The organism is Natranaerobius trueperi (genome assembly GCF_002216005.1).
Classification (GTDB): Bacteria; Bacillota; Natranaerobiia; order Natranaerobiales; family Natranaerobiaceae; genus Natranaerobius_A; species Natranaerobius_A trueperi.
Map to the genome: position 1 here is coordinate 230,685 of NZ_NIQC01000001.1, position 45,812 is coordinate 276,496.

41 protein-coding genes and 7 pseudogenes (1 of these 48 only partly in view) are annotated in these 45,812 nt (G+C 32.6%); 19 read left to right on the plus strand and 29 right to left on the minus strand.

What is annotated here, in order from left to right:
- The 8 genes from CDO51_RS01050 to CDO51_RS01085 all read right to left on the minus strand — a co-directional run.
- Positions 1-168, minus strand: partial view of a copper amine oxidase N-terminal domain-containing protein gene (locus CDO51_RS01050; RefSeq protein ID WP_089022440.1) — the 5' end (the start) only. 834 nt of this gene lie to the left of the window's left edge; the window shows 168 of its 1,002 coding nt (coding positions 1-168); its start codon is at positions 166-168; the stop codon falls past the left edge of the window.
- Between the two features lie 174 nt (positions 169-342).
- Positions 343-591, minus strand: coding sequence for a hypothetical protein (locus CDO51_RS01055; protein ID WP_089022441.1), 249 nt, complete (start codon positions 589-591; stop codon positions 343-345).
- A 111-nt stretch (positions 592-702) separates the two neighbouring features.
- Entirely contained in the window at positions 703-1,842 is a 1,140-nt protein-coding gene (locus tag CDO51_RS01060; protein WP_089022442.1) for an aminotransferase class V-fold PLP-dependent enzyme, read from the minus strand.
- Between the two features lie 28 nt (positions 1,843-1,870).
- Complete coding sequence (locus CDO51_RS01065; RefSeq protein WP_089022443.1) at positions 1,871-2,086, minus strand: sulfurtransferase TusA family protein; 216 nt, start codon at positions 2,084-2,086, stop codon at positions 1,871-1,873.
- A 16-nt stretch (positions 2,087-2,102) separates the two neighbouring features.
- Positions 2,103-3,185, minus strand: a complete 1,083-nt coding sequence (gene yedE / locus CDO51_RS01070) for a YedE family putative selenium transporter (RefSeq protein WP_089022444.1) — start codon at positions 3,183-3,185, stop codon at positions 2,103-2,105.
- A 158-nt stretch (positions 3,186-3,343) separates the two neighbouring features.
- Positions 3,344-5,164, minus strand: coding sequence for a glucose dehydrogenase (locus tag CDO51_RS01075; protein WP_089022445.1), 1,821 nt, complete (start codon positions 5,162-5,164; stop codon positions 3,344-3,346).
- A 96-nt stretch (positions 5,165-5,260) separates the two neighbouring features.
- Positions 5,261-7,507, minus strand: a complete 2,247-nt coding sequence (helD, locus tag CDO51_RS01080) for an RNA polymerase recycling motor HelD (protein WP_089022446.1) — start codon at positions 7,505-7,507, stop codon at positions 5,261-5,263.
- Positions 7,508-7,583: 76 nt separating this feature from the next.
- On the minus strand, positions 7,584-8,234 hold the full coding sequence (locus CDO51_RS01085) for a class I SAM-dependent methyltransferase (protein WP_205842042.1): 651 nt from the start codon (positions 8,232-8,234) through the stop codon (positions 7,584-7,586).
- Between the two features lie 522 nt (positions 8,235-8,756).
- On the opposite strand from CDO51_RS01085, the gene CDO51_RS01090 reads away from it, so the two are divergent.
- Positions 8,757-8,969 (plus strand): DUF2325 domain-containing protein, encoded by a 213-nt coding sequence (locus tag CDO51_RS01090; RefSeq protein ID WP_089022447.1) that lies wholly within the window; start codon positions 8,757-8,759, stop codon positions 8,967-8,969.
- A gap of 134 nt (positions 8,970-9,103) precedes the next feature.
- Entirely contained in the window at positions 9,104-9,277 is a 174-nt protein-coding gene (locus CDO51_RS13655) for a hypothetical protein (RefSeq protein ID WP_158212260.1), read from the plus strand.
- 44 nt (positions 9,278-9,321) lie between these two features.
- On the opposite strand, the gene CDO51_RS01095 is transcribed toward CDO51_RS13655, so the two are convergent.
- Together CDO51_RS01095 and CDO51_RS01100 are read right to left on the minus strand one after the other, a co-directional pair.
- Entirely contained in the window at positions 9,322-9,720 is a 399-nt protein-coding gene (locus tag CDO51_RS01095) for a hypothetical protein (RefSeq protein ID WP_143824648.1), read from the minus strand.
- A 136-nt stretch (positions 9,721-9,856) separates the two neighbouring features.
- Positions 9,857-10,222, minus strand: a pseudogene (locus CDO51_RS01100) (zinc ribbon domain-containing protein); the annotation flags it as partial.
- Positions 10,223-10,486: 264 nt separating this feature from the next.
- Between CDO51_RS01100 and CDO51_RS01105 the strand changes: the two are divergent.
- Together CDO51_RS01105 and CDO51_RS15225 are read left to right on the plus strand one after the other, a co-directional pair.
- Positions 10,487-12,214, plus strand: coding sequence for a methyl-accepting chemotaxis protein (locus tag CDO51_RS01105; RefSeq protein WP_089022449.1), 1,728 nt, complete (start codon positions 10,487-10,489; stop codon positions 12,212-12,214).
- A gap of 91 nt (positions 12,215-12,305) precedes the next feature.
- Positions 12,306-12,583: pseudogene (locus CDO51_RS15225) on the plus strand (transposase); the annotation flags it as partial.
- Positions 12,584-12,994: 411 nt separating this feature from the next.
- On the opposite strand, the gene CDO51_RS01115 reads toward CDO51_RS15225, so the two are convergent.
- Together CDO51_RS01115 and CDO51_RS01120 are read right to left on the minus strand one after the other, a co-directional pair.
- Positions 12,995-14,230, minus strand: a complete 1,236-nt coding sequence (locus CDO51_RS01115; protein ID WP_089022450.1) for a cation:proton antiporter — start codon at positions 14,228-14,230, stop codon at positions 12,995-12,997.
- Positions 14,231-14,670: 440 nt separating this feature from the next.
- Positions 14,671-15,009 carry a hypothetical protein gene (locus tag CDO51_RS01120; protein ID WP_089022451.1) on the minus strand — a complete coding sequence of 113 codons (339 nt, stop codon included), beginning with the start codon at positions 15,007-15,009 and terminating at the stop codon, positions 14,671-14,673.
- Between the two features lie 352 nt (positions 15,010-15,361).
- Here CDO51_RS01120 and CDO51_RS15230 point away from each other — a divergent pair.
- Positions 15,362-15,589: pseudogene (locus CDO51_RS15230) on the plus strand (IS200/IS605 family accessory protein TnpB-related protein); the annotation flags it as partial.
- Between the two features lie 271 nt (positions 15,590-15,860).
- Here CDO51_RS15230 and CDO51_RS14565 read toward each other — a convergent pair.
- A pseudogene (locus tag CDO51_RS14565) lies at positions 15,861-16,043 on the minus strand (RNA-guided endonuclease TnpB family protein); the annotation flags it as partial.
- Positions 16,044-16,437: 394 nt separating this feature from the next.
- Between CDO51_RS14565 and CDO51_RS01135 the strand changes: the two are divergent.
- From CDO51_RS01135 to CDO51_RS01150, 4 genes are all read left to right on the plus strand, one after another.
- Positions 16,438-17,610 carry a cation:proton antiporter gene (locus CDO51_RS01135; protein WP_089022452.1) on the plus strand — a complete coding sequence of 391 codons (1,173 nt, stop codon included), beginning with the start codon at positions 16,438-16,440 and terminating at the stop codon, positions 17,608-17,610.
- A 687-nt stretch (positions 17,611-18,297) separates the two neighbouring features.
- Complete coding sequence (locus CDO51_RS01140) at positions 18,298-18,804, plus strand: RNA polymerase sigma factor (RefSeq protein ID WP_420811476.1); 507 nt, start codon at positions 18,298-18,300, stop codon at positions 18,802-18,804.
- Entirely contained in the window at positions 18,791-19,660 is an 870-nt protein-coding gene (rsiV, locus tag CDO51_RS01145; protein ID WP_089022454.1) for an anti-sigma-V factor RsiV, read from the plus strand. Before CDO51_RS01140 ends, rsiV begins: the two co-directional genes overlap by 14 nt.
- Before the next feature lie 88 nt (positions 19,661-19,748).
- The gene (locus CDO51_RS01150) at positions 19,749-20,675 is read left to right on the plus strand and encodes a polysaccharide deacetylase family protein (RefSeq protein ID WP_089022455.1); all 927 of its coding nucleotides are present in this window, start codon (positions 19,749-19,751) and stop codon (positions 20,673-20,675) included.
- Positions 20,676-20,702: 27 nt separating this feature from the next.
- Here the strand turns inward: CDO51_RS01150 and CDO51_RS14880 are convergent, their stop codons facing one another.
- The gene (locus tag CDO51_RS14880) at positions 20,703-20,837 is read right to left on the minus strand and encodes a hypothetical protein (RefSeq protein WP_276206980.1); all 135 of its coding nucleotides are present in this window, start codon (positions 20,835-20,837) and stop codon (positions 20,703-20,705) included.
- A 155-nt stretch (positions 20,838-20,992) separates the two neighbouring features.
- On the opposite strand from CDO51_RS14880, the pseudogene CDO51_RS14080 reads away from it, so the two are divergent.
- Positions 20,993-21,696 (plus strand): annotated as a pseudogene (locus CDO51_RS14080) (RNA-guided endonuclease InsQ/TnpB family protein); the annotation flags it as partial.
- 153 nt (positions 21,697-21,849) lie between these two features.
- Positions 21,850-22,224 (plus strand): hypothetical protein, encoded by a 375-nt coding sequence (locus CDO51_RS01160; RefSeq protein ID WP_089022456.1) that lies wholly within the window; start codon positions 21,850-21,852, stop codon positions 22,222-22,224.
- On the opposite strand, the pseudogene CDO51_RS15235 reads toward CDO51_RS01160, so the two are convergent.
- The 8 genes and pseudogenes from CDO51_RS15235 to glsA all read right to left on the minus strand — a co-directional run.
- Positions 22,223-22,323: pseudogene (locus CDO51_RS15235) on the minus strand (transcriptional regulator); the annotation flags it as partial. The gene CDO51_RS01160 and the pseudogene CDO51_RS15235 overlap by 2 nt on opposite strands.
- A complete protein-coding gene (locus tag CDO51_RS01165) occupies positions 22,323-22,649 on the minus strand; it encodes a DUF3796 domain-containing protein (protein WP_089022457.1) in 327 nt (108 codons plus the stop codon). The pseudogene CDO51_RS15235 and the gene CDO51_RS01165, both read right to left, overlap by 1 nt.
- A 194-nt stretch (positions 22,650-22,843) precedes the next feature.
- On the minus strand, positions 22,844-23,806 hold the full coding sequence (locus CDO51_RS01170; RefSeq protein WP_089022458.1) for an alpha/beta fold hydrolase: 963 nt from the start codon (positions 23,804-23,806) through the stop codon (positions 22,844-22,846).
- 669 nt (positions 23,807-24,475) lie between these two features.
- On the minus strand, positions 24,476-25,735 hold the full coding sequence (gene hutI, locus CDO51_RS01175; protein WP_089022459.1) for an imidazolonepropionase: 1,260 nt from the start codon (positions 25,733-25,735) through the stop codon (positions 24,476-24,478).
- An 11-nt stretch (positions 25,736-25,746) separates the two neighbouring features.
- Complete coding sequence (ftcD, locus tag CDO51_RS01180) at positions 25,747-26,640, minus strand: glutamate formimidoyltransferase (protein WP_089022460.1); 894 nt, start codon at positions 26,638-26,640, stop codon at positions 25,747-25,749.
- Positions 26,641-26,973: 333 nt separating this feature from the next.
- Positions 26,974-28,152, minus strand: a complete 1,179-nt coding sequence (locus CDO51_RS01185) for a M20 metallopeptidase family protein (protein ID WP_089022461.1) — start codon at positions 28,150-28,152, stop codon at positions 26,974-26,976.
- A 274-nt stretch (positions 28,153-28,426) separates the two neighbouring features.
- Complete coding sequence (locus tag CDO51_RS01190; RefSeq protein ID WP_089022462.1) at positions 28,427-29,842, minus strand: alanine/glycine:cation symporter family protein; 1,416 nt, start codon at positions 29,840-29,842, stop codon at positions 28,427-28,429.
- Between the two features lie 25 nt (positions 29,843-29,867).
- A complete protein-coding gene (gene glsA, locus CDO51_RS01195) occupies positions 29,868-30,788 on the minus strand; it encodes a glutaminase A (protein ID WP_089022463.1) in 921 nt (306 codons plus the stop codon).
- 193 nt (positions 30,789-30,981) lie between these two features.
- Between glsA and CDO51_RS01200 the strand changes: the two genes are divergently transcribed.
- The 3 genes from CDO51_RS01200 to CDO51_RS01210 all read left to right on the plus strand — a co-directional run bounded on the left by CDO51_RS01200 (position 30,982) and on the right by CDO51_RS01210 (position 33,055).
- Positions 30,982-31,353: a hypothetical protein gene (locus tag CDO51_RS01200; protein ID WP_089022464.1), complete on the plus strand. Its 372-nt coding sequence runs from the start codon at positions 30,982-30,984 to the stop codon at positions 31,351-31,353.
- Between the two features lie 169 nt (positions 31,354-31,522).
- Positions 31,523-32,506, plus strand: coding sequence for a lipoate--protein ligase (locus CDO51_RS01205; protein ID WP_089022465.1), 984 nt, complete (start codon positions 31,523-31,525; stop codon positions 32,504-32,506).
- A gap of 150 nt (positions 32,507-32,656) precedes the next feature.
- Positions 32,657-33,055, plus strand: a complete 399-nt coding sequence (locus CDO51_RS01210) for a transposase (RefSeq protein WP_089022466.1) — start codon at positions 32,657-32,659, stop codon at positions 33,053-33,055.
- 129 nt (positions 33,056-33,184) lie between these two features.
- On the opposite strand, the gene hutH is transcribed toward CDO51_RS01210, so the two are convergent.
- The gene (hutH, locus tag CDO51_RS01215; RefSeq protein WP_089022467.1) at positions 33,185-34,708 is read right to left on the minus strand and encodes a histidine ammonia-lyase; all 1,524 of its coding nucleotides are present in this window, start codon (positions 34,706-34,708) and stop codon (positions 33,185-33,187) included.
- A gap of 223 nt (positions 34,709-34,931) precedes the next feature.
- Between hutH and CDO51_RS01220 the strand changes: the two genes are divergently transcribed.
- Positions 34,932-36,212: a helix-turn-helix domain-containing protein gene (locus CDO51_RS01220; protein WP_089022468.1), complete on the plus strand. Its 1,281-nt coding sequence runs from the start codon at positions 34,932-34,934 to the stop codon at positions 36,210-36,212.
- 90 nt (positions 36,213-36,302) lie between these two features.
- Here the strand turns inward: CDO51_RS01220 and CDO51_RS01225 are convergent, their stop codons facing one another.
- The gene (locus CDO51_RS01225; RefSeq protein ID WP_143824650.1) at positions 36,303-36,563 is read right to left on the minus strand and encodes a hypothetical protein; all 261 of its coding nucleotides are present in this window, start codon (positions 36,561-36,563) and stop codon (positions 36,303-36,305) included.
- Positions 36,564-37,017: 454 nt separating this feature from the next.
- Between CDO51_RS01225 and CDO51_RS01230 the strand changes: the two genes are divergently transcribed.
- The 4 genes from CDO51_RS01230 to nhaC all read left to right on the plus strand — a co-directional run bounded on the left by CDO51_RS01230 (position 37,018) and on the right by nhaC (position 43,054).
- Positions 37,018-38,805 (plus strand): flavocytochrome c, encoded by a 1,788-nt coding sequence (locus CDO51_RS01230; protein WP_089022470.1) that lies wholly within the window; start codon positions 37,018-37,020, stop codon positions 38,803-38,805.
- A gap of 101 nt (positions 38,806-38,906) precedes the next feature.
- Positions 38,907-40,640 carry a cache domain-containing sensor histidine kinase gene (locus CDO51_RS01235; protein WP_089022471.1) on the plus strand — a complete coding sequence of 578 codons (1,734 nt, stop codon included), beginning with the start codon at positions 38,907-38,909 and terminating at the stop codon, positions 40,638-40,640.
- A 1-nt stretch (position 40,641) separates the two neighbouring features.
- Positions 40,642-41,397: a response regulator transcription factor gene (locus tag CDO51_RS01240; protein ID WP_089022472.1), complete on the plus strand. Its 756-nt coding sequence runs from the start codon at positions 40,642-40,644 to the stop codon at positions 41,395-41,397.
- Between the two features lie 280 nt (positions 41,398-41,677).
- The gene (gene nhaC / locus CDO51_RS01245; RefSeq protein WP_240503449.1) at positions 41,678-43,054 is read left to right on the plus strand and encodes a Na+/H+ antiporter NhaC; all 1,377 of its coding nucleotides are present in this window, start codon (positions 41,678-41,680) and stop codon (positions 43,052-43,054) included.
- A 491-nt stretch (positions 43,055-43,545) separates the two neighbouring features.
- Here the strand turns inward: nhaC and CDO51_RS01250 are convergent, their stop codons facing one another.
- The 5 genes and pseudogenes from CDO51_RS01250 to tnpC all read right to left on the minus strand — a co-directional run.
- Positions 43,546-43,755, minus strand: a complete 210-nt coding sequence (locus CDO51_RS01250) for a hypothetical protein (RefSeq protein ID WP_089022473.1) — start codon at positions 43,753-43,755, stop codon at positions 43,546-43,548.
- A gap of 99 nt (positions 43,756-43,854) precedes the next feature.
- A complete protein-coding gene (locus CDO51_RS01255) occupies positions 43,855-44,097 on the minus strand; it encodes a hypothetical protein (RefSeq protein ID WP_240503450.1) in 243 nt (80 codons plus the stop codon).
- Positions 44,098-44,133: 36 nt separating this feature from the next.
- A pseudogene (locus tag CDO51_RS15240) lies at positions 44,134-44,193 on the minus strand (hypothetical protein); the annotation flags it as partial.
- Entirely contained in the window at positions 44,174-44,740 is a 567-nt protein-coding gene (locus tag CDO51_RS01260; protein ID WP_089022475.1) for an Abi family protein, read from the minus strand. The pseudogene CDO51_RS15240 and the gene CDO51_RS01260, both read right to left, overlap by 20 nt.
- 329 nt (positions 44,741-45,069) lie before the next feature.
- Positions 45,070-45,812: IS66 family transposase (gene tnpC, locus CDO51_RS01265; protein WP_143824651.1), on the minus strand; the 743-nt coding region annotated here is incomplete at its 5' end.

The window sequence follows — 45,812 nt, forward strand, 5'->3', positions numbered from 1 at the left end:
ATCTGATATTTCTTCTACTACACCGGTAAATTCACCTATCCTGTCTTTTGGAGTCCCATTTTCATTTGTGGTGTCTACACCAGCTGGACCAGCTGATACAGATACACTTGTTACTAGTGCTAGTGAAAATACTGCAAACGTACTTCCAAAGCTTCTTTTAAATTTCATATCACTCTCTCCTTTACCAATTTTTTATTCTCTAACCTAATAGACGACAAATAGTTTAAAAAGTAACGTATTTTAAAAAAAAGGCACTCACATAGAAATGTGATGCCACTGTCCTTAATCTTTAATATATTGTCTACTATTTCATGTCCCCTTAAAGACATTATACTAGTTTTCTTAAAAAGCTTCTATTTCATTTTCAAGACGTTCTTTTTCTTTTTTTAGCCTGTCCATTTCTTCTTCATACTGCTTTAACACCTCATCTTTGTCTTCATGTGATTCATTGAACTCTTCTAGTTCTTTAACTAAGTCTTTAAGGTCTTCAATTTCTTGTTTTGCATCATTTAATAATACATACTCTCTAGCATAGCCAGTTGCAACTATTACTAAAAATGATGCTAATAAAACTAGTAAAACTTTTTTCATATTCATTCCCTCCCTTATACGCCCTATAAGACGCTAGGAAGCGCTAAAAGTTATGTAAAAATCACAGATAAAATAAGTAAAAAAAGCATCTGTACAACAGATGCTTTTAATTTACATATTTTGTGAGATCTCTTCTAAGGCATTAATCAACTCATCAATTTCTTGTTCTTGTGTAAAAGGTCCTACACTTACTCTAACTCCACCTAGGTCAATAGTGTTTCCACTATTATGAGCTAAAGGTGAGCAGTGAAGTCCTGTTCTAACAGCAATTTGAAACTCATTATCTAATACTTCTCCTACCATATCTGAATCTACATCTTTTATATTAAATGTTACAAGTCCAGTTCTATTATTAGCATCTTGTGGGCCATAAAATTCAAACTGTGAATTTTCTTTAAAATAATTAAGTAATTTATCTATTAAAAACTGTTCATGTTTTCTAATTTGTTCTAAGTTTTCTATACAATAACGAACACCTTCTTTTAGGCCTGCTATCCCTGGTGTATTCATCGTGCCACTTTCAAAATCATCAGGAAATAATCCTAACTGACTTGTTTCTTTAGACTTTGAACCTGTTCCACCATGTATTAATGGGGTTAAAGAAATACCTTCTTTAACTATAAGACCACCAGTCCCTTGTGGACCTAATAATCCTTTGTGACCAGTAAAAGCTAAAAAGTCAATATCTAGTTTTTCAAAGTCAATTGGGAGTACTCCTGCTGTTTGTGCTGCATCTACTAATATATAAAGATTATGCTTTTTAGCTAATTGTGATATTTCTTCTACAGGTAAGATAGTACCTAAAACATTAGAAGAATGAGATATGACAATTAGTTTGGTGTTTTTAGTGATCATTTTTTCAATTTCACTTGTATCAAAATAACCTGTCTGGTCTCCTGGTATGATATCATACTCGACATCTTTTGTTTCTTTTAAATATTGTAATGGTCTAACAACTGAGTTGTGTTCAACTGGACTAATTAATACATGATCACCTGCTACTAGTAGACTTTTTAATACTAAATTTAAAGATTCTGTTATATTTTTAGTAAATACAATCTGTTCTTCATTTTTAACATTAAATAACTCAGCTACTGAAGATCTTGCTTCAAAGATTACTCTACTCATATTTAGTGCACTTTGATTAACACCTCTACTAGGATTACCACCTGCTCTAAGGCATTCATCTACTGCCTGATATACAACTTCTGGTTTTGGCCAACTAGTAGCAGCATTATCTAAATAAATCATGGTTCTCATCCCTCCACGGGTTTATCGATTATTTATAAATATGGATCGTGTACTCTTCTTCATTATTCTCTATATCAACCTTATAATCCTGTGACTTTGCAAATTTCGCTACATTATCTTTAGCAGTTGGGCTATCTAGTAATACTTTGATATTATCTTCTTTTGATAGACTTTGTTTAGTTATGAGTACAGGTTGTGGACATGACAGGCCTCTAGCATCAACGATAGTGGTTTCTTTTGACATAATAAACTCCTCCTTTTTACCCTTTTATGGATTTAGAACTCTTTGAAACTAACCCGATACTTTCCATATTTAAAAATGCAACACCAAAAACAAAGATAAAACCAATCACTAATGTCACAATACTTACTGTGCTTACCCCTTCTGGACTTGCAGCTACACCAAAGTTATGAGCTAATGCTCCCCCCGTTACCATTCCAAAAACAGTAACAGTTGCATCACCATCTCCTGATCCAGATAATATTAATTGTCGAAGTGGACAACCACCTAATAAAATTGCACAAATACCAACAAGAGCCATCCCTAGAAAGTTAAATAGATGATCAGTATGTGCTACTGGTTGACCTTCAAAACCAAACTCGAAATTACCCGCAAATACATTTACTATTAATGCTACTAAAAAGATAAAGATAAAGCCATTAAAAAGTGTGAAGTCTTTAATAAGATAAATATCTCTAATTCCACCAGCCATACATAAACGTGAACGTTGTGCTAAAGCACCTACAATTAATCCTGCTACAAGTGTAACAACTAAAGGTGCTCCCATTGAACCAGGGCCTTCTTGGCTAAATACTAACATACTTGGAGCAAATAGTAGTAGTAATAATAGTGCCACCGCAAAAACTGGTGCAGTATACCCTTCAGCCATGCCTTGACGATAACTTCTACCTAGGTTAAAACCTTTTTTAAGAAATTCAGTTCCTATTATAATCCCAACTATAAAACCTAAAAAGGCAGGAATTGCTGTTAAATCACCACCAGCAAGTCTAAGTACCATTCTTAAAGGACAACCTAAAAATATTAAGGAACCAAACATTATAAATATTCCTAGTAAAAATCTTGTGGCAGTAGCTGATCCTGCCATTGGTCGAAATTCTCCACTCACCTTAGAAATAATAAAAGAACCAAGTATAAGACCAATTACTTCCGGGCGAATATTTTGAACAACTGCAGCTTGATGTGTTCCTAACGCCCCAGCAATATCTCTAAGAAAACAAGCTATACAAAACCCCATATTAACTGGGTTTCCTAATAGAACTAATCCACCACCAAATAGACCTACTATTATTCCTGTAATAATCATCATTCGTTTCTCTTCCATTTTCCGTACCTCCTTTTTTGTGAAAATGATAACTTCACTTTAATTATAATATAGTCATTTACTCTTTTGAAATTGTTTCTAAAGATATAAAATGAAGCACTTATAAACGTTATCTATACATAAAAAAACAGGTAGGTTATTAGGTAAATACCTACCTGTTAAGTCTTTGATACTCTCCAAAGAACTCCTGTATTTGGTATTGGATTAGGCGTCATATCCATAAACTCAAATACCCCAAAATCTAGAAAGTAAAGATATTCATTTTTTGGATCAAATTTTACTCCTATAGGACGGTTTAGTCCTTGCCCATACCTACCTGCTCTAGGGCCATCTTGATTTTCAATAAATGGTGTATAATCACCTGTTTCTGTATCTACTACTTTAATTTGAGCCGGAACAGGTTGTTCTACTTCACCTGTCATGGGCTCACCATCTCCAAAAATAGCTACAAAAAGATCTCCATCATCACTAAATTCATCATTGTATGCTATTTTCATAGGTGAATAATGATTAGGTAGTTCTACTACTGGTATTTCTGGTTCTGGTGGATCTTCTAATAGCATATCACGTTTCTCGCCTCTATCGCTTTTAAAAATAGTATCATAGACAGGATATTCACCTGCATAATCAGGCCAACCATAAAATCCATCTTCCTCTATTTCATATATCCAATCAGGTGAGTTTTTAATAGCTCTACTACCTCTATCATCATAACCTAATACTGATGCATATAGGTTATCATCATTATCAAAGGTTAGACCATAGGGATTTCTTAGACCCCAAGCTTTTAACTCTAGTTCATAGTCATTATTTGGATCAGCTCTATAAATAGCTGCATTTCCAGGGGTCTCTCCCTCTATTTGTTGACCTGCTTCTGTTGTAGTGCCAAAAGGTGAAAAAGCTCCTGTTTCTTCTTCTTCTGTAGGATCAGGTGAACTTAAGTCTAAGGATTTAAAGTTTTCACCTCGTAGTGTAATATCTACAGGTGGAATATCATGAAAATCTGGGTGATCCTCTAACCAATCATACATGAAATTATCTTCACCTACTACCCCAGCATTAGTTGCTGAGCCTTGCCCAAAATACATATATCCTTCATTACAAAATACTATTTCATTATTGTGATGATCTCCATAGGAGGGAAGGTCAGTTATAATATCTTCTCGCTCATCACCTTCAGGTGTCATCTTAGTAATAGTCCCTCTATGGGATATATATAAATAATCTTCATGATATTTAAGACCATTTATAGGACCATTAAAATCTTCTTCGATAACCTCTATATTAGTACCATCAGGGTCTAGTTTAATTATCTGTGGAGTAGTTTCTTTTCCACCATAGCTATAACCAGCTTCAGCTACATATACATCTCCTTTTTCATCAAAGGTTAAACTTGTTGGATAGGTAAAGTTCTTTGCTACTACTTCCACTTCATAACCATCTTCAACATCTAAGTTTTCTGGACCTGTTGTCATCGCACTTCTAAGTAGAACGGGGACTGAAACAATACCAATCACAATCATTACCCAGGGAATAACCCATTTAACTTTACCAGAGGTTTCACCTATCCATACCTGATAAATGCTAGTAAGACCTAACCCATATATTAAAAACGCAAAAAATGACAAGGCATGTTGATCAATTTCAGCAAATAGAGGTGGAAATCCTAAAGCAATTGGTATAAAAACCACAGGTCCGAGTATCCAAAGAACAATACCTATTAATACTCCATATCCTAATGCTTGACCTATAGACGGTATCTTATCTCTAACAAAATACCCATACACTCCTCCTACAACTACTGTTAACATAAATATTACTAGAAATCCGTAATATAGGCTGACCCTTGTTATTAAAAGGCCTAATGCCGGAAGTAACCAACCACCCCACATAATAGAGGCCATAACCATACCAGAAAAGAAACCTGACATAATACCAATAACTATATATTGGGAGGGTTTATTTATTGTATGAGGCAAAAGTAACACCACCTTAAATTTGTAATCATTCCAGTTAATAGTGTTACCAATTAATATAAAAAACATGATAAAAAATAAAAACCCGGAATAACCGGGTTAGTCATCAAAGTATGAAGTTAGTTGATCCATCATAGTAAATGTACTTAAATTATGGATAGCTCGTGTCATTGCAACATATAAAAGTTTTGCATCTAATTCAGTTTCATAAAAAGCTTCATCTAGACTAACTATTGTTACTGCATCAAACTCTAAACCTTTAGCAGCATATGAAGGTACAATTACTACACCGCCTTGATATTCTGCTTCTTTACCACTTAGTAATGTAATATCTTTCATGTCTAATAACTCATGAATCTTTTTACATTCAGTTAATGTTTTACCTATAATAGCTATAGAAGCATATCCTTGTTCTTGTAACTCAAGTATCTTTTTCTTAAGGCCATCAATCAAATTATCCTTTTGGGTAACTACATTGACTATTGGCTTCTCGCCATGTCTTACTACAGGTTCTGCTAATATTGATTCGTTTCCTACTCCTTTTTTTAATACATTATTAGATAGCTCCATTATCTCAACTGTTGTTCTGTAACTTTGTTTTAATGTTAGGCTTGTAGCTTCATTAGAAAAGATAGTTTTGTTAACTTCTTCCCAGTTACTTATCCCTCTATAGCCATGAACACCTTGTGATATATCACCAAGTAATGTAAAGTTATCAGTTTTTAAAACATGTTTTAATACATAAAACTCAAAAAGATTAAAATCTTGCGCTTCATCTATTATCACATTACTACTTTCAATTGTTTCTTTAAAGCCTTCTAACTGTGCTTTTAAATAAAGCAGTGGTGCTAAGTCTTCAGATTCAAGTTCTTTTTTCTTAAATGATTTTTTAGCAGTTTCAGCCATATACTCTGCTTTTTTATCTTCTATCTCTTCTTCTGAGTATTTTTTAAGTAACTCTTTATCCTTTAAAATCTTTTTGTAATGATTAAAGGCATTTTGTTTTTTAATATTTTTAGAAAAGTTTTGTGAAACTTTTTTAGCACCTGCTTTAATACGTTCTATCTTTTCATCTCGTTCATCCATAAGTGATACTGCTTTTTCACTACCTTCTTCTTTTCTTGCTTTAGAAATTATCTTTTCATATTCTTCTTTAACAGACTCTATAATTAGTTCCTTTTTTTGTTTAGCACGAGAAGATAGTTTCTTTTTTATCTGATCAAACCGTTTATGAATAGGTAGATAATTATATTCATTGTAAAAAGCGTTAGTTAGCTCATCTTGTGACATTAAGGTATACTCTTCGAGTAAAATATCTTCCTTTGGTAACATATTTTCTTTTACATCTTTGAGATAATTATCTATGAGTCCTTTAAACTTAAAAGAACCTTTGAAAAAAGAGCTCCATCTTAGTAAACCTACATCTTTTTCTTCTAGTATTATAGATAACTTTTCATTTAATTCAGTAACAGTTACTTTACCTTGTAAATTAAGTAGATCTAAACAAAAATCTGTAAAAGTAGTTTGCCTAGCATCTTCTACTCCTAGCTCTGGTAAAACATCTGAAATATAATCTAAAAAAAGATTATTAGGTGCTATAATCATAAAATTATTAGGGTCAAAAGATTTTTCATAGGTATAAATTAAATAAGCTATCCTATGTAGTGCTATAGTAGTTTTACCACTACCTGCTGCCCCTTGAACAATTAACGGTTTAGTTAGGTCAGCACGAATGATCTTATTTTGTTCTCTTTGAATAGTAGATACTATATCTTTTAATTTATCATCTCTAGTATCTCGAAGTGATGCTTGTAAAAGTTCGTCATTTGTAGTTATATCAACATCAAAAAAGTCTTGTAACTCTCCATCTTCAATAGTATATTGTCTTTTTAATGATAAATTACCTGTTATAGTCCCTTCCTCTGCTTCATAGGAGACTTCTCCTATTCTTCCATCATAGTATAGGCTTGCTACTGGTGATCTCCAATCAATAATTAACGGTTCATTATCATCCTTAAATAAAGATAGTTTACCTATATAATAAGATGTAGGTTGTTCATCCCTATCATCTTTAAAATCAATCCTACTAAAATATGGTTTGTCTCTAGCTTTTGTCACTTTATTTATAGTTTCAGATGATTTATCTAAATATCTAGCATTTACTAATATCGTAATATAGCTTTGACTACTATCTAGAAAGTCTAAAACCTCATAAGCTTCTTTCATATCTTCTTTAGATTCTTGTTGTTTCTTTTTGATACTATTTATAAATTGATCTATATAATTTATTGTACCTTTTAAATACTGTAACTCTTCTTTATAGTCTGGATGGTTTCCTATGGACAAATATTTTCACCTCACATTCCTTAATTATAACAAATTATATTGTGGTATAATGTACTAAAATTATCAAGTGAATTAATCAAATCTTTTTTAAAACTAAAGAGTCTGTACTGTCATATTGAACTAATTTCATCCCTAGCTTATCAGCTATCACTTCAAAGGTTTTTGGTTGATAGAACGCAATATGAGTTGGATCAATTCTATAAAACCACTTGTTAAACTCAATTGTACTTCTAGGATGAAAACGAGTCATAATAGCAAGATAGCCACCGTGATTCAGATGAGTCTTAAGTAACTTTGTAGTTTTAACTGGATCTTCTAAGTGTTCAAAAACTTCTGTACTAGTTATAAGATCATAACTCTTATGTTCATAAACTTTTTCTGGGTAAAAATACAAATCGTAAATATCTACTTCAATTCCTCTTTGACGAAGCATTTCAGCAAGTACCGGCCCTGGTCCACAACCAAAATCTAAAGCAGTTTTTAGTTTATCTTCAAAAGGTTTGATATTACTTTCTATAAATCTTTCAAACATTTTAACATACCCTTTATTTTGAAAGTTATTATCATGTCTTTCATAAACTTCTACCTCTTTTTTAGATGAAACTATATGTTTTTCATCTAAAAAAATAAACTCACAGTTTTGGCAGTAGTAATATGTATGTTGAAACTTTTCATCTTGAAATGGATAAGCACTAGAATAACAAATCTTACAAGAACGGACTGTCAAATTATCAGCTCCTTTAAGATAATTTATTTAATATGCGTAATAACACAAACTTTTAAAAAAACTGGTATGATATAATTGAATAGAATAGCTTAAGGTGTCTTAAGAGGGATATTATCTACTCTCTAAGTTTATAATAAACCTTATTTTAGTTCAAGAAGCAATCTTTGAGATAATCTTTGGTTAATATCTGCCTCTCTTTTATGTAATTTATCTAACAGGAAAGGATTTTTGGTGGCTCAAATCAATAGGTATTACTATGGTTCTTTATGTATATGGTTTTATATTACATTAGGTGGAGCAACTATTGTCCCCTTTGACTTTGTAACAAACTTATCAGTCTATATAGAAAATATGATCTATGGATCTCGCTATAGGTTTTTTAATAAAATATCGGGGCAATTTAATATAAATAGAATAGAATAAAAGCAACGATTGAGAATGATTCTCGTCATCAACCGTTGCTTTTTTACATTTCATTGAAAATCATTCTCGCTCATCCTACATATTCACAGGAGGTCAGCTATGACGGTTTTAATTGTAGGTGGCGATAAGGTAGACAAAATTAAGAATTATTTGAAACAAGAAATTGGTGCAACCAAAGTAAAACATGTAACCGGCAGAAAAGAACGCTCTATGAAACTACCAGCCGATCTAGATTTAGTTATAATTATGACAGACTTTATTAACCATAACTTGTGTAAAAACTTAAAATGCCAAGCAAAAAACAATATGTGAAAACATTATTTTGTAAAAGATCAGTAGCTTGTATTTCAAAATCAATAAACTGTTGGGAAGGAGGAACATGTAGAGGGTTAGATAGTTAAGTTTATTAAAAACATAGGAGGATTGTAGGGCCAACTCTGTTATTTATGATGGTATTTTTAGCTTTTTCCGGAAGTGCTGAAGCACTAACTCCAGATGTATTAGAACAACAATTAGAGCTACAAGAAGAACACAGGTTTTGGGAGGTTCGTACAGAGCTTCATCGATTCCATCATCTAGAATTTGTTCCTTATAATAAAGAATTGAAACAAAAACAATAGAACAGGTTCATAAGCAAACTTAACTCCCGATTGTTTTCCGGGAGTTATTTTTTACTTTGTGTTTTAGAAAATAATAAATCATCTCCTAGTTTTGAAACTAATAAACCACAAAAACTACCAAATGTAACATGATCTAAAAAGCTTAATAAATGAGCTAATGGTTTTTCACTTTGTGGAAATTCTTTTAGTTTAGATGTTAATCCATATATAAAGACAAAAGCTAAAGCACCAACACCAAATCCCTTGAACATAGCTTTATCTCGACCAGTTCTTGATAATAAATAAGCAAATGCTATATGAACATATTCAAAATCTGTTAGACCTTTTTTATAACTAAAATAATTCATAAGCTTACTAGGAGTCCCTGCTATTAAACCTGATATTGCTCCAAGATATATTCTATCTTTAAATTTAATCTTTATAACCCCCTTTTGACACTCCACACGCATAAATGCGTAGGATTCTCGGGTAGCTATGCGTCCTCAATTCATTTCTGCTTTAGACAGCTCCCAAGCTAAGGGTATGCCAGTACCCTTCCCATACCAGTGCATATAGCAGTATAGGCTGATAGACTTTTGCTTACGCTACTCCATCTATCACAGGTGCATGGATGATGTTCATTCCTGCTACCCGATCTCGGTGGGTTTTAAAACCACATGAGCATTGATAGTTTCTGTCTTTTACATGGTTGCGATTTCTACATATGGGACAAGTTTGACTTGTATATTTTGGATCTACATATTCTACTGCTATACCTCTTAGTTTTGCTTTGTACTCAATAAATAATGCTAACCGGTAGAATGACCATGTATGTAGGTTCTTTTCGTTTTTACGGCTTGTTCTTGCCGTGTTTCGGATATTTGCAAAATCAACCACTTTACGGCTAATTTTATGATCTTGGTCTTTCATCCATCTTTGTTCTAATTTCTTGGATTTACCTAGTTCAGAAATGCTTTTTCTTCTTGTACCATTTTAGATATCAAAGTATTGATAGTTTTAATATATTCTTTTGAAATATTGGTCAGATGTTTTTCTTAGTTTTTAGTCGGTACTAGTTTTATTTTTACTGTTTCTTCATTAGGTCACCCCCTTGTTTCTTCTACCTTTTGATAGAAAATATCTTTCTTCGTTTCATATGATTTAATTGTATAAGGTTTTGCTTTATACTACAACTTAATTTTATTAAAAAAATAGGCTTTCATCCCACGATTGAAAGCGTGGGCTTTTCGCCCTAATACTGTAATTATCTATAGTACAAATGAAGAGTATATTGGGTGGGAAACACCAGAAGATCATGTTATTTATGACTTTATGACCAGTAATGATGATGAACTGATGGAAGACATAAGAAAAGATACTGAATCTGGTGACTTTTTTAAGTACGGTTATTTGAGAATACCAGAAGGTGGTTTTATACAAGTTGGAATTTCTGCAAATGAAGTAGAAGAGTTACAAAATCAGTTTGAAATACAGAATACACTAGACGTTCTTGCTGAAGATGAACAAATTGTCTATTCACGATTTATAACAACTGACAAAGAAATAGCAGCACATACTAATGAAGATAGAATAGAAACTGAATTAGATGATGAAGGTATTATTGAAGCTGTTGTTAATCAAGAAGTTTTAGTAGATGATTCATATTATGAAGAAGAAAACGTAGATGTTTATAATGTAACAGTTCCAGTAGAAATAGATGATGAATATATTGGTGCTTTAAATATTGGTTATTCACTAGAAGAAGTCCAAAATGCTGTACAAGAAAACCTAATTAGAATAGCAACTATAGGTTTGATCTTTTTCTCACTTTTAGGTGGAATCATTTATTATATTTCTAGTAGTGTTGTTAAATCTATATCTGTAATTGCATCAAACATAGAAAGGTTTTCAAATTATGACTTTACATATATACACAGTGATGAAGACATAAAAACATATAATAGAAAGGACGAACTTGGAAACTTAACCAAAGCACTAGGTCGTATGAGAGAAAGAATAGTTAATCTATTACAAGATATAAATGAAAAATCCCAACAGGTTTCAAACTCTTCACAAGAACTGTCAGCAACTAGTGAAGAGTCTACTCAATCAGCTAATGAAGTTTCTAAAGCAATTGAAGAAATTGCAAATGGAGCAACTAATCAAGCTCAAGATACAGAAAAAGGTGTAACTGAAATAAATGAGCTAGGTGAATATATACGAAAAAATCAACAGAAAGTATCTAACTTAAATACATCAGCTAACGAAGTAGACACTCTCAAAAATGAAGGAATGACAATAGTAGAAGACTTAGTTGATAAAACTAAAAGCTTAAATAACAAAACTACTGAAGTTAACGATATAATTTTTAATACACAAAAAAGTGCAGAACAAATTACTACAGCTAGTGAAATGATAAAAAACGTTTCAGAACAAACAAATTTACTTGCTTTAAATGCTGCAATAGAAGCTGCTAGAGCAGGTAAAGCTGGGCAAGGATTTTCAGTTGTGGCAGATGAAATTAGAAAACTAGCTAAAGAATCAAACAAGTTTACAGATGAAATTGATACCATTATTAAAGACTTACAAGAAAAGAGTAGTTATGCCGTTAGTACTATGGAAGAAGTAAAAGAAATTGTTAACTCTGAAGCTAAAAGCGTTGAAGAAACTAGTAATAAATATGAAGGTATGAAAGACTCAATAGAAAAAATGAAAGAAGTTCTTGAAGATGTAAATGATTCAGGTGATGAAATGGAAGAAAAGGAAAATAGAATTATAAATGTGATGGAAAACCTCTCTTCAGTAGCAGAAGAAAATGCTAGTGAAACAGAAGAAGCTTCTGCTTCAGTTGAAGAACAAACAGCTGCTATGGAAGATATAGCAAAAGCAAGTGATTCACTAGCTAAGCTATCTGAAGAAATGAAAAACACAATTGACAATTTCAAATATGATTTATAAATGGTGGAGTTTGAGCTCCACCATTTTTTTGGGAGTACACATAATTTTGTGTAAATGGATAATCCTATCAATTTAAAGGAGGTTACCATTTATGCGAAATAATCAAGACACATTAGCAAAAGAATTAGCTAAGAACTGTAATAGCATTAAAGATGTACAAGATAAGTTAAAGGACGTGTTTAGTGATACTTTACAGGAAATGTTCAAGTAAATTCCTGTAATAGTCGCAATGGCACCAGTTCTAAACAAGTCAAGACTAAATTTGGTCAGTCTGAAATAAGCATTCCTAGAGATCGTAACGGTAAATTTGATCCTCGAGTATTAGGTAAATACGAACCAAGCACCAATGATTTTGAAGATAAAATTATGGAAGAAAAGCTACTAAAACCAAAACAGCTTATTCAACTGATGAAGCTTTACTAAAAGTAATAAACCTGGCAACTATGGATCCCACTAAGAAATGGAACTCTAATTGGAAGAGTTGTATCTCACAACTCACTATCCATTTCGAAGGTCGACTCAAACCAGAATTACCATATTGAGGTATAAATCTAATCTTGACCTGAGAAAATAGGGATGAAACTAGTTAGTAAATTTATTAAGAGAGATACTATTTACACAACATTCAGGACATCCTCGGCTAAAGCTGATGCCTAGCAATCTTAATTCTCGTTTTGTTTCTATTATTACTGTTTTTTTGATTCTTGGTTAATTGCTTTCTGATGTCGTCACTAACTCATGACTAAAGTTATTAAGTGCGTTACGACTCTTTCAAAAAGATTATGCGGATGTTTCTGATTCTTTATCAGAGATTACATTTGCTTCACCCGACGCTACTAATGCATGTCTAGTTCCTAAGGGTCCAGTCAGTTCAGCTAAGGTTACATTTGCTAATACTAAGACAGTTAATACAGATGCCACCTCTGGAAATCTTTCTTGTATAATCATAAGCAATCCAATTGTTACACCAGCTTTAGAGAGCATGGCAAATCCTAAATACTTTTGTATATTTTTATTTGCTCCATACATTCTAGCACCTATAAAAGCACCACCAACTTTTCCAACCGCTCTTGTCAAGAAAAGGATAAGCGCTGGCACCCAGTTGTTTGCTAAAACCTCTAAATCAAGCGTAGCTCCTGTTAAAGTAAAGAACATTATATAAACTGGAAGTTCAATTTCTTCAAAACGTTGAATAACTTTTGGATTTTCATATAAATTAGCTACTACAAAACCAGTGACCATATTAGTTAATAGTGGTGAAAGTCCTAAACTAGAAGAAGCTCCACTATTTAGTAAAGCTAGTCCTATTAGGATTACTAAAGTTTGATATTTATCTTGATTGTACAAAAATTTATTAAGTACAATTATAAATAAAATAGCAGTTAGTAGTCCAAGTAAACTTGAAAAAATCACCTCACCAAAAGGCTCTAAAAAAGTGTACCAGGTAAGGGGATCTCCTTGAAACATAAGCCCTACAATGGCCACAACAATACCAAATACTACTACTGTAAGAGCATCGTCTACAGCTACCACTCCTAATATCGCTTTAGTCAAAGGCCCATTAGCTTTATATTCTCTAATGACTGCAACAGGTGAAGCTGGTGCTGTAGCAGGTGATAAGGCGCCTAATAATAAACTTACTGGTAAAGAAAAGTCCATAACATAATACATAACTAAAAAGACCGATAAGAAAGCACCAATGAATTGTACTATAGTTATCCCAAATATAGATTTTGCCATTCCCCGAATTTTATCAAGTTCTAGTTCACTCCCGATCATTAATGCTATCATACCTAATCCCAATACTTTGACAACTTCTAGTTCATTGTTTAGTTCTTCTGGGATAATATTTAAAACTGATGGACCTAATATTAAACCGATAATGATGTATCCTACTACCATAGGAAAACTAAACTTTTGAATAATGCGTCCTCCGCAAAGCCCTAATAGTAAAACAACTGCTATCCCTAGAGCTTGGGAGTCAATAGCAAGATTAAGATGCGAAAACACTTCCATAAAGGTTTATTCACTCCCTCTATAAATTAATTGTTTCTTTAACATACTTACTTGGTATAAAATTACTCATATTGAAATATATGTAATATAATGGTATCAGAAAATAGAGCACTTTTTCCTGGATGGTTGATATGAATTCTTAACTACTTGTCTTTTTTTATGATCTCTAGCCAACTTAAAAAGTTTTTCTAATATTTTAAAAAGATGATTGGTTATGAAAACTCTACACCTAGAAAATCCAAAGTTCTTGCTAAATGTACTTCTTTTTCAATATCTACTCCAATAATCAAAGTGATTCTTTTTTCGTTTTAGATACACTTCATAATAAGTACCTCCTCTGCTATTTTGATTAAGGGTCGTCACTAGCTAGCGACACCTCGTATAATAGCAGGAGGTACTTTTTTTATTAATCCTCATTTTTAATTAATTACAGGGATGAATTATTCTTCATATTTAGAAGTTTGAGCTAAACCGGTTACATTGTCAATCGGAAAGCTGAAGTGAATTCCAACTCCCGGTTCATTGAAATCAACAATTTCTCCCTGAAGTAATTCTAAAGCTCTTTCTAACTTTTGTTCACTGTCAATTACAGATAGTATTACTTTATTATGATTCCTACATTGATTAAAAATCAATTGACGAATTCCACCTACCGTGGGTAACTTATTATGACAATATAGCACACTCCCCATTCCATTAGAGTCTATAATGGTACCCCCCGGGATTTCATTTTCTAAAAAACTTTCTAAAATTTCGTCTAAATATTCTTCTTTGTTCAATATAATAACTAATAAATAAATTTTCGACACCTCCATTTATGAAATAAAAGTTTTTATATAACTTACTTATACAAAAGGAACCAATCTCCTCCTACAGTTTATAAAAATTATAATAACCGAAATGTACTGATTAATGTTTTTGGCTTGCCCTATCCAACAAGGGAACTATCATTATACTATTCTAGCTTTTTGATAGATTGCTACCTTGTCTTGGTGGGCATTCGAGAACAAACTATTTCCCACCCATTTAATTTCTTATTAAACTTTATTAATTGACTTTAAAAAGCTTTGAATGCGTTTACAGTATTAGGGCGAAAAGCCCATGCTTTCAATCGTGGGATGAGAGCCTATCTTTTCAATAAAAAACAAAGTTTCGCTCATTCGCTTAGAAGAACTGTCAAATATCCGAAACACGGCAAGAACAAGCCGTAAAAACGAAAAGAACCTACATACATGGTAATTTTACCGGTTAGCATTATTTATTGAGTACAAAGCAAAACTAACAGGTATTAAAACCCACCGAGATTGGGTAGCAGGAATGAACATCATCCATGCACCTGTGATAGATGGAGTAGCATAAGCAAAAGTCTATCAGCCTATACTGCTATATGCACTGGTATGGGAAGGGTACTGGCATACCCTTAGCTTGGGAGCTGTCTAAAGCAGAAATGAATTAAGGATGCATAGCTACCCGAAAATCCCACGCATTCATGCGTGTGGGAGTGTCAACGTTCACTTCGCACTATAAGGAAAAATAAGCATAGTTGGCTTGATGGAAAGAACCTATCTATTTTGACATAAGTTGTAAAATACCAGTTAGCTTTACACTCTAATTGTCTTGAAAATTCTGACTAAGGTATATCTGATATTGCTTTGACTAGTTTATGATTCTTTTTCATACCATTTACATTTTTGTCTTCGCTGAAGTCTTTTCTGGCATCTAAGATCCTTTCGTGAAGTCTAGCAATCTTAATCCTCATTTTGTTTCTGTTGTTACTGCCTTTTTGTTTTTTGGCTAGTTTCCTTTGTAGTTTAGCTAATTTCCTTTCTTATTTGGACAGATTCTTTGGATTAAGTATCTTATTCCCATCGCTATCTATTAGAAAATCGCTTATACCCAGGTCAAAACCTATATTTTTATTCACCTTAACAAGTATACTTACAAAATATATCGACACTTACTCATGATTAAGCAACGTTAAAAACAACAAATTCCTCCCCGAAGGTTTTTTCAGTATATTTATAATACTTGAAAAAATGTGAAGTAGTGTTAAAATATATATTAGTGATTTTCTTAGAAAAACAGTCAAGAAGGAGGTATGGGGTTATATAGCGGTAAGAGAATTGTTTGAACTAAAACTTTTATATTACCAAATGATTTTAAGAAAATTAAAAACTAAGTTAAATCTAAAATCGAGGTGACCTAAATTGCCTTTAGAGGCAGAAAGTTTGGGAATTGCAGTAATATTGTTAGTTGGTTACGGATGTGGGAAATTAGTACAGAAGTTTAAACTTCCTATGGTAGTTGGTTATATTATCGGGGGACTTCTTTTGAGTCCTTCAATTTTAAATGTGATTTCGACTGAACTTAATCAGAGTTTACAAGTTTTGGAAACACTGGGACTAGGTATAGTTGCTTTATTTATTGGTAGTGAATTAGAATTCAATAAATTAAAAAAATTAAGCAGGTCAATATTGGGGATTGCATTGATTGAGCTAACAGGAACATTTGTGATTGTGTTCGCAGGAATGTATTACTTGGTTGGCCTATCTTTAGAAGTGTCTATGTTATTAGGTGCTATGGCTATGGCAACTGCTCCAGCAGCAACTATGGCGGTTATTAGGGAATATAAAGCTAAGGGTAGGCTTACGAGTACTTTACTGGGAGTAGTAGCAGTTGATGATGCTTTGTGCATTATTTTCTTTGGTATAGTATCTGCTATAGTAGGTGGTATCTTAACTGGAAATGGATTTACCGCTAGTAATATTGTAGAACCATTTATAGAGATTAGTGGTTCTTTTGTTTTAGGAATTTTAAGTGGATTATTTATAATAATATTATTTAAATATACAAAAAATCGGCATGCTAAAGTATTATTGTTAATCAGTTTAGCATTATTAAATAGTGGTATAGCTTCCACGTTTCATTTATCATCACTTCTTACTAATATGATCACTGGTTTAACATTTGCAAATCTATATTCTCGACCTCAAGAAATTGCGTATCTTGAAGATGTAGAAACACCTATATATGTCGCATTTTTCGTTTTAGCAGGCACAGGCTTACATTTAGATGTTTTATTAAGTAACTGGGTTTTTGCAATTGGCTATATGATTTTTAGAACTATCGGTAAGTTAGGAGGTTCCTATGTAGGCGCTAAAATATCTGGTGCAGACGATGTAGTTCAAAAGTATCTTGGTTTTGCTATGTTTTCTAAAGCTGGAGTTAGTATAGGTTTATTAGTGATGGTTCAAGATCAATTTCCAGATATTGCAGTTATGATCACTGCAATTGAATTAGCAGCTATTACAATATTTGAAATCTTTGGTCCACTAGGCGCAAAATTTGCCTTGATTTCTTCTGGAGAAACAGAGGTATGAAATCACAAAGGCAAACCTGAAACTACGTAACGTTTAATATATAACTAACTAAAGTGCACCATTTATAAAGGACAATTAAAAAAAGGCCTGGACTGTTATCAGAAGATGATCTCTGTATTGAACAGGGATCATCTTTTTTAAGTTACATTAGTATCGATAGTTATTGTAATAGCTCATACGCTTTATTTCTAAAATGATGCTAATACCTCACCTGTAGAACTATCCATTAAGTTGATAAATAAGCTTTCTTTCCTTTCTTGTAATAAGTGAAGTGACATCCGTTAGAAGAACCTATTGTCGTATCCTTGTTAAATTCCACGTATACCATATTTTTTTCATAATTCGTCTTTTAGGTTTTTATTGCCTAAATAGCCAGATAGTGAGGCATCAGCTATATCGCTTAAATAGATAACCATGTTTTTAGTTTAAAGTGTCTACTCTATAGGTTATATTTTAATTAGAGGTGTTTCTTTTAATTTCATATTATTAAAATTTTATATGGTTAATGGTATCAAAAAAAGTACAATGGTGTTACTTAAGAGAAGATGTGTGATTTTAATTATTAAACTTTTTTCGATACAAGACAGTAAAATTTTTATATTTTTTTAAAACTTTTTTGGTTTCTCATTCGTTATATAAGTGAGACCAATTAAAAGAAAAGCTAAAGGAGTGAATAGAAGTGTAATGATAAAAAAAAAGAACCTTCAAAAAGAATTAGAAAATTATTTAATAAACAACAGGGAAGCACATTATAGACTAGCTTACAGTTATCTAAAAAACAAAGAAGATGCTTTAGATGTGCTTCAAGAAAGTACTTACAAAGCTTTTCGCACTTTAGAAAAGCAAAATAGTAACTTAAAAATAAAGTCTTGGTTTTACAAAATACTTATTAATACTTCTATCGATTTCATAAGAAAACACAAAAAAATAACTTTAGTTGATGATATAGACTTTCAAGAAAACCAAAAAGATTATTATAAAGATCTAGACCTAGAAAAAGCTTTAGATAATCTAGATGAACATCTTAAAAGTATTATCATCTTAAGGTATTTTGAAGACTTTAAGTTAGAAGAAATAGGTAAAATTCTAGATGTGAACACAAATACAGTTAAAACCAGACTTTATAAAGCTTTAAAACTATTACGTGTTGACTTAGAAGAAAATAAGGAGGACTTAAACCATGAAAAAAATTAAAGATTTACAAAAAGAATATCAGAATATCGAAATTCCTGATGAGTTAGAACTTGAAACTAAAAAAAATATTAAAGAAGCTAAAAAACAATCTGGTTACAAAGTACAAAAAAAATTATTAGTAGGAACTGCTGTAGCATCACTGTTGGTATTTAGTGCTGTTAATATAAACAGTAATGTTGCTAAAGCTTTCTCTGATGTACCAGTCATAGGAAATATAGTACAAGTGATCACCTTTGAAGATTATCAATATGATGATGATAAATACCAAGCTGATATTGAAACTCCAGGTGTAGAAGGATTTGAAGATGAAACCTTACAGGATACTCTAAATGAAAAATACATTGAAGAAAGTAATAAACTATATCAAGAGTTTCTAGCTCAAATAGATAAACTAGAAGAAGTAGAAGACGGACACCTAGCAGTAGACGCAGGTTATGAAGTACTTAATGAAGATGATCAGTTACTTACTATTAAAAGATATACAACAAATACTATTGGATCATCAAGTACACAAATAAAATACGATACTATTGATAAAGAAAATGAAGTATTAATTACACTCCCTAGCCTATTTGAAAATGATGACTATGTAAAAGTAATCAGTGATTACATTAAAAAAGACATGAGCCAACAAATGAAAGAAGATGATAATATCATTTACTGGGTTGATGAAAATGAGCCTGAAACATTTACACAAATTGAACCTGATCAAAGCTTTTATATTTCTGAAAACAACAAATTAGTAATCTCTTTTAATGATTACGAAGTTGCTCCTGGATATATGGGGGTAGTAGAGTTTGAGATACCTACTGACATCATTTCTGATATTTTAGTAAGTGACAAATATCTTAATTAGTTTTATCGAGGGGTAGAATTACCCCCTCGATTTTGTTATGATCTTATACTAGATTATATTACTAAAGTTAAAATAGGAGAGGATATAGTTGAAAAAAATCAAAACTAAAAAAAAGCCATACTTTCGAATCAAGTTTAGAAAACTTTTACTAGTTATAATAGCGTCCTTTTTATTAATAATGGCAACTGGACATGCTAAAGAACTTGTATTTGCAAATGATGCACAACAAGAAATCAAAGAACTTAAAGATTTAGTTAAAGAACTTGAAGAGATTAATGAATCACATAAAGACAAAGAAGAGACACTAAAACAGTATGAAGAGAAGATGGACAGGCTTAAAAAAGAAAAAGAACGCCTTAAAAATGAAATTGAAACCTTAGAAGAAAAAGAATCATCAAAGGTGGCTTACCTCACCTTTGATGATGGTCCAAGTCAGAATACAAAAGAGATTTTAGATATCTTAAAAGAAGAAGATATTGAGGGTACATTTTTTGTAAATAAAAATGATACAAGCTATGGACGTAAAATGTACAAAAGAATTGTAGATGAAGGACATGCCTTAGGAAACCATACTTCTACACATGAATATAAGAATATTTATAAATCAAAAGAAGCTTTTATGAAAGATTTTAATAACATGGAACAGTTAATATATGAAGTGGTAGATGAAAAGCCACAGATTATGCGTTTCCCAGGAGGGTCAATAAGTCTTTCAAACCAAAGAAATCAAGTAATAGGTGAAGTGATTGAAGAGCTTCATAGTAACGGATATACCTATTTTGATTGGAATGTAGATGCTAAAGATGCTAGTAGACCATCTTTAAGTAAACACGAAATAGTAGACAATGTATTAGAAGGAACAAAAGGTATTGATAATGCTGTAATCTTAATGCATGATTCTTCTGCACGAGATACTACAGTAGAAGCATTGCCTGAAATAATCTCAAAGTTAGAAAAAAAAGGTTATACTTTCAAAGCCCTTTCTAAAGATAGCCCACCAGTAAAATTTAGATAACAAGATAGTTAATAACTCACATTAATATTAATGTGAGTTATTATTTATAACACTAACTCCGCCCATAAATGTTCTCCCTTGGATAATTATCTTTTTAGAAGAATTCCCTTTTTGTCCGGCTTTTACTATTCCTATGATCCCACCAGCATCTTTATCTAGCATTTCTGTTCCACCTAATATATAAGTTCCATTACAGTATCAGGGCGAAAAGCCCATGCTTTCAATCATGGGATGAAAGCCTATTTTTTTAATAAAATAAAGTTGTACTATAAAGCAAAAACATATACAATTAAATCATAGGAAACAAAGAAAACACGATTGAATTTCCAGTGTACATCAGTGGTAAATCAAACCGGATTGCAGTAAAAGCTATTTTAACAGAGTACCAACAGAATCTATTAAAAAACAAATTAGGGACACTTCGCATCACAAAAAAATCAGATAAATGGATCGCCCAAGTATGTGTAACAGTACCAGAACCCAAACCTAAAGAGACTGATACAGTAATGGGAGTAGATCTAGGATTGAAGGCTCCAGCTGTTTCGGTAACAAGTACCGGAAAAACAAAATTCATTGGAAACGGAAGACAAAACAAGTATATTCGCAGAAAATATAAGTCAAAACGTTCTGAACTAGGTCAAGCCAAGAAGTTAAATGCCATCAAAACCTTAAATGACAAAGAACAAAGATGGATGAAAGACCAAGATCATAAAATTAGCCGTAAAGTGGTTGATTTTGCAAATATCCGAAACACGGCAAGAACAAGCCGTAAAAACGAAAAGAACCTACATACATGGTCATTCTACCGGTTAGCATTATTTATTGAGTACAAAGCAAAACTAAGAGGTATAGCAGTAGAATATGTAGATCCAAAATATACGAGTCAAACTTGTCCCATATGTAGAAATCGCAACCATGAAAAGACAGAAACTATCAATGCTCATGTGGTTTTAAAACCCACCGAGATCGGGTAGCAGGAATGAACATCATCCATGCACCTGTGATAGATGGAGTAGCGTAAGCAAAAGTCTATCAGCCTATACTGCTATATGCACTGGTATGGGAAGGGTACTGGCATACCCTTAACTTGGGAGCTGTCTAAAGTAGAAATGAATTGAGGACGCATAGCTACCCGAAAATCCCACGCATTCATGCGTGTGGGAGTTTCAACCTTGTGTTAACTTTAATACTTTATTTTAATATCGAAGAGTATAAGGATTATGCTTTATATTGGATTGCTGCTGTTCCTCCTGTGGTATATTTGCTACTGGGGAGGAAAATAGGTGGAATTGTGACATTTAGTTTTTTAAGTTATATGTTTATATTTATAATGACCCGGATCCAAGGAGATTTCACTTCTGATTCTGTATATAATATTGTGATAGCAGTCTTAGCCATCACAGTACTTATAAGCTATTATGAATTATGTATACAGGAAGCATATGATACATTAAATAAGAAAAATAAAGAGCTAACAAACCTTTCCTCAACAGATCACCTGACAGGTCTCTTTAATCGTTTTAAATTAGATCAAGTATTAGAATCTTAGTTTCTCGCCTTACATTAACTTTTTTGCTAGTTCCTCTTGAGTCATATCATACCGGGCTCGAAGTTCTTTAATTCTTGATTTAAATGTGATGTTTTCCATTATACATCACCACGTTTTTCATAATAGTTAAATGAAATGATAAATACAAATAGCTGAATGACAAATATGGTAGCAATCATTAAAGCTGCAAATTCAATAGTCTCTGTTACGCTAATTCCAACGATTGATAACACTAGTAAAATATTGCTTACAATAAAGGCATTAGATCCAGCTTTCGCAATGTTCTTTCTCAAAAGCTCATCATCTGTTTGAGAGGAGATCCCGAAAAAACCAAAAAAGCCAAAGAAACCGTAGTTACCAGTAAAGAGCCCAATTAGACCCAATAACCCCAACAATCCCATGTATTTCACTTTATTTGGTTTCATTTTTATACCCCCTTACGTTATCTAAAAATAATATAATGTTAGATATTTATATCATTATGATATAAATATCTAACACAAGTAGGATAAATGCAAACTTTAACTTAATGAAAGTTAATAGTATGTAGTTAAAAACCCTTAAAATAATATTAAAGCGGTAGCAATTAATATAGCTACCGCCTTAAGTACGTGAATATCTAATTTTTCGTTGCTTTCTCAATAAGATCCCTACTCTTCTCTGCAATTAATTCTGGTTTATCTAAGTGAATATAATGCCCTGCATCTAATACAAAATGTTCTCCTTCAGTTTCTTCTGCAAAAGAAATTAAACACTCACTCCAGTATTTTTCTTCATTCTCACTTGAAATGAAAACATGAAAAGGTGAGTCAGGTTTTTTAAATTCAGAAACAGTCTGAGAGTTATCTGACAAATAACTTGCTTCTTCCCACATATTTTTTGTTTGGACACGTCGGAAAAAAATAGTTTCTGCAATCTTAGCTTCTTCTTCTGTTAAATGTCCTTTTTCCATAGCTGGGAAATTATCACGAAAAACATTAGGTTGATTTCTCATAAGACCAGTACGTGCTAACAGGGTTATTACACGTGATAGAGGTGGGTCTTCCTTTGTTTTCTCATAATAATCTGGAGTAAGAGGATCTAAGCCAATAATAGCTTTAACTTCTTTTGGATAAAGATTAGCCCAATATATTGCTTCTAAACCAGCCACAGAATGTGGAAACAAAACATAAGGAGGACTTTCTCCAGAAAGCTCTAGTGCAGTACGGGTTTCTTCTAGAACAGTATCTATATCCCTACAACTTGATGTAATATCGCTCCATCCGTATCCAGCTCGTTCTACTACAACAATTCTGTAGTCATTTGATAATTTTTTATAAAGTGCTTTAAAATCATATACTGGAGAACTAGTTCCAAATCCTGACATGAAAATAAGAGTTTTTTTTCCTTCTCCTTCTGAATAAACATGTAACTTATCACCATTATCATTAATTTCTACAATAGTACCGGGTGCCGGATAGTCTTCTTTTTCCTGGGTTAGTAATTCTCTGTGCTCAAGATAGCTGCCTCCAACTATAAATGTAATACCCATAATTAATAGAATTGGAACTCCAACTAAAATCCACTTAAATATTTTTTTCATATATTTATCTCCTTTCTGATTGTTTTACAGATACTAAACATTAATTTATTACCTTCCTAACTTTGAGTCAACTATAATAAGAGATTTTCTATGTAAAGGATACAATCTTATAAAATTTTGGAAATTAGGGGTACAGTAATCCAAAGTTGAAATTTTGCTCTTTTAAAAACTAAATTAAGCAGCGTGTTTCTCTCTAGTTTTTATGAACTTGCTTTCGTTGTAGGGCTCTTTATTTACCCACATAGCAATGAGTATCCTAACCCAAGATCAGCCCAATCGATCCCAACAAAGTACATCTAAGACCTCCTTAAGGTAATGGTATTTAGTAGCAGTGGTAAGCCTTGTCTAGCATCAGTGCTCGAGGCACGACTTCTCTATAGTCCGTACCTGCTACTTATGGTATCCGGGGAAGACAGTTCTTTTATAAGCAGTCTCACTGACTAGGAGTGATCGGTCTTTCCCCAGATGGCCACCTTTACTTTATTATTACGTGATCCAAGAGGGGCTTTCCTGCCCTTCTATAAATAACTATAACAGACAAGGGGTGATAATATGATTAGTGACCCTAGTCATATAATTAGTCATATTTATCTAAAACCTTATACTTAAAAAAATAAACGGTGTAAACCTCTAAAAAAGGTTCACACCGTTTATTTAAGAGTATTCTTTTTAAACTACAACAGTTCCTTTTTTAATAACTGTTTCTACATGGTTAATACCGTAATGATACGGTAGGTACTCATGATTTGGCATATCAAAAATAACAAGATCTGCCTGTTTACCACGTTCAATACTCCCTATTTTATCAGCTTTATTAATAGCATGGGCTGCATTAATAGTAGCAGCACTAATAGCTTCACTAGGTAACATCTTCATTTTAAGACAAGCAAGAGAGATAATAAAACTCATAGATTCAGTTGGTGAAGAACCAGGGTTTCTATCTGTTGATAGAGCTGTGGGTACACCTTCTTCTATCATTTTTCTTGCTCTAGCATATTCATCATTCATTAAGAAAAAGAGTGTACCTGGTAGTAATACTCCTACAACACCCGCTTCAGCCATCCTTTTAATACCTTGATCACTTGCCTTACCTAAGTGATCGGCTGAAACTGCTTTCACATCAGCAGCTAGCTCTGCACCTCCTAATGGGTTTATCTCATCTGCATGAATTTTAGGTAATAACCCGGCTTTTTTTGCTTTAGTAAGTACTCTTCTTGATTGTTCTACTGAAAAAACACCTTTTTCACAAAAAATATCACAAAATTCAGCTAATCCTTCTTCTACAACTTGAGGTAGCATTTCATCCACAACTAAATCCACAAAAGCATCGGGATAACTTTTATAGTCTTTAGGTATTGCATGCGCACCTAAAAAAGTATTCACAACATCTACTTGATGTGTTCTACCTAACTTTTTAGATACCCTTAACTGCTTTAATTCTGTCTCTGTCTCTAAACCATAACCACTCTTTGATTCAACTGTTGTGACACCTTCTTTTAAAAAGGTATCTAATCTTTTCTTTGCAGACTCATATAGCTCTATTTCTGGTTTGTTTTTTGTACTTTCTACTGTACCTAAAATACCTCCACCCGCTTCTAATATTTCAAGATACTCTCTACCATTTATCCTTAGTCCTAGTTCTCTTTCTCTACTTTCACCAAAGACAATATGTGTGTGGGGATCAACAAACCCAGGCATCACAGTTTTATCCTTTGCATCAATAACTCGAGTTTTTGGTGTTATATTTACTTTATTAATAATTTCGTCTGTTTTTCCTACAGCTACTATCTTTTCATCTTTTACTACAACTGCACCATCTTTTATAATACCTATATTTTTAAGTTCTTCCTTAGTTTTAGGTTTATAACTATTCCCTTCTAGTGTAACTAATTCCCTTGCATTTAATATAACTAAATCAGGTTTTGTCATATTATTACCCCCTACTCTAATAACCTGTTCTCTAATACCTGCTCTGAGTCAAAGCTATCTAATTGAAGATAATATCTAGCTACATCTATTAATGCCTCTACTGGTGTCAATCCAACAATCTCACAATCAGTTATGTGCACACCATATCTAGCTGCTTCAATTTTTATAAGCTCTTGTATTCTATATAGGGGAGTTTGGTTTACATCAACAAGGTTCATAGTTACTTGTGCCACATCTCTATCGTCTAAATATATACCAAGGGCTTTAACATTTTTTAGCCCACCACTTCTCTGTCTAATATTTTTAGCTATCTTTTTAGCTATGTCTACATCTGAGGTACTTAAATTAACGTTATAGGCCACCAACGGTTTTCTGGCGCCTATAGCTGTTGCACCAGCTGATTCATTCATCTTTTTAGGTCCGTAATCTGGCTGTTCACCATCTTCATTGATACGTTTTTTAACACCTTCATATTCACCTTTTCGTACCTTAGCTAGATTCTTTCTATCTTTTCTATTAGCTGACTCTTCATACATAAAAACAGGAATATTAAATTCAGAACCGATAACATCAGCTAACTTTTCAGATAAATCAACACATTCTTCCATAGTAATATCTTTAACAGGGGTTAGTGGTATCACATCAGTTGCACCCATTCTTGGATGTTCACCTTCATGTTGTGTCATATCAATCTCTTCTGAAGCAGTCTTAACAGAACCAAGGACTGCTTCAACTAATGGTTCAGGTTCGCCCACAACAGTTACAACAGTTCTATTATGATCCTCATCAGGTGATGTATCTAACAATTTCACTCCATCTTTATCTTTAAAATTAGCTACTATTTTTTCAATCACCTCCTTATCTCTACCTTCACTATAATTTGGAACACATTCGATTAAAGGCATATTTATCCCCTCCCTTAAAAATCTCGACTCTTATATATATGAAAAGGAGTAGAGCCCGATGCATAAAAAATCGGGCTCTTTTTTGCACCATTTCTTAAAGCGAATAGTAAAAACTATATAACAGTGACTCTCACTTATTTAATGAGATGGATTTATTTAAAGCCATATGATACTGTTTGATGCTTATATATTTTTAATGAGAATAGGTGTTAATCAAGTAAAGACAATGGCAGTTCTCATGAAGAGAACTGCCATTTTAATGTGAGAAATTTATAGTTTTTTGAGTTTACTTCAAAACTCGAATCCTTACTTTTTAAAGGGGGTTTTTTTGTTTTAAGAAAGCTGATTAAAAACAAATTGAGTTAGTACACTCATCCCATAAGGTATCGCTTCATCATTGAAATCAAACTTTTCGTTATGTTGACTTACCATAGGAGTATCTGGTTTAGTGATACCGAGTCTAAAAAATGTAGAACGCTCTACATTAGTTGATAAAACTGAAAAGTCTTCTGAGCCCATTCTTGCAGGTATGTCTACTACACTATCTTGAGAAAGGACTTCTTTTGCTGCTTTTACAACTTCTTCAGTAGTATCTTCATCATTAATAACTGCTGGTACACCATGTTCATAAGTAAATTCATAGTCACATCCATAGGTACTAACAACATTTTTAATGACTCTCTCCATCTTTTCTTCTATTTGTTTACGTACTTCAGGTGTATGACATCTAGCAGTACCTTTTAGTTCTATTTCTTCAGGAATGATATTAAATGCATTACCTCCATTTATGATACAAACAGAGATAACAGCACTATCAAGGGCATTTATCTCTCTACTTACTATACCTTGAAGAGCCATTACAAGGTTAGAAGAAGCTAAAATAGGATCATAAGATCTATGTGGATAAGCACCATGTCCACCTGTTCCTTTAACTGTTATATGAAACTTATCACCTGAAGCCATAAAGCCATTTGGCTTTACACCAACCTTTCCAACAGTTAGGTCGGGGTCCCCGTGAAGCCCTACTAATACATCAGGTTTTGGATCTTTTAAAACACCGTTATCAACTAATGTTTGTGCACCTTTTAGGGTTTCTTCACCTGGTTGGAAAATGAATTTAACCTTTCCAGAAAATTTATCTCTATTTTCACTTAAGTATTTTGCTACACCAAGTAAAATGGCAGCGTGTCCATCATGGCCACAGCTATGCATAATGCCATCATTTTGTGAAGAATATTCTAGATCTGTTTTTTCTGTCATGGGTAGTGCATCTATATCAGCTCTTAACCCAACTACTTTATCTGATTTATTTTGTTCACCTTCTAATAGTGCCACTACACCAGTTTCAATATTATAAGAACAGATATCAATATTGTATTCAGTTAACTTTTTTTTAATAAACTTTGTTGTTTCATACTCTTCTAAACCTAGTTCTGGATATTTGTGAAGGTATCTTCTAATCTCTGTAAACTCATCATGCATTTTTTTAATTTCATTAAAAATTTCACTCATAATAACTCCCCCTATAAATTTAGTATTCTAAAAACAGGAAACTATAACACCTCACCTTCTTCAGTTAGTTATAGTCTGAAAATTTCTGTAATTATATATATACTTCGACTTTTATTAAAATAATCCTCTAAAAATTATATGTTACTCAATTCATTAAACTACTATAAGCCAACTTTCACCGCCTAGCTAGCACCTTTTTGAGAAAAACATTAAGAGGCGGCATCAAAGAGTAATCTTTAAGATGCCGCCCCTTAATTAGCTCCATATTTATTTATTACTTGTTCTCTTTAGAAGGGTCATCCCAGCATTCTACATTTTCTACTCCGTCTACTTTACTTGCTACAAATACGGGATCTAAGCCTTCTTTTTTCTGTCTGATGTAATCTTTTGAAACGACTAGAGCAATCTTCGATAGTTTACCAATAACTAAAACATTCACCACTACCATAAGACCCATAAATATATCTGCTGTGTCCCAAACAAGGCCTAAAGAAGCGATTGAACCAATAAATACCATTGCTAGAACAGCAAATCTAAATAGCGTCAGCCAAGCTTTGTTTGAGCTTAAATATTGAATATTGGTTTCTCCATAATAGTAGTTACCAAGTATTGAGCTAAAGGTAAAGAACACAATTGCAAATGTGATAAAAGTACCACCCCAATCCCCAACATGTGAACTCAAAGCACCTTGTGTTAATTGGATCCCTACTAAATCTCCGCCAAATTCTCCAGAAAGCAATATTATAAATGCTGTTGATGTACAGATGATTAATGTATCAACAAAAACACCTAAGACTTGTATCAAGGCTTGTTTGACTGGATGACTTACATGTGATGTAGCAGCGGCATTGGGCGCACTACCCATGCCTGCCTCATTAGAGAATAATCCTCTTCTAATACCATTCATGATAACTGCACCTAAGGTGCCCCCTGCAAATGGTTCAAATCCAAAAGCACCTGCAAATATTGAACCAAATAACTGTGGTACTGCAGTTATATTAAGCAGTATAACGACAAAAGCAATCCCTACGTAAATTACTGCCATAATCGGTACCAAAATTTCTGTTACCCTAGCAATTCTCTTTACACCACCAAATATGACCAACGCTACAATCAGGGCAACTGCACCACCTACTATGGCATTACCAAAGCCATAGGTGCCTTCAATAGCATCTGCTAATGTATTGGCTTGCACAGAATTAAAAATTAATCCAAAAGAAACCGTTATGAGTACAGAAAAGAATATTCCTATTTTTTCTTGACCCAACGCTTTCTTCATATAGTATGAAGGGCCTCCTCTGAAACTATTTCCATCTTTTTCTTTATACGTCTGAGCTAAAATATTCTCTACAAAACTTAAACTAGCAGCTACTAGTGCTATAATCCACATCCAGAATACTGCACCAGGACCGCCAGCAGATATAGCAATGGCAACACCTGCCATATTTCCTGTGCCAACATGAGATGCAATACTCATAGTTAAAGCTTGAAAAGATGATATCCCATCTGTTTTGCCATCAGGAAGGGTTCTGCCCCTTACCAGTAGCTTTCCCATGTCACCGATCAATCTAATTTGTGGAAAATTTAAATATACAGAAAAATACACACCAAATACAATTAGTAAAATCACTACAACATAAGTCCATAATAAATCATTACCTATACCAACGATATTTTCTAAAAATTCCATATAACTCCTCTCCTTTCATTAGGTTTTATAAAAAAATGCTTAATCTTTCTGATTTTGAAAGCTCTTCTAAAACTTTTACTCCTGCAATACTATTCCCATGATGATCTAAAGACGGACCTACAACTGCTATTCCCATTTTATTAGGTGCAACAGATACAATCCCGCCTCCGACACCACTTTTTGAAGGCATACCAACTCTTACTGCAAAACATCCTGAGGAATCATAAAGTCCACAAGTGGTCATAATTGCTTTTATAATTTTGTTTGCATTGGTCGGTATGATTTTTTCTTGTGACCATGGCGCTATACCACCATTAGCAATAACCGAAGCGATTTTAGCAATATCTTTTACAACCATTTCTACTGAACATAGTTTAAAGTAAACATCTAAGACATCTTCTACGCTATTATCGATTAAGCCAGCCCCTTTTAGATAATGTGCAATTGCTCTGTTGGTTTGTCCTGTAAGCTTTTCAGATTTATATACAGCATCATTAATTTTTAGGTTTTGATTATTAGAGAGTTTTTTTAACATCGCCACAATTCTTTCATACTTTTCCTTACAATTTTTGCCTAACACTGCATCCGTACATGCAATTGCGCCTGCATTTATAAAAGGATTTAGTGGCTTCCCTGACTCTGTCCTCTCTAATTTTGGTATTGAATTAAAGGGTTCAGATGAAGGTTCCATCCCTACTTTATCAAAGATTTTATCTTCTCCTCCATCTATCAATAAACAGATTAATATAATTACTTTGACGATACTTTGTATTGTAAAATAATAATTATAATCACCTGCTTGAACTGCTTTATCGTTAATATCATTAATTGCTATACCAAGTATGTTTGGATCAGCTTTAGCAAGTTCAGGGATATAGGATGCTACTTGACCACAATTGGTCCATTTTCTGTTCTGGTCTATAATGCTTTGTAGCTTATCTTTCATTCTATCCCCCCTTTTTACATAGTGATTTTTTATATGATATGTAAGATTAGTCAGAAAATTCCAATAATTCTCAAAACTAATTGAATAACGTAAATATAAAAGATCTATTATGTCTTATTAAAGAAACCTAATTGAAAAAATAACCAAATTGGTAAAACTATAATCTCTTTAGTGATTATAGGAGTTTATTTTTTTGATTTTATTTATTAATTATACTATAATTATTAGTTTTGAACAATATAAATCTTTATTTGATTACTTTGTTTCTTCTGTATACTTCGAAGAAAGTGATAAGTTATACCTTGGAATTAATGATGTGAAAGTAGGAAAGAAAAATGATAAAGATATAACTATAGATATTGATGAAAAATATCCTAAAACTATTGATTGTATGGGTGAAGAGCTTGAGATTACAGATGTAGATTCTCGGGGTAAGATCAGTTTTAAAGTCCCAAATAGTCTCATATTAAATGGGATAAAGGTTAATGGAGAAGATGAAAGTAGTAGTTTTATAACTATACAAGACGATAGAGATTATAAAAAAAGAAAGTTTATATTAGTTTAACAGCTGGGTATAACTTTAAAGAAAATAACGAAGTCAAGATAGCACTAGAGTAGGGTCTATAAATTGCGATAGACCCTACTATGTTAAAAGTCCTCATTTTTTCTTATTTCAATATTTTGAATTTTTTTATATAATAAAGATTAGATAATTATATATAAGAGGTGATTAAATGAAATATATTAAAACTGATTGGAAAACTCCCTATTATAATTTTGCTCTTGAGGAATATTTAATGAATAAGGCACCAGAAGATAGCTACTTGTTTTTTTATATCCATAAACCATCCATAATTGTTGGTAAATATCAAAATACTATAGAAGAGATAAATAAAGACTTTGTAGATGAAAATGGTATTGTTGTTGCTAGAAGAATTTCAGGTGGAGGAGCAGTTTATCATGATGAAGGTAACTTAAATTTTTCCTTTGTACAACCAGCTGATAGAGAAGATGTTAATAATTTTGAAAAGTTTACTAGACCAATAATAGATGCACTTAATGAACTAGGGGTAGAAGCAGAACTATCAGGAAGAAATGATATATTAGTAGATGAAAAGAAAATATCAGGTAATGCACAGTATTATAGTAAAGGAAGAATCTTAAGTCATGGTACTTTACTTTTTAACTCTGAAATGTCTAATTTAGGTAAAGCTTTAAAAGCTAATGATCTTAAAATAAAATCAAAAGGTGTTAAGTCAGTTAAAAGTAGAGTAGCAAATATTAAAGACTATTTAGATAAAGATATGTCAATCTATGAACTAAAAAATCATCTTTTAAGTTATATGTCACATACCCTTGGAATTGACGAATATGTACTAACGGATAAAGAACTAGAAGATGTTTATAAAAGAGCAGAAGAAAAGTTTAGTAAATGGGACTGGAACTGGGGAGAGTCTCCGAAATTTGAGATAAGTAAGACAGATAAATTTTCTTGTGGGTTAATAAATGTCAAATTAAATGTTAAAAAAGGAAAGATCATCGATTGTAAAATCTATGGTGATTTCTTCACAAGAAGAGATATTAGCGAATTAGAAGAGTTTTTATGTAATCAGACTTATAAAAAAACAAGTATAGAAAATGCATTAAAAGATATTAATTTATGGGACTACTTCTATGGTATAAATATAGAAGACTTTGCTAAATTGATTACTAATTAAGATTATGAAGTTGAAACAAAAGTATTTACATAGTTTAACACGAAAGTCGCAGTACTTTTTGCTGCGACTTTTCCTATTATGAAGGAAATTCACTTAAATGATAATATAAGATATTTATAGATTCCCATTAGGTTATCCACTAGAGTTTAAATGGAACGGAAAGAACAGAGGAAAAACTATAGACGTTACGTGTGTAAGGACTACATGGATTGTGGAAATAAATCCGAATGTACATCAGCAAAAGCGGGACGAATTATAGCAAGATTTGAAGATGAAGAGTTTATAGATAAAGTACATGAAAATACAATTAAGAAAAAGGACCTCTACAAACTTAGGGGCTCGATAGTTGAGCACCCTTTTGGAACTATCAAAAAATCTTTTGGATATACATATTTTTTAACAAGAGGGCTAAACTCTGTAAATGCTGAAGCAGGGTTTATTAGCCTTGCTTATAATCTAAAAAGATTGATTAATATCATGGGAGTCAGGGATTTGGTAAGGCTCTTCAACCAAGTACTACCTTCAAAAATTGCATTTTTTTATTTTTAGAGTAATATACCGCAAAAAGGCATTATGTTATGGTTTTTAATTAATTGTTAGACAGTCTGGCGTGTGGAGTGTCAACTTATCTAAAATAAAATACCATTCAATGAAAAAAGTAGCCAAGGAACCCCCTGACTACTCTAATTTACCGACAACCTCTTCTACAGCTTTTACTAATTTTCCACTTGCAATAATCTCTGCTACTTTTTCTATATCAGGTGAAATTTCTCTATCCTGATCTAGATACGGTATCTCTTCTCTAATAATTTCAAAAGCTTTTTTAGTACCCTTACCTGGTTTTCTTGGTTTTCTTAGATCTAAAGCCTGACAAGCACATAGTAGCTCTACTGAAAGAACCTTTTGACTGTTTTTTAAGATAGATAAAGCCTTTCTAGCACCTATTGTACCCATACTAACATGGTCTTCTTGATTTGCTGAACTTGGTATGGAATCAACACTTGCAGGATGAGCTAAGCTTTTGTTTTCACTTACTAAAGATGCAGCAGTATACTGAGCGATCATAAACCCTGAACTTACTCCACCCTCTTCAATTAAAAAAGCTGGTAGTCCAAAATTATGGTTTGGGTTAACTAACCTTTCTACCCTTCTTTCTGAAACATTTGCGATTTCAGATATTGAGGTACTTAAATAATCCATTGGTAAAGCAAGTGGTTGACCATGAAAGTTACCACCAGAGATAATGTCACCATCTTCTGAGAATATAAGTGGATTATCTGTAGTAGAATTTATCTCTCTTTCTAACACTTCTCCTACATGACTATGAGCATCTTTTGATGCACCATGAATTTGTGGAACACACCTTAAGGTATAAGCATCTTGTACCCTTGGGTGTTCTTTATTTTCAATTATCTCACTATTAACTACTAATTTACGTAAGTTAGCTGCAGTTTTTCTATGACCAGGATGAGGACGTAGTTTGTAGATCCTTTCATCAAACGCATCTGTAATACCTTCTAGTGCATCAACAGTCATAGCACAAGCTATATCAGCTACTTTTAATAAATTTTTCATCGAAAGCCATGTAAAAGTTCCGACTGAAGCAATTGCTTGAGTTCCATTAATTAAAGCAAGTCCTTCTTTTGCACGTAGTTTTATTGGTTGTAAACCAGCTTTTTTCAAAGCTTCACTACCTAGTAATCTTTCACCTCTATAGTAGGCCTCTCCTCTTCCTAACATTACTAGAACCATATGAGCTAGGGGTGCAAGATCACCACTAGCACCTAATGAACCTTGAGAAGGGATTACTGGGTGAATCTCTTCATTTAACATATCTAATAATAGTTTGACTGTTTCAAGTCTTACACCTGAATGTCCCTTTGAGAGACTATTTGCTCTAAGGAGCATAATACCTCTAACTATTTCTTCACTAAAGGGTTCACCTACTCCAGCTGCATGACTTAAAATTAAGTTTTCTTGTAGGGCATTAATATCCTTTGTTGAAATAGCAGTATCACTAAACTTACCAAAACCAGTTGTAACACCATAAACTGTTTCTTCATTATCTACTAATTCGTCTATAAGTTTTCTACTTTTTACAATATCCTCACGGGCTTTAGTGCTAAGCTCTACCTGTTCTTTTTTTATCATAACCCGCTCTATTTCTTCAAAACTAAGTTGTGATCCAGTTAAATAAATCATAGTCTCCCCCCTAAACAGATCATTAAAATATAGGTTGATATAACATCATTCGTGATCATTTTATTATATCCTTCAATTATATTAAAAAAAATGTTATAATTAAAGTTTAGGTTTTCACATTAAAATTTTAACGTATTAAAATTAAAATGTAAGAAAATAACTGAAGGACTTTATTCATAAATAGAGAACAGTATTACTAACTATTTTTAAGGTGGTGTATTAGATGTATAAAGAAAAAACTCCAGGAGAGCTCTTAAAGATTATTAGAAAAACTTCTGGATTACATCAAGAAGATATAACCGGTAATAAGATCACTAGAAATCTAATCAGCTTAATCGAAAATAATAAAACTCCCTTAAATGAAGATGTTGCTTCTCTAATAGCTAATAACATGAATGAACTACTAAATTATTCTCTTATTAGATGGGTTGATACATATGATTTTTATACCGGTGAACGTTTTGAAACAAAACAAGAACTAAATGCTGTTTATAGGAAGTTAGAAAAAGATTATCAAGATGGTTCATTATCAATTAGTGAAGACCAAATTAATCAAGTAGAAAAAAACCTTAGAAAATTTAATTTACAAGATAAAAAAATCCTTTTCTATGAACTATTTGCTAACTACTACCGATCAATCCACCAACTAAATTTAGAATATTTCTACCTCATAAGAGCTCATGAAAATTGTACATACTTTTCTACATATCATAAGGATAAACTTTATGACCTTACTGAACGCCTTATAACAAACCTTTTAGAACGAGATTATATCGAAAAATCTCTTAAACTTATAGATATTACTATACAAGCTTCCGAGGATTTAGACGAAAATCAAAAAACTAGTCTTTATTTCTATAAAGCTTGGGCCCATGCAAAAGTAGAAGACTATTCTATGTGTATTTCAATTTTAGATTGGGTTTTAAAAGATGAAAGCTACTATAAATCAGAAGGTTTAGAATTTACTAATGATTGTACTTACCTTCTTTCCTACTGTTATGAACAAACTGGAGCTGTGAAAAAATCAAAAACCATCTTATATACTCTATTACAAAGAATAGATCCTAACTCTAGTATGGCACTAGATATCTATAAACATTTATTAAAACTAGAAAGAAAGTCACAAAATATAGAAAATCTAGCTAAACTAGCTTCAGAAGTTAGAGATCAATATGTAGATAAAAAACTAGCTCATGAGCTTTTTTTATCATATCAGTTACTTAAAGAATCTGATAAAGGAGAGTACTATTTAAATAAAGCTTTAGAAAGAGCTTATCAAGAAAATGACAATGAAATGTTTTATAAAGTAATTAAAGATTGCATAAAAATTTATTTAGAATCAGATCAAAAGGATAAATTAGTCTTTCTTGCTTCTAAAATACAAGAATTTATTAAAAATAACCCAAATTACAAACTTTTCTATGAATTAATCTTACTCTATATCAAAAAGAATGATCTATACTCTCTATCTGAGCTCTTTGAATTTAGTGAAAACCAACTATAATAAAAAGCGCTTTCTAACCACAATTAGTGTTTAGAAAGCGCTTTTTTCATAGAAAACCCAATAACAATGTTATAGTCTTTTTGGGGTTTTTTAGTTTGAGTTTTTAGTATACTCACTTATAGACGGTAGTTCCTCGTTATATATTTGCAAAATTTTGTCTGGATCTTCTATTTCTAATATATCAAAAAGTTTTCCAATTTCTTTAAACTTTGTCTCTCTATTACATTTTACCCCTACTAAGAGATTATAACCGTTGACTTGAATACTTTTAGTTGCTCTGAAATAACCCAGAGGATGACTATCATCATGATAGAGTTTAGATGTGATCACATTTGATTGTTTCTCAAGCACAATATCAATTTTGTCCGAATTTTTTGTAATAAGGTTTCGTAAACTTTTTGCATAAATATAGATTGATTTTGTTCTTCCTTTTGACCATCATATAGCGAAAAGATAATTTTTTGACTTTTTTTCGATGATGATTTTTCTGTAGAAGTTATCGAAGATAAAGATAGTATATTAATAAACTTCTCAAGTTCTTTATCATATAACTTACGCGTTTCCTTTTCATTTGATTCAAATAAGCATCTTGTAAGTAATATAATTCACATATTCCAAGCAAAGTAGATAACTGTATGTATAACTACCCTTTTATGTAGCGAGATGGGGTTACTTGCCATAGACATTATTCAAAAAATTTTTTATAAAAAAGACAAAAAAACTGAAATTTGTGCAAATACAAAAATGACAGTTTAATGTATAATAAGAAGAGAAACAAATAACAAGATTATGAGGAGGGGCTTTTATGTTCAAAAAGAGAAGTTTACTACTACTCATGTTAAGCTTTGTTCTACTATTCACACTTTCAGTAGGATGCGGTGGCGATGAAGAAGTAGCAGAAACAGAACTATCATTTGAAGATGGAACTTACACAGGATCTTCATATGGACACAATGCAGATATTGAAGTAGAGGTAACAGTTGAAGATGAAGAAATCTCAGATATTGAAGTTTTATCACACAAAGAAACTGAAATTTTAACAGATCCAGCTTTTGAAGAAATCATCCCAGCTATCATTGAAAACAACAATACTAATGTAGACACTATCTCAGGTGCTACTTTAACAAGCTCTGGTTTAATTGGAGCAGTTGAGGCTGCATTAGAAGAAGCAGGAGCTGAAGATTACTTTAAAGGAGAAGTTGTTGAAGTGGACAACGCTTCTGAAATATCAGACTCTAGCTATGATGTTGTAGTAGTTGGTGGCGGTGGTGCTGGTCTAGTATCAGCAATTGAAGCAAACGCACAAGGAGCAGATGTTGTAGTACTTGAAAAAATGCCATTTATTGGTGGTAACACCCTAGTATCAGGAGGAGAGTTTAATGCTCCTAACTCTTGGGTACAAGATAACTTAGATATTGATGATAGTGTAGAACAATTTGTTGAAGACACCCTAGCAGGTGGCGACCATGAAGCAGACGAAGATCTTGTAAGAACACTTGCTGAAAATGTAACAGAAGACGGAGAATGGATGAGAGACTATGTAGGTGTAGAATTTATCGACGATTATTTAATGCACTTTGGTGGACATGAAGTAGCTCGAGCACTTTATCCAGTAGGTGGTTCTGGCCAAGAAATTATTAGTAGCCTAGCAGAAAGAGCGAAAGCTGATGATATACCTATTAAGTATAACACTGAAGTAACAGAACTAGTAACTGATGAAGAAGGTAGTGTAGTTGGTGTAGTAGCAGAAGATCATAAAGGTGAAACAGCAACTATCGAAGCAAAAGATGGTGTAGTATTAGCATCAGGTGGGTTTGGTGCAAATATTGATATGACTCAAGAATATAACCCAGAAATTGATGATAGATATAATACTACTAACCAAGCTGGTTCTACAGGTGATGGTATCTTAATGGCAAAAGAGATTGGTGCAGACTTAGTTGATATGGAGTTTATCCAAACTTATCCTGCTTGTGATACCCAAACAGGTCATCTATCTTATGTAGCAGACACAAGATTTGATGGAGCTATTAAGGTAAATAAAGAAGGGGAACGCTTTGTAGAAGAACTTGAACGCCGTGATGTTGTTTCAGAAGCTATTTTAGACCAAACTGATTCTGTAGGTTATTTAATGTGGGACAACCATATAAAAGAAAATAGTAATATGGACAATTACATGACAGAGTTTGAAGACTTAAAGAAACGAGATCAAATCGTAAAAGCTGATACAATCGAAGAAGCAGCTGAGTTCTTTGATATTGATGCTGAACAGTTAACAGAAACTATTGAACAGTACAACGAATATGCAAGACAAGGTGAAGATGAAGACTTTAACCGTCGTGGTGCTCTATTAGAACTAAAAGAAGGCCCTTATTACATCCAAAAGATAGCACCAGCTATCCATCACACAATGGGTGGAATCAAAATAAACGAAGAAGCTAGAGTTATTGATACAGATGGAGAACCAATTGAAGGACTTTATGCTGCAGGAGAAGTTACTGGTGGTATTCATGGCGCTAACCGTCTTGGCGGTAATGCCATTGCAGACTTAATTGTATTTGGTAGAATTGCAGGAGGAAACGCAGCTAAATAACATTTTTTAGTAATCCCTATGAAATCATAGGGATTACTGTTTTTTTAAATCGATTTTAGATATAATTAACTAGAGATCTTGTTAGTTATGGGGGAATTAATTTGAAAACACTACGAAGTAAGATATTATTATACTTTGGATCATCTACAACTATTATTATCTTACTATTGGTACTTGTAATTAAAAACCAGATAGCTAGTACTAACATACCCCTAACTAAAGACCTAAACCAACAAGTTGTCACAGCTAGATCAGAACAGTTAGGTGAATGGGTAGAACAACGCATCTGTGAAATTAGAATCTTAACTGAAACAAAGACCCTAATATCTATGGAAGAAGATAAGGTAAAACCATTTATGAGACGTATGGATAATCTTCATAAAGAAGACTTTGAATCTTTTGCTGTTGTTGATTTAGATGGACAAGCTTGGGTAACAAATGATACCCATATTGATATATCTAATAGACCATACTTTAAAAAAATGAACTCAAAAGAACTAGATTATGTGATAAGTGATCCTATCATATCCCATTCAAATGAAGAGCCAATTATAGTTATTAACCATGCTATTAAAGGTTTAAATAATAATACAATTGGTTATCTAAATGGAGCTATCTATTTAGATAAATTATCACAGATAGCAAAAGAGATTGAAATGTATAATGGTAAAGCATGGATTAAGGACAGTAGTGGGAATATCTTTACTAAAACACCACACGGAATATCTGAATCCATGAATGTACTAGAGTCTCGTGAAATTGGTTATGAAGGCTTTGATAAAGTAGGTAAAAAAATGCTTAATGGTAAAGAAGGTATTCATACCATTAAAACACCTCAAGATGAAAAACGAATAGTTATTCATTCCCCCATTCCAAATACAGACGGCTGGTCCCTAGGAATTGATTTTTCTAAGTCTGAAATGACCAAAGATACTAATCAACTAATGTTTACCGTGATCGCATTTGGTGGAATTATTATAGCTGTATTAATTATAATCTCCCTTGTCTTATCTTCATCAATTGCAAACCCCATCACACATTTACGAAAATTGATGAAAAAAGCAGAACAAGGTGATTTAGATGTAACCTTTGACTATGACACAAAGGATGAAATCGGCCATTTAGGTGCTGGTTTTAATAATATGATCAAAAAAATAAAAAAACTTATTACTCTATTAGAAAAAGAGCATCAAGAAAAACGTAAAACTGAACTACAAGTACTACAATCACAAATAAAACCACATTTTTTATATAATACTTTAGATACTATCAGATGGTCTATCTTAGAAGATGACTCACAAGAAGCTGTTGAACTATTAGAAGAGCTTAGTACATTCTATCGTATAGGTTTAGATTCAGGTAATGAATACATTACCATTGAAAAAGAACTTGACCATATAGAAAGTTATCTACGCCTACAAAAAGCAAGATATGAAGATATGTTAAACTATCAAGTAAAGTATGATGAGGCTATAGTAAGCTACAATATCCTAAAACTTATTTTACAACCCATAGTAGAAAACGCTATTCTACATGGTTCTAAAAATCATAACTATTCTACTTGTGAAATTATCCTTGAACTAACAAAAGAAGATAATGATCTAGTAATAACTATCAAAAATAATGGAGCTAGCTTATCTTCTGATAAATTACAAAAAATAAAAACTGCCCTAAAGACAAATGAAAAACCAGGTGAAGATATCGGGTTTGGCCTATATAGTACTAATATGCGAATCAAGCTTGCATATGGAAATAACTATGGCCTAGACATAGATGCAGAAAAGGGTTTTACTAAAGTTACTATTAGGTATCCTTTAGTGAAAGGAGAGGACTAATATGTGGAAGGTAGTAGTAGTTGATGATGAACCAAAAATACGTAGAGGTTTTAGAAGATGGATCGAAGAATATGGACATCCTTTCAAATTTTTAGGCTCAGCATCTAATAGTAAAAAAACACTAGAACTTACAGATAAAAAAAGTCCACACCTCTACTTCTTAGATATTAGAATAGCTGAATGTAATGGTCTAGAATTAGCTAAATTAATTAAATCTAAAAATCCAAAAGCTATCTTTGTTATGGTAACTGGTTATGATTACTTTGAATATGCCCATGAAGCAATCAAGCTACAGGTATTTGATTATTTATTAAAACCTGTACCAAAAACTGATTTCTTTAAAACACTCGAACATGTTGATAAAGAATTGCGTAGAGAGTTTCCAGAGTTAGAAATAAACACAAATACCAATGAAAACAACAATTATTCACTCTTAGTACAAAAGATTACAGAACACATACAAGATAATTACTACAAACCTGAACTATCATTAGAAAAAATAGCACAAACCTTTAATTCAAATAAAAGTTATCTAAGTTCACTTATGAAAGAAGAGCTCGGCTATTCTTTCAAAGAATACCTAACTCGAGTTAGAATACAAAAAGCAAAAGAACTACTAAAAGAAGATATGCCTGGGGTTAAAATGTATGAAATAGCACTCAAGATCGGCTATCAAAGCCAACACTACTTTAGCCGTATCTTTAAAAAATATGAAGGCATGTCACCCCTTGATTATAGAACTAAGCATATCAGATAACCCAAGTAATTTGCTTGGGTTATTTTTATATCCTTAATAATTTAATTTCTAATTATTTTCTCTATATCTTAAGCATATAATTTAATAAAGTTCTTACTTTACTATCGATTTTTGGACACATTTTAGTTAAAACTGTGCTAATATATTGACTCAAGTCCAGTCTTTACTGTATACTAGTATTTAACCTAGATATTTTTACAATTTTTAAAAAATTTGTAATATTTCGATTTAGGTTAGCGAAGTTAACATGTTCAATTTATTTTTTTAGGAGGTGTAAGTTTTGAAAACTGCTAATTTAAAGCCAGCTTTATTCACTTTTGGAACTTTAATTATCATCATGTCTATTAGTATTGGGGTTTATGAAGCTGATCCCCACGTTCCGATGCTATTAGGAACTTTAATTGCAGCATTAGTTGCGGCTAAAATAGGATTTAATTGGGATGAAATTCAAAATGGAATGATAGAAGGAATAACATTTGCTTTACAAGCTGTAATTATCCTTGCTATTATTGGTGTACTAATTGGCGTTTGGATCTTAGGCGGTATAGTACCAACTATAATATATTACGGATTAGAAATTCTTTCACCATCAATATTTCTTTTTGCTACAGTAATTATCACTTCTATAACAGCTTTAGCAACAGGGACTTCTTGGGGAACTATTGGAACGATGGGTATAGCACTTATGGGAATCGGTGTTGGCTTTGGAATTCCTGCTCCCATGGCTGCAGGTGCTATTATATCTGGATCATACTTTGGGGATAAATTGTCCCCGTTATCTGATACCACTAACCTAGCTCCTGCTGTATCTGGGACTGATATTTTTACTCACATAAAACATATGTTCATAACTACTAGTATAAGTTATGTAATTGTTTTAGGTATCTTCTTATTTTTAGGTTTTCAATTTAATGTGGATGGTACTGCAGATCTATCAACAATAGATCAAATTCAACAAGGCCTTTCAAGAGACTTTACAATCTCACCTATATTATTCTTAGCCCCTATTACTGTTATAGTAGCTATTGCTAAAAAAGTACCTGCTATTCCTGGTATAACCCTTGGTATTATCCTCGGAATGTTTCTAACAGTAATTTTTCAACCTGGTATAAACTTTGGCGATATACTACATGCTGGTTATGATGGTTATGTAAGTGAAACAGGTGTAGAAGAAATTGATGAACTTTTAACAACTGGTGGTTTAACAGGTATGATGTATTCTATTTCCTTAGCAATTATAGCCATGATGTTTGGAGGAATTACTGAAAAAACTGGACAATTAAAAGCAATAGTCAACTTTATACTAAGTAAAGTTAAAAGCGAAGCTGGTCTAATGACTACTACTGCAGCAACAGGTATTTTTAGTAACTTAGTAATGCCTGAACAATATATATCGGTAGTTGTACCAGGACGAATGTACGCACCAGCTTACAAGGAAAAAAACCTACATCCAAAACAACTTTCACGTACTTTAGAAGCAGCTGGGACACTTACAGCTCCACTAGTCCCCTGGAACACTTGCGGTGTTTTCATCTACGGAGCTTTAGGTATATCCGCATTTGAATATTTACCTTATGCTTTTATGAATTACTTAACTATAATAATCGTCCTCTTATTTGGTGTCCTTGGTATTTCAACAGCAAGACTTGAAGAATAAAATACCTAAAAGAAACGAATAATATAATTGACTCACCAAAAAGCACAAGTTGAGGATGTCCTGAATTTTGTGTAAATGGTATCTCTCTTAATAAATTTACTAGCTAGTTTCATCCCTATTTTCTCAGGTCAAGATTAGATTAATACCTCAATATGGTAATTGTGGTTGGGGCGGCTTTCGAAATGGATAGTGAGCTGGACTTACCTAATATTGATCTCACGGACCAATCATCTATTGCTTAAAAACTTCCTTGGTCTACTCTATCCTTCTGAGTTTAAACTTAAACGTAAGATTGATGTTATGTGATGCTATTTGACGCTCACATATAAAAACGGTTGTACTCATATAAAACTGAATACAACCGCTCTTTTTTTTACTTAAGATATCTATTTTTAATAGTAATAGCCAAACTACTAACATTACCAATAGTATCAAAAAAGATCAAATTCATTAATCTCTTTATCAATAGACAACTCTAACATAGCTCTATTTTAACTTGTAAAATACTGTCTATCTCTATCTATAAACTCATCATCTACATCTGTTTCAAATTCGAAAGGTGGTTTTTTATGAGGTGTAGATACCTGAAAACTCACCTTCCCCCTTGAGATCTCTCTTAAAGTAAAATTAACCGTAGGTTTTCTATCCCAAATCCATTTAGCACTAATTTGTAATCTTTTTAAATAAAAAGAGCTACCCAATTAAAATGTACCCCATAGATAAATAAGATAATTGACATTAGACATTAAAAAAACACAAACACTTTTGCCTGTGTGAGTTTTATGAAAGCAATTTGGTTGCTATGAAATGCCCTTTCGTAGAACTCCCTCCCATTGTATAGGGAATCCCATTAAGTTCAAATCTACTATTTCATATCGTTCAACTAAAGCTGAAAGACTTGTCACAAAATTTCCCCATTCATCATTATCCTTTGATAGTCGCCCGGCAACAAAAAGAGCAGAAAACACTGTATCGTTTCTTATTCCTCTTTTTCTATCCCTTCTAAATAGTTTTGGAGTTATTTTTAGCTTGCGATCATACAATCTTCCGTAATGAGCACATATATTTCTAAAAACAGATAGAGTATATAACCATGTTTTGACATACTCACCTTTTGTATTATAGTAAATACCGGCTATTTTCGTCTTGGTCTTTTTCTTTAAGGTTGCTGTAAATTTTTGATAACAATCCGAAAGAAGCTAATTCAATAACCACCCAAATAGGAAAAACGCCCCCGTAGGCAGATTTGTGATGTTGCACGAAAATTTCGTCGCTTCGTTCTATCTCTTCTTGAAATTTTTGTAGCATCCCACTATGATAATCTGCATTTCTAAAATTATCTTGGTTTTTATATCCTATAGATCCATATTTGTGAGCAATTAAATATGCTATATGAGTCCTAAAAGCAATTTCAATTGGTTCTAATATACTTATTATCATATTGCGAAATTTTTTGTCAAATTCATACAGGTTATGAACATCACTAAAAGAAACTCCTTCATAAAACCTATCATTAGTCTTAAAGGAGAGCATGTAAGCACTGAGTCGATAGTAATTAATTCTGCTGAGAACTTCTGCAGCTTGCTCTTCGTCGTCAACTATGAGGTTTCTGTTTCTTAATATATTGACTTGTTCTTTAAAAGTAGTTGGCTTTTTAATCCTGTTTTTATAATCATCATTACACATTGTTACCTCCAGAAATAAAACGTCCCACCCTGGTCCGCATTGTTAAGAGGCGTGGTGGGCTCTGTTAACTTAATAATATAGCATTGTAGACGTTGTGTCAATGACTTTTACTAAGTACTGTAGTTGTTCTGTGATATTGTCACCCTAAGAATGTTCTGTGAAAATGTCACTATGACTAAAAAGGATCTAAACCCAAATTTTGAGTTAGACTAAAATATAAAGATATGGTGTTTGATACGTGAGCGTCAAATAGTACCCACATTAATTTAATAAAAAACTCCCATCTCATTAAATAAATAAGTGGGAGTGCCTGTTATAACTGACTTTTGCTATTTGCTTTGAGTTTTTTGCAGCTTACAGTTTCCTGGTAGATATTCTGACCAAGGTAAAAATTTATCTAATTTTTCTTGGTCGTTGATGTCAATCTGAGGTAAATTTTCAAACAAGAACTGTAAATAATTAAATGGATTAAGTTCATTCTCTTTGGCTGTTTCAATAATGCTATAAATTAAAGCACTAGAGTTAGCTCCTTTAGGTGTATTAGCGAACATCCAGTTCTTTCTACCTATGACAAAAGGCTTTATAGACCTTTCAGCTCTGTTGTTATTTAGTTCTAAATTGCCATCTTCTAAAAATGTATTTAGTTTTTTCCACTGATTTAGGCAGTAAGAGATAGCTTTTCCAAATGCACTTTTAGGTAAAGCTTTAGATTTTTGTTCTTCTAGCCAGGTCCCGAATTCTTTAAGTACTGGTAAACTACGCTCGTGCCGAATTTTGTAACGCTCTTCTTTTGATTTATCTTTGATATCACGCTCTATGGCAAATAACTTGTTACAGTATTCAAGTCCCTGACGAGAAGCCACATCGGCGTTCTGCTTGTCTTTTGGCAGTGCCTTTAGAGCCTCGTCAAATTTTCGCCTGGCATGACTCCAGCAACCTACTAAGCTAACATTTGGTATGTCGTTGTAACCGGGGTAACCATCAACATGGAGATACCCTTTAAACCCTTTTAAAAATTTAATGGGATGCTTACTGGCTCTAGTTGTCTGATAGTCATAGAGCACTATCGGGC

Excerpts from the sequence above, each read along its gene's own strand:
- CDO51_RS01055 (WP_089022441.1), bottom strand. The coding sequence starts at position 591 with ATGAAAAAAGTTTTACTAGTTTTATTAGCATCATTTTTAGTAATAGTT.
- CDO51_RS01060 (WP_089022442.1), bottom strand. The coding sequence starts at position 1,842 with ATGATTTATTTAGATAATGCTGCTACTAGTTGGCCAAAACCAGAAGTT.
- CDO51_RS01065 (WP_089022443.1), bottom strand. The coding sequence starts at position 2,086 with ATGTCAAAAGAAACCACTATCGTTGATGCTAGAGGCCTGTCATGTCCA.
- yedE (WP_089022444.1), bottom strand. The coding sequence starts at position 3,185 with ATGGAAGAGAAACGAATGATGATTATTACAGGAATAATAGTAGGTCTA.
- CDO51_RS01090 (WP_089022447.1), top strand. The coding sequence starts at position 8,757 with ATGACGGTTTTAATTGTAGGTGGCGATAAGGTAGACAAAATTAAGAAT.
- CDO51_RS13655 (WP_158212260.1), top strand. The coding sequence starts at position 9,104 with ATGATGGTATTTTTAGCTTTTTCCGGAAGTGCTGAAGCACTAACTCCA.
- CDO51_RS01115 (WP_089022450.1), bottom strand. The coding sequence starts at position 14,230 with ATGGAAGTGTTTTCGCATCTTAATCTTGCTATTGACTCCCAAGCTCTA.
- rsiV (WP_089022454.1), top strand. The coding sequence starts at position 18,791 with ATGAAAAAAATTAAAGATTTACAAAAAGAATATCAGAATATCGAAATT.
- CDO51_RS14880 (WP_276206980.1), bottom strand. The coding sequence starts at position 20,837 with ATGCTAGATAAAGATGCTGGTGGGATCATAGGAATAGTAAAAGCCGGA.
- CDO51_RS01165 (WP_089022457.1), bottom strand. The coding sequence starts at position 22,649 with ATGAAACCAAATAAAGTGAAATACATGGGATTGTTGGGGTTATTGGGT.
- CDO51_RS01170 (WP_089022458.1), bottom strand. The coding sequence starts at position 23,806 with ATGAAAAAAATATTTAAGTGGATTTTAGTTGGAGTTCCAATTCTATTA.
- hutI (WP_089022459.1), bottom strand. The coding sequence starts at position 25,735 with ATGACAAAACCTGATTTAGTTATATTAAATGCAAGGGAATTAGTTACA.
- ftcD (WP_089022460.1), bottom strand. The coding sequence starts at position 26,640 with ATGCCTTTAATCGAATGTGTTCCAAATTATAGTGAAGGTAGAGATAAG.
- CDO51_RS01185 (WP_089022461.1), bottom strand. The coding sequence starts at position 28,152 with ATGAGTGAAATTTTTAATGAAATTAAAAAAATGCATGATGAGTTTACA.
- CDO51_RS01190 (WP_089022462.1), bottom strand. The coding sequence starts at position 29,842 with ATGGAATTTTTAGAAAATATCGTTGGTATAGGTAATGATTTATTATGG.
- glsA (WP_089022463.1), bottom strand. The coding sequence starts at position 30,788 with ATGAAAGATAAGCTACAAAGCATTATAGACCAGAACAGAAAATGGACC.
- CDO51_RS01205 (WP_089022465.1), top strand. The coding sequence starts at position 31,523 with ATGAAATATATTAAAACTGATTGGAAAACTCCCTATTATAATTTTGCT.
- CDO51_RS01210 (WP_089022466.1), top strand. The coding sequence starts at position 32,657 with ATGGAACGGAAAGAACAGAGGAAAAACTATAGACGTTACGTGTGTAAG.
- hutH (WP_089022467.1), bottom strand. The coding sequence starts at position 34,708 with ATGATTTATTTAACTGGATCACAACTTAGTTTTGAAGAAATAGAGCGG.
- CDO51_RS01220 (WP_089022468.1), top strand. The coding sequence starts at position 34,932 with ATGTATAAAGAAAAAACTCCAGGAGAGCTCTTAAAGATTATTAGAAAA.
- CDO51_RS01230 (WP_089022470.1), top strand. The coding sequence starts at position 37,018 with ATGTTCAAAAAGAGAAGTTTACTACTACTCATGTTAAGCTTTGTTCTA.
- CDO51_RS01240 (WP_089022472.1), top strand. The coding sequence starts at position 40,642 with ATGTGGAAGGTAGTAGTAGTTGATGATGAACCAAAAATACGTAGAGGT.
- CDO51_RS01260 (WP_089022475.1), bottom strand. The coding sequence starts at position 44,740 with ATGTGTAATGATGATTATAAAAACAGGATTAAAAAGCCAACTACTTTT.